At 55.0% G+C, this 57,671-nt stretch carries 48 protein-coding genes and 1 pseudogene (1 of these 49 running past the window's edge); 29 read left to right on the top strand and 20 right to left on the bottom strand.

What is annotated here, in order from left to right:
• Positions 1 to 282: 282 nt before the first annotated feature.
• Entirely contained in the window at positions 283 to 1,581 is a 1,299-nt protein-coding gene (locus SIK69_RS05265) for an MFS family transporter (RefSeq protein ID WP_319785591.1), read from the top strand.
• A 2-nt stretch (positions 1,582 to 1,583) separates the two neighbouring features.
• Here SIK69_RS05265 and SIK69_RS05270 read toward each other — a convergent pair whose 3' ends face one another.
• The 5 genes from SIK69_RS05270 to trxC all read right to left on the bottom strand — a co-directional run bounded on the left by SIK69_RS05270 (position 1,584) and on the right by trxC (position 7,308).
• Positions 1,584 to 1,907 (bottom strand): YfiM family lipoprotein, encoded by a 324-nt coding sequence (locus SIK69_RS05270; protein ID WP_319627948.1) that lies wholly within the window; start codon positions 1,905 to 1,907, stop codon positions 1,584 to 1,586.
• Between the two features lie 44 nt (positions 1,908 to 1,951).
• Positions 1,952 to 3,307, bottom strand: a complete 1,356-nt coding sequence (pssA, locus tag SIK69_RS05275; protein WP_319785592.1) for a CDP-diacylglycerol--serine O-phosphatidyltransferase — start codon at positions 3,305 to 3,307, stop codon at positions 1,952 to 1,954.
• 114 nt (positions 3,308 to 3,421) lie between these two features.
• Positions 3,422 to 6,079 (bottom strand): bifunctional acetate--CoA ligase family protein/GNAT family N-acetyltransferase, encoded by a 2,658-nt coding sequence (locus SIK69_RS05280; protein WP_319785593.1) that lies wholly within the window; start codon positions 6,077 to 6,079, stop codon positions 3,422 to 3,424.
• Between the two features lie 35 nt (positions 6,080 to 6,114).
• The gene (gene tapT / locus SIK69_RS05285; protein ID WP_319627951.1) at positions 6,115 to 6,813 is read right to left on the bottom strand and encodes a tRNA-uridine aminocarboxypropyltransferase; all 699 of its coding nucleotides are present in this window, start codon (positions 6,811 to 6,813) and stop codon (positions 6,115 to 6,117) included.
• 69 nt (positions 6,814 to 6,882) lie between these two features.
• Positions 6,883 to 7,308 (bottom strand): thioredoxin TrxC, encoded by a 426-nt coding sequence (gene trxC, locus SIK69_RS05290; protein ID WP_319627952.1) that lies wholly within the window; start codon positions 7,306 to 7,308, stop codon positions 6,883 to 6,885.
• Positions 7,309 to 7,515: 207 nt separating this feature from the next.
• Here trxC and SIK69_RS05295 point away from each other — a divergent pair, with 207 nt between their 5' ends.
• Complete coding sequence (locus SIK69_RS05295) at positions 7,516 to 8,613, top strand: tRNA/rRNA methyltransferase (protein WP_319627953.1); 1,098 nt, start codon at positions 7,516 to 7,518, stop codon at positions 8,611 to 8,613.
• Positions 8,614 to 8,663: 50 nt separating this feature from the next.
• On the opposite strand, the gene ung is transcribed toward SIK69_RS05295, so the two are convergent.
• Positions 8,664 to 9,353 carry a uracil-DNA glycosylase gene (gene ung / locus SIK69_RS05300; RefSeq protein WP_319785594.1) on the bottom strand — a complete coding sequence of 230 codons (690 nt, stop codon included), beginning with the start codon at positions 9,351 to 9,353 and terminating at the stop codon, positions 8,664 to 8,666.
• A gap of 320 nt (positions 9,354 to 9,673) precedes the next feature.
• Here ung and grcA point away from each other — a divergent pair, with 320 nt between their 5' ends.
• Complete coding sequence (gene grcA, locus SIK69_RS05305) at positions 9,674 to 10,057, top strand: autonomous glycyl radical cofactor GrcA (RefSeq protein ID WP_319627955.1); 384 nt, start codon at positions 9,674 to 9,676, stop codon at positions 10,055 to 10,057.
• Between the two features lie 48 nt (positions 10,058 to 10,105).
• Here grcA and SIK69_RS05310 read toward each other — a convergent pair.
• Positions 10,106 to 11,141: pseudogene (locus SIK69_RS05310) on the bottom strand (IS4 family transposase).
• Positions 11,142 to 11,247: 106 nt separating this feature from the next.
• Positions 11,248 to 12,588: an ATP-dependent RNA helicase SrmB gene (gene srmB / locus SIK69_RS05315; RefSeq protein WP_319627956.1), complete on the bottom strand. Its 1,341-nt coding sequence runs from the start codon at positions 12,586 to 12,588 to the stop codon at positions 11,248 to 11,250.
• Positions 12,589 to 12,721: 133 nt separating this feature from the next.
• Here srmB and trmN point away from each other — a divergent pair, with 133 nt between their 5' ends.
• A complete protein-coding gene (trmN, locus tag SIK69_RS05320; RefSeq protein ID WP_319785595.1) occupies positions 12,722 to 13,459 on the top strand; it encodes a tRNA(1)(Val) (adenine(37)-N(6))-methyltransferase TrmN in 738 nt (245 codons plus the stop codon).
• Here trmN and nadB read toward each other — a convergent pair.
• Positions 13,444 to 15,063, bottom strand: coding sequence for an L-aspartate oxidase (nadB, locus tag SIK69_RS05325; RefSeq protein ID WP_319785596.1), 1,620 nt, complete (start codon positions 15,061 to 15,063; stop codon positions 13,444 to 13,446). The two genes, trmN and nadB, sit on opposite strands and share 16 nt — an antisense overlap.
• Positions 15,064 to 15,489: 426 nt before the next feature.
• Between nadB and rpoE the strand changes: the two genes are divergently transcribed.
• From rpoE to acpS, 11 genes are all read left to right on the top strand, one after another.
• Positions 15,490 to 16,065 (top strand): RNA polymerase sigma factor RpoE, encoded by a 576-nt coding sequence (gene rpoE / locus SIK69_RS05330; protein WP_319627959.1) that lies wholly within the window; start codon positions 15,490 to 15,492, stop codon positions 16,063 to 16,065.
• 31 nt (positions 16,066 to 16,096) lie between these two features.
• Complete coding sequence (gene rseA, locus SIK69_RS05335) at positions 16,097 to 16,753, top strand: anti-sigma-E factor RseA (protein ID WP_319627960.1); 657 nt, start codon at positions 16,097 to 16,099, stop codon at positions 16,751 to 16,753.
• Positions 16,753 to 17,706 (top strand): sigma-E factor regulatory protein RseB, encoded by a 954-nt coding sequence (gene rseB, locus SIK69_RS05340; protein WP_319785597.1) that lies wholly within the window; start codon positions 16,753 to 16,755, stop codon positions 17,704 to 17,706. The genes rseA and rseB overlap by 1 nt, the downstream gene beginning before the upstream one ends.
• Complete coding sequence (gene rseC, locus SIK69_RS05345; RefSeq protein WP_319785598.1) at positions 17,703 to 18,182, top strand: SoxR-reducing system protein RseC; 480 nt, start codon at positions 17,703 to 17,705, stop codon at positions 18,180 to 18,182. Before rseB ends, rseC begins: the two co-directional genes overlap by 4 nt.
• 184 nt (positions 18,183 to 18,366) lie before the next feature.
• Positions 18,367 to 20,166 carry a translation elongation factor 4 gene (gene lepA, locus SIK69_RS05350; protein ID WP_319627963.1) on the top strand — a complete coding sequence of 600 codons (1,800 nt, stop codon included), beginning with the start codon at positions 18,367 to 18,369 and terminating at the stop codon, positions 20,164 to 20,166.
• A 16-nt stretch (positions 20,167 to 20,182) separates the two neighbouring features.
• The gene (lepB, locus tag SIK69_RS05355) at positions 20,183 to 21,157 is read left to right on the top strand and encodes a signal peptidase I (protein WP_319785599.1); all 975 of its coding nucleotides are present in this window, start codon (positions 20,183 to 20,185) and stop codon (positions 21,155 to 21,157) included.
• Positions 21,158 to 21,378: 221 nt separating this feature from the next.
• The gene (gene rnc, locus SIK69_RS05360) at positions 21,379 to 22,059 is read left to right on the top strand and encodes a ribonuclease III (protein ID WP_159760801.1); all 681 of its coding nucleotides are present in this window, start codon (positions 21,379 to 21,381) and stop codon (positions 22,057 to 22,059) included.
• A complete protein-coding gene (gene era / locus SIK69_RS05365; RefSeq protein WP_319627965.1) occupies positions 22,056 to 22,961 on the top strand; it encodes a GTPase Era in 906 nt (301 codons plus the stop codon). The genes rnc and era overlap by 4 nt, the downstream gene beginning before the upstream one ends.
• 132 nt (positions 22,962 to 23,093) lie before the next feature.
• Complete coding sequence (gene recO, locus SIK69_RS05370) at positions 23,094 to 23,804, top strand: DNA repair protein RecO (RefSeq protein WP_319785600.1); 711 nt, start codon at positions 23,094 to 23,096, stop codon at positions 23,802 to 23,804.
• Between the two features lie 39 nt (positions 23,805 to 23,843).
• Positions 23,844 to 24,575, top strand: a complete 732-nt coding sequence (gene pdxJ / locus SIK69_RS05375; protein WP_319785601.1) for a pyridoxine 5'-phosphate synthase — start codon at positions 23,844 to 23,846, stop codon at positions 24,573 to 24,575.
• Positions 24,575 to 24,955, top strand: coding sequence for a holo-ACP synthase (gene acpS / locus SIK69_RS05380; RefSeq protein WP_319627968.1), 381 nt, complete (start codon positions 24,575 to 24,577; stop codon positions 24,953 to 24,955). The genes pdxJ and acpS overlap by 1 nt, the downstream gene beginning before the upstream one ends.
• An 11-nt stretch (positions 24,956 to 24,966) precedes the next feature.
• On the opposite strand, the gene SIK69_RS05385 is transcribed toward acpS, so the two are convergent.
• Positions 24,967 to 25,227, bottom strand: coding sequence for a YfhL family 4Fe-4S dicluster ferredoxin (locus tag SIK69_RS05385; RefSeq protein ID WP_319627969.1), 261 nt, complete (start codon positions 25,225 to 25,227; stop codon positions 24,967 to 24,969).
• Between the two features lie 359 nt (positions 25,228 to 25,586).
• Here SIK69_RS05385 and SIK69_RS05390 point away from each other — a divergent pair, with 359 nt between their 5' ends.
• Positions 25,587 to 27,890: an Orn/Lys/Arg family decarboxylase gene (locus SIK69_RS05390; RefSeq protein ID WP_319785602.1), complete on the top strand. Its 2,304-nt coding sequence runs from the start codon at positions 25,587 to 25,589 to the stop codon at positions 27,888 to 27,890.
• A 33-nt stretch (positions 27,891 to 27,923) separates the two neighbouring features.
• Positions 27,924 to 29,348: a putrescine-ornithine antiporter gene (potE, locus tag SIK69_RS05395; protein WP_319785603.1), complete on the top strand. Its 1,425-nt coding sequence runs from the start codon at positions 27,924 to 27,926 to the stop codon at positions 29,346 to 29,348.
• Positions 29,349 to 29,386: 38 nt separating this feature from the next.
• Here potE and SIK69_RS05400 read toward each other — a convergent pair whose 3' ends face one another.
• Positions 29,387 to 30,235: a MurR/RpiR family transcriptional regulator gene (locus SIK69_RS05400; RefSeq protein WP_319627972.1), complete on the bottom strand. Its 849-nt coding sequence runs from the start codon at positions 30,233 to 30,235 to the stop codon at positions 29,387 to 29,389.
• 222 nt (positions 30,236 to 30,457) lie between these two features.
• Here SIK69_RS05400 and yfhb point away from each other — a divergent pair, with 222 nt between their 5' ends.
• Positions 30,458 to 31,129 (top strand): phosphatidylglycerophosphatase C, encoded by a 672-nt coding sequence (gene yfhb, locus SIK69_RS05405; protein ID WP_374941364.1) that lies wholly within the window; start codon positions 30,458 to 30,460, stop codon positions 31,127 to 31,129.
• Between the two features lie 20 nt (positions 31,130 to 31,149).
• Positions 31,150 to 31,683 (top strand): tRNA adenosine(34) deaminase TadA, encoded by a 534-nt coding sequence (gene tadA, locus SIK69_RS05410; RefSeq protein ID WP_319627974.1) that lies wholly within the window; start codon positions 31,150 to 31,152, stop codon positions 31,681 to 31,683.
• On the opposite strand, the gene mltF is transcribed toward tadA, so the two are convergent.
• Positions 31,677 to 33,224 (bottom strand): membrane-bound lytic murein transglycosylase MltF, encoded by a 1,548-nt coding sequence (gene mltF, locus SIK69_RS05415; protein WP_319627975.1) that lies wholly within the window; start codon positions 33,222 to 33,224, stop codon positions 31,677 to 31,679. The genes tadA and mltF overlap by 7 nt on opposite strands.
• A gap of 256 nt (positions 33,225 to 33,480) precedes the next feature.
• Between mltF and purL the strand changes: the two genes are divergently transcribed.
• The 5 genes from purL to glnB all read left to right on the top strand — a co-directional run bounded on the left by purL (position 33,481) and on the right by glnB (position 41,804).
• Complete coding sequence (gene purL / locus SIK69_RS05420) at positions 33,481 to 37,368, top strand: phosphoribosylformylglycinamidine synthase (RefSeq protein WP_319785606.1); 3,888 nt, start codon at positions 33,481 to 33,483, stop codon at positions 37,366 to 37,368.
• Between the two features lie 549 nt (positions 37,369 to 37,917).
• Positions 37,918 to 39,354 (top strand): two component system sensor histidine kinase QseE/GlrK, encoded by a 1,437-nt coding sequence (gene qseE, locus SIK69_RS05425; RefSeq protein ID WP_319785607.1) that lies wholly within the window; start codon positions 37,918 to 37,920, stop codon positions 39,352 to 39,354.
• Positions 39,351 to 40,067: a two-component system QseEF-associated lipoprotein QseG gene (gene qseG, locus SIK69_RS05430; protein ID WP_374941325.1), complete on the top strand. Its 717-nt coding sequence runs from the start codon at positions 39,351 to 39,353 to the stop codon at positions 40,065 to 40,067. Before qseE ends, qseG begins: the two co-directional genes overlap by 4 nt.
• Positions 40,064 to 41,401 carry a two-component system response regulator GlrR gene (glrR, locus tag SIK69_RS05435; protein WP_319627979.1) on the top strand — a complete coding sequence of 446 codons (1,338 nt, stop codon included), beginning with the start codon at positions 40,064 to 40,066 and terminating at the stop codon, positions 41,399 to 41,401. The genes qseG and glrR overlap by 4 nt, the downstream gene beginning before the upstream one ends.
• Before the next feature lie 64 nt (positions 41,402 to 41,465).
• Positions 41,466 to 41,804: a nitrogen regulatory protein P-II gene (gene glnB, locus SIK69_RS05440; protein ID WP_002914032.1), complete on the top strand. Its 339-nt coding sequence runs from the start codon at positions 41,466 to 41,468 to the stop codon at positions 41,802 to 41,804.
• Between the two features lie 66 nt (positions 41,805 to 41,870).
• Here glnB and dtpD read toward each other — a convergent pair whose 3' ends face one another.
• The 5 genes from dtpD to hmpA all read right to left on the bottom strand — a co-directional run bounded on the left by dtpD (position 41,871) and on the right by hmpA (position 50,223).
• The gene (gene dtpD, locus SIK69_RS05445; protein ID WP_319785608.1) at positions 41,871 to 43,328 is read right to left on the bottom strand and encodes a dipeptide permease DtpD; all 1,458 of its coding nucleotides are present in this window, start codon (positions 43,326 to 43,328) and stop codon (positions 41,871 to 41,873) included.
• A gap of 172 nt (positions 43,329 to 43,500) precedes the next feature.
• Positions 43,501 to 45,642 (bottom strand): lysine decarboxylase CadA, encoded by a 2,142-nt coding sequence (gene cadA, locus SIK69_RS05450; RefSeq protein ID WP_319785609.1) that lies wholly within the window; start codon positions 45,640 to 45,642, stop codon positions 43,501 to 43,503.
• A gap of 81 nt (positions 45,643 to 45,723) precedes the next feature.
• The gene (gene cadB / locus SIK69_RS05455) at positions 45,724 to 47,049 is read right to left on the bottom strand and encodes a cadaverine/lysine antiporter (RefSeq protein ID WP_319627982.1); all 1,326 of its coding nucleotides are present in this window, start codon (positions 47,047 to 47,049) and stop codon (positions 45,724 to 45,726) included.
• Between the two features lie 376 nt (positions 47,050 to 47,425).
• Positions 47,426 to 48,952 carry a lysine decarboxylation/transport transcriptional activator CadC gene (gene cadC, locus SIK69_RS05460; protein WP_319785610.1) on the bottom strand — a complete coding sequence of 509 codons (1,527 nt, stop codon included), beginning with the start codon at positions 48,950 to 48,952 and terminating at the stop codon, positions 47,426 to 47,428.
• Between the two features lie 92 nt (positions 48,953 to 49,044).
• Complete coding sequence (gene hmpA, locus SIK69_RS05465; RefSeq protein ID WP_319785611.1) at positions 49,045 to 50,223, bottom strand: NO-inducible flavohemoprotein; 1,179 nt, start codon at positions 50,221 to 50,223, stop codon at positions 49,045 to 49,047.
• Between the two features lie 305 nt (positions 50,224 to 50,528).
• Between hmpA and glyA the strand changes: the two genes are divergently transcribed.
• Entirely contained in the window at positions 50,529 to 51,782 is a 1,254-nt protein-coding gene (gene glyA, locus SIK69_RS05470) for a serine hydroxymethyltransferase (protein ID WP_319627985.1), read from the top strand.
• Between the two features lie 92 nt (positions 51,783 to 51,874).
• Here the strand turns inward: glyA and SIK69_RS05475 are convergent, their stop codons facing one another.
• Positions 51,875 to 52,045: a hypothetical protein gene (locus SIK69_RS05475; protein WP_319627986.1), complete on the bottom strand. Its 171-nt coding sequence runs from the start codon at positions 52,043 to 52,045 to the stop codon at positions 51,875 to 51,877.
• Positions 52,046 to 52,311: 266 nt separating this feature from the next.
• On the opposite strand from SIK69_RS05475, the gene SIK69_RS05480 reads away from it, so the two are divergent.
• Complete coding sequence (locus SIK69_RS05480) at positions 52,312 to 53,466, top strand: 3-phenylpropionate MFS transporter (protein ID WP_319785612.1); 1,155 nt, start codon at positions 52,312 to 52,314, stop codon at positions 53,464 to 53,466.
• On the opposite strand, the gene csiE is transcribed toward SIK69_RS05480, so the two are convergent.
• The gene (gene csiE, locus SIK69_RS05485; RefSeq protein ID WP_319785613.1) at positions 53,442 to 54,725 is read right to left on the bottom strand and encodes a stationary phase inducible protein CsiE; all 1,284 of its coding nucleotides are present in this window, start codon (positions 54,723 to 54,725) and stop codon (positions 53,442 to 53,444) included. The two genes, SIK69_RS05480 and csiE, sit on opposite strands and share 25 nt — an antisense overlap.
• Positions 54,726 to 54,848: 123 nt before the next feature.
• Here csiE and SIK69_RS05490 point away from each other — a divergent pair, with 123 nt between their 5' ends.
• A complete protein-coding gene (locus SIK69_RS05490; protein ID WP_319785614.1) occupies positions 54,849 to 55,487 on the top strand; it encodes a DUF1007 family protein in 639 nt (212 codons plus the stop codon).
• A complete protein-coding gene (locus SIK69_RS05495) occupies positions 55,478 to 56,458 on the top strand; it encodes a nickel/cobalt transporter (protein ID WP_319785615.1) in 981 nt (326 codons plus the stop codon). The genes SIK69_RS05490 and SIK69_RS05495 overlap by 10 nt, the downstream gene beginning before the upstream one ends.
• 84 nt (positions 56,459 to 56,542) lie before the next feature.
• Here SIK69_RS05495 and suhB read toward each other — a convergent pair whose 3' ends face one another.
• Positions 56,543 to 57,349 carry an inositol-1-monophosphatase gene (suhB, locus tag SIK69_RS05500; protein ID WP_319627991.1) on the bottom strand — a complete coding sequence of 269 codons (807 nt, stop codon included), beginning with the start codon at positions 57,347 to 57,349 and terminating at the stop codon, positions 56,543 to 56,545.
• Between the two features lie 120 nt (positions 57,350 to 57,469).
• Here suhB and trmJ point away from each other — a divergent pair, with 120 nt between their 5' ends.
• On the top strand, positions 57,470 to 57,671 hold the beginning of the coding sequence (gene trmJ, locus SIK69_RS05505; RefSeq protein ID WP_319627992.1) for a tRNA (cytosine(32)/uridine(32)-2'-O)-methyltransferase TrmJ. It continues 527 nt past the right edge of the window; 202 of the gene's 729 nt are visible here — the first part of the coding sequence; it begins with the start codon at positions 57,470 to 57,472; its stop codon lies beyond the right edge, outside the window.

A 57,671-nucleotide genomic window follows, 5' to 3' on the forward strand; every position in this document is an offset into this window, starting at 1 on the left:
CGATGGTAGTGTGGGGTCTCCCCATGCGAGAGTAGGGAACTGCCAGGCATCAAATAAGTAAGAAGCCCAGTCGAAAGACTGGGCTTTTTGCGTCTGGACTATTGCTGTTTCATCTCTTCTGCGACTAATCCTGATTACTGATCCTGCTAATGAAAATTGTGCGATACATCACAAATTAATAAGTAACAATTATATAACATTTCGGTTGCTAATTGTTCTGCAGTAGTGCTGGAGTTCATCCACGCTGGGGCAAGTCTGAGAATTTGCAGGAGTATAATAACAATGACCGAGAATACACTTTCATCGCCTGAGTCGCTGACGGGCAGTGACACCAGGCGACGGGTCTGGGCTATCGTGGGGGCTTCATCCGGTAACCTGGTGGAGTGGTTTGATTTCTACGTCTATTCATTTTGCTCACTTTATTTCGCCCATATCTTCTTCCCCTCAGGTAACACGACAACTCAGTTGCTACAAACTGCAGGCGTTTTTGCCGCAGGTTTCCTGATGCGTCCTATCGGCGGCTGGCTATTTGGCCGTATTGCCGATCGCCATGGGCGTAAAAAATCGATGCTGATCTCGGTCTGTATGATGTGCTTTGGTTCGCTGGTGATTGCCTGTCTGCCCGGATATGCGACGATTGGCACATGGGCTCCGGCATTACTGCTATTGGCGCGTTTATTCCAGGGGCTCTCGGTCGGTGGTGAGTATGGCACCAGCGCAACCTATATGAGTGAAGTCGCCATAGAGGGCCGAAAAGGTTTCTTCGCGTCTTTCCAGTATGTGACGTTAATTGGTGGACAGCTTTTGGCATTGTTGGTCGTCGTCGTCCTGCAACAGATCCTCAGCAGTGAAGACTTACATGCCTGGGGCTGGCGTATTCCGTTTGCGCTGGGGGCGGCTCTGGCTTTAGTGGCGCTATGGTTACGTCGTCAGTTGGATGAGACCTCAAAGCAGGAAACGCGAGCCCTGAAAGAGGCAGGATCGTTGAAGGGGCTTTGGCGGAATCGTAAAGCGTTTGTGATGGTACTTGGCTTTACCGCCGGGGGATCGCTGGTGTTTTATACTTTCACCACCTACATGCAAAAATATCTGGTCAATACCACGGGTATGAGTGCCAACGTGGCCAGCGTAGTGATGACAGCAGCTCTGTTTGTCTATATGGTCGTTCAGCCACTATTTGGCGCGCTGTCTGACCGGATTGGCCGCCGTACATCAATGCTGTGTTTTGGTGGGCTCGCGACGCTGTTTACCGTACCGATCCTGACCGCTCTCCAGCATGTGCATTCCCCCTACGCGGCTTTTGCGCTGGTGATGTGTGCGCTGTTAATCGCCAGTTTTTACACCTCGATAAGCGGTATATTAAAAGCGGAGATGTTCCCGGCGCAGGTGCGCGCTTTGGGCGTTGGGTTGTCGTACGCCGTCGCGAATGCGCTGTTTGGGGGTTCTGCAGAGTATGTAGCACTTTCACTGAAATCTATCGGTTTCGAAAGCGCGTTCTTCTGGTACGTGACGAGTCTCAGCGCGTTGGCGTTTTTGGTTTCACTTATGCTGCACAGCAAAGGGAAGGGATTACGTCTGTAAGTTTACTGATGTGCCATCTGCCACACCGCGTAGCCGGTTGTGGCCCCGGCAATATCCCATGCAAAGTCTTTCCAGCTCCAGCCGCTGCCAGACGGGCGGCTGTCCCACCATTCCTTCCCGGCCCCCAGGCTGATTGAGAACATCAACCCATAAGCCGCACTTCTTTCCTGACTGTAGCCCTGATGTTGAGCGTATTCATTGCCTGCGGCAGAAATAATGGCGGATGCGAGGAAGTGTTGGGCCTTGTCCTGCCCGGTCCAGGCATCATTGGCCATATGACTACAGCCGCTAAGCCACAGAGAAGAGAGCAAAACCCAAATACGCATGGCGGGCTCCTGTAAAAAAGCCCCGACAAATGCGGGGCCTCGGATCACAGAATGCGGCTGATAAGCCTGTCGATACGAATTCGACGCAGGCGGCGGATCAACTTTCTTACTTTTACCGGGTAATCGGCGATACTTTGCAGATCGCGATAATGTTTCACCACGGTGGTATGCGTGCGAATGAGCGCCAGTTCCCTTTCACGGGATTCGGCCAGTTGCTGCTTCGGATCGTGAATGAGAATGGCATTCTCCAGATCCAATCTCCAGGCGCGTGGGTTGAGGTTATTACCGGTGAGAAGCATCCACTCATCATCGATCCACATCCCTTTCAGATGGTAACTATTATCTTCATCTTTCCACAGACGCACTATCAACTGGTCAGTGTTAACATAATACTGCAGGCGACTCAGGAAACGACGTAGATTGATTTCATAAAGATAAGGCAGCGCACCAATAATTTTAAATGGCTGATCCTCAGGGATATAGAAATCATTAGCAGTTTTATCGCCCACGATTATCTCAACTTTTTTCCCCTGACGAAGCAGGTGAATAATATTTCTCACCAGCACTGCGGGAAGGTTAAAATAGGGCGTGCAAATGGTCAACTTCTCTTCAGCACACGGCATCAGGTGGAAAATCGTCTTATTGAGCATGCTCGATTTTCCGAGCCCAACCAGTGGCGTGACCGACAGTTGCTCGTTATCTGCATTACCCTGGAAATGGTAACCAGTATCACGCAGCTCCTGACGGTAAAGGCGAATATCGTTTTTGATTTCCGGGCTTTTCGGGCGCTCATTATCATCAAGTCGATTTACACCGCGGCCTTGCACCAGATTCTGGTTCACCCAGTCAAACATGATGTCAGCCATCTGCGCATTACCAATGGCCTGGTAGCGGTCATAGCGATATTTTTCATGCTGGTGCAGGTAAACATCATTCAGGCTTGCCCCGCTGTAGAGCACGCAGTCGTCGATGATAAAACCTTTGTAATGCAGGACGCCGAGGGCTTCACGGGTATTTACCGGGACACCATAGACCGGAACATCTACACCAGGATTTTCCTGAGCCATGCGACAGTACCAGTCAGCGTTGGTGTTCGACGCGGCGGCACCAATGCGCCCGCGCTGGGCGCGATGCCAGTCGACAAGAATGCGGACATCGAGTTCAGGCCGCTGACGTTTAGCGTCATAAATAGCCTGCAAAACCGCTTTACCGCCGTCATCCTGCTCGAGGTAGAGGGCAATAATGCAGATACGGCGCGTCGCGTTGGCGATTTTAGCCAGCAGCGCTTGCCGAAAATCCGCAGGGGCGTAAAAGAACTCGACATCATCAACTGACTGAGAAAGCTTAGGTAGTTGAGCAAGGTGTTGTTGATGCTTGTTGCGCTTAAATTTTGACAACATCACAGTGCGTTTCTTCTCTGATTAATCAAGGGTCCTCTGTACCATGCAGACGACAGAAGCGAGCAATAATAACATCAGTGCCTGCTAAAGTGGTCAACATTTCCAGCAGCTTAGTTACGAGGGCGTTGAGGATAGTCTCAATGTTAATCCAACAATGCCATCTTCAAGCTGGATATCGACGTCAAAACCCAGCTTACGCGCCAGGGCTATCATTCCCTGGTTGTTTGGCATGGTAATGCCATTCAGTTGCATGAGGCCATGCTCGCGCGTGTAATTGATGAGCTTCTCCAGTAACCGGCGGCCAAGGCCCAGGCCTTTCAGATCAGAGCGTACCAGAACGGCAAATTCCGCATCAATATTGTCCGGATCTGAGATAGCCCGCGTTACGCCCAGAATTTCTGTCCCTGTTTCCGTCGTATGAACCGCCACAAAAGCCATCTCACGATCGTAGTCGATCTGCGTCATGTTGGCTAAATCATCATGGGTAAATTCATTGATTTCACTGAAATAGCGATAGTAGAGATCTTCTTTCGTGACCTGGGCAATAAACTGCTGCAACAGTGGTTCATCTTCCGGCAGGATTGGCCGGAACAGACAGCGTTCACCATTTTTCAGCTCCACCCATTCCTCAAATTGCTGCGGGTAAGGGCGTACGGTAAGACGGCTTGCGCTATCACCGCTAAACGGCGCTATTTCCAGGGTCACATCCAGAGCCGTGAATTCATCCCCGGAGGCGAGCAGGGGATGAATATCCAGACGCTGGATTTCAGGGCAGTCCACAATCAGGTTCGAGACCTGAACCAAAACCTGACTGAGTCCGGCGACATCCAGAGGACGCAGGGCACTTCTGCCGCGGATCTTTTTGCTCTTGATCGCCTGAATCACCAGGTAACGGGCAAGGTTCATGTTCAGCGGCGGAAGAGCAACCGCAGCCTGATCTTCTGCGCGCCATTCCACACCTCCTTCACCCAGCATGATCAGCGGGCCGAAGAGTGGATCGTGTTCGACAACCACCCGGAGTTCCTGCGCCCCGGCACGGTTCGCCATGCTCTGAACTAAAAGCCCGTGAATGCGTGCCTGAGGCCAGGTCATTTTCACCCGATCGAGGATCGCATTAGCGGCTTGCTGGACTTCCGTGGCGGTACGCAGATAAAGCATTACCCCCTGAACTTCCGATTTATGCGGAATATCCGGTGAACGCAACTTCAACGCGACGGGATAACCAATCTGTTCAGCGATATGTACCGCTTCCGCGCTGTCGGCAGCAATCCACGTCGGCAGCGTTTGCATGCCATACGCTTTGAGGATCGGCTGCACTTCATGGGTATCGAGTGACGTTGCGCCCTCTGCAATGGCTTGTTGTAAAAGCGCATGGGCCTCAGCGGTATTGGCGGTCAGGTTATCCGGGAGCACCGGCGTTTCGCGCAACTGTTTCTGATTGCGCCGGTATTCCACCATATGCATAAAGGCGGTAATGGTGCCCTCCGGCGTACGATAGGTGGGGATCCCGGCATCGCTGAACAAACGGCGCGCTTCCTGAGAGGAATATTCTCCGCACCAGTTGGTTAACACGGTGATGTATTTCCCGCGCGGGTGATGGCTCAGGGTATCAATCAACGCCTGCGCACTTTCGGTGCCAGGGGCCGCCGCACTAGGGGAATGAATAATCAACAGCGCGTCGTAATCCTGGCTATCGAGCAAAATAGACAGCGCTTGTTGATAGTGCGCGCTGCTGGCGTCATCGCGGAGATCAAGCGGATTTGCCACGTCGACCGTGGTCGGAAGTACGCCACGAAGACGTATGAGTGTTTCGTCACTCAGGGTGGCCAGTTTGCCATTACGCAGCCAAAGTTCATCCAGCGCCAGTGCCGCGGGTGCAGCACCATTGCTGACTATCATTAGGCGTTCCCCGCGCAGCGGACGCATATGGCTCAGGGTTTCGACCGCAGAAAACAGCTCGTGCGTGTCCTGCACACGCAACAAACCAGCCCGCTGGATAGCGGCATCCCACGCCGGATCCATCCCGGAACTGACGTGCAGCAGGCGTTGTGCCGCCGGGCTGCGGCCACTTTTGATGACCAGAATGGGTTTATTGCGCGAGGCGCTACGGGCGGCCGACACAAAACGTCGGGCATCGCTGAGATGCTCCAGATACAGCAGAATGGCGCTGGTTTTAGTGTCGCGGGCAAGGAAGTCGAGCAGGTCATCGACATCGATGTCCAGACTGTCGCCCAGCGCGATAAAATAGGAAAAGCCCATCTCCCGCTGCTGCGCCCAGTCAAGAATGGTATTCGACACCGCCGCCGATTGCGAAATAAAGGCCAGCTTACCGCGGCGAATCGGCACCGGGGAAAAACTAGCGTTGAGGCCCTGCCAGGGGGCAAGCAGACCGAGACTGTTAGGTCCAAGCAGGCGCATTTGATAGCGGGCGGCACTGGCTTTTAGTTCACTGAATTGTTCCGGTGGCGAGGAAAGAATAATGCAGGTTTTACAACCTTTACGGCCTAAAGCCTCCAACAGAGTCAGGTTGCGTTTAGCATGGGTGCAGATAACCGCCAGGTCTGGCGTGAAAGGTAAGCTTTCGATATCGGGCCAGGCCAGCACCCCCAGCACCGCTTTGTAAGCGGGCGTCACCGGTAAAACCGGGCCATTGAAGCCGCCAGCCAGCAGATTTCGCATCATCAGATAGCCCGCACGCTGCGGTTTCATCGAAGCCCCAATCACCGCAATCGATTTGGGTCTCAGTAATGCTTCCAGTCCCCGTTGGCTCATTGCCTTCTCTCCTGAACGCTGGTTCCGGAATGATTCTAAACGCTTTCTGGCTCTGGCACTGTGATGTTTCCCTTATGATGGGTTTTTCCTGCCAGATAACGGGTGCGGAAACGCTGAAAATGAGTGCCCAGGGCGCTGGCGGCGTCCGTATCATCGGCCAGATCCAGCAGGGCAATCGCCACTTCCGCCGTACAGTACTGCCCTTCAGCGTGGGCTTCACGCAGGTGATAAGCCGACACGCGTGATAAATCGACGGAAATCACCGGCAGCGTATCCAGATAAGGGCTTTTACGAAACATTTTCCGTGCTTCGGTCCAGGTGCCGTCGAGCATAATAAACAGCGGCGGCTTACCGGACGATGGGGCGGTAAGCACTTCTCTGTCTGCTCCGGCATAAGAGGCGGGGAACACCACCATCGGCTGATAATCAGGATGTTGTACCAAATCGAGCAACGCCTGCGGCGGCTCGGTACGCGACCACTGGAATGCCTCGGTGTCCGGCAGAATATCGGCAATCAACCGTCCGGTATTACTTGGCTTCATCGGCTCGGTATCAAACATCACCAGACAAAAACGGCTCCGGGCGGTTGAAGGCGATAACGTCTCGCACAGGCACTGTTTCAGCGGCAAAAGGCAGCGCTGGCAACGGCGGATACGGTTTCCACGGGCAAGAAACGGACGGGTGGCGCGGGCAAGGCGTTCAGCGCGCAGGCGAAGTACGGCGTTATCAGTCATCGGGAGCTATGCAGGAAAAACGTCATTGTCGCAGAGGGGGAAGCGGGGCACAAGATGTGCCCCGTCGGACTAGGCTTCGGTGGCTTCGTTCAACCAGCTGTCGAATGGTGCTTTGGGTACGGCCCCATTGAGCATGTCGACAACTTCACCTTTATGGAAAATCATAATGGTCGGAATGCTGCGGATGCGAAAACGTGCACTAAGGTCGCGCTCGGCTTCGGTATTCACCTTTACGAAACGCATTTTACCGCTGCGCTCTTCCGCCACATCTTCAAAGATGGGGGCGAAATTGCGGCATGGCCCGCACCACGGTGCCCAGAAATCGACCACCACGGGCAAATCGTCTTTTAACAATTTATCCAGCGTCTCACCGGTTGCGTTAATGACATCGCCATCAAATAGCGCATGGCCGCAGCGACCACACTTTGCCGTTTCGTTGATACGATCGTCGGGGATACGGTTAAGCGCCTGACAACTGGCACAAACGGTATTCATAGCTAACCTCTGGGTAATCGGGTTAAAGTCACGGTATGGGTGACCAAAATGTTTCTTTAATGTTACGCATTATCGACGAGACTGTTTTAAAGAACAATGTGGTTTATTCGATGATTATAATAGTCGCTGTCTTTGGTACGAAATCATGGCGAAGCGGGGACACATCGGGTACTCTTCGCGCTTCGCGCAGCGCAGGTGGAGAATAAGATGAACGACGAACTGAAAAATAAAAGCGGCAAGGTCAAAGTGATGTATGTCCGCAGTGATGATGACTCGGATAAACGCACGGAAAACCCGCGTACCGGTAAAGGTGGAGGCCGCAGCGGCCCGTCCCGTACCGAAGGTGGTCGTCGTCCTGCGCGCGATAGTCGTGATGGAAAATCCCGTGATGGTAAGCCGCAACGCAGCGGTGACCGTTTCCGGGACAATGCTTCCCGTGACCGCGACAGCGGGCCACGTGACAATAACCCGTGGCGCACCGTTTCCCGTGCGCCGGGGGAAGAGGCAGTAGACAAGCCGGATCACGGCGGGATCAGTGGTAAGAGCTTTGTCGATCCTGAAGTTATCCGCCGTCAGCGTGCGGAAGAAACCCGCGTTTACGGTGAAAATGCCTGTCAGGCCCTGTTCCAGAGCCGTCCGGACTGCATCGTTCGCGCCTGGTTTATCCAGAGCGTGACCCCGCGTTTCAAAGAAGCTCTGCGCTGGATGGCGGCTAACCGCAAAGCCTATCACGTGGTCGATGAGGCCGAACTGGCGAAAGCCTCTGGCACCGAACACCACGGTGGTGTGTGCTTCTTAATCAAAAAGCGTAACGGTACCAGCGTACAGCAATGGGTTCGTGAAGCGGCGGAAGAAGACTGCGTACTGGCGCTGGAAGATGTAGGTAACCCGCATAACCTCGGCGCAATCATGCGTAGCTGCGCGCACTTCGGTGTCAAGGGTGTGGTGGTTCAGGATGCCGCTGTGCTGGAATCCGGTGCGGCAATTCGTACCGCAGAAGGCGGCGCGGAGCACGTGCAGCCGATCACCGCTGACAGCTTCATCGACGCGCTGGACCAGTTCCGTAAAGCGGGTTATGCGATTGTCACCACTTCCAGCCATGAAGGCACCCCGCTGTTTAAAGCGACCATGCCGAAGAAAATGGTGCTGGTGCTGGGTCAGGAGCGTGACGGCCTGTCCGATGCGGCGCTCGATACCGCCGACCTGAGTGTGGCCATCCCGGGGACCGGCAACGTCGAAAGTCTGAACGTTTCCGTGGCAACCGGTGTTCTGCTGGCCGAATGGTGGCGTCAGAATAAAGCCTGATGCTTAAGCATTGGTGAAAATGAAAATGCCAGCGCGATGCTGGCATTTTTTTATTCGCTTTCTGCCGGCAGAACCGGCATCCAGTCAATTGGCGGCTCGCCGCGCTGTGCCAGCCACTCGTTCGCCTGCACAAAATGATTCGAACCGAAGAAACCGCGATGGGCCGAAAGCGGCGATGGATGCGGCGCTTTCAACACGTGATGACGCTGACGGTCAATAATCGCCCCTTTTTTCTGCGCATGCGCTCCCCACAGTAAAAACACCACGCCTTCTCGATGCTCGTTAATCAGGCTAATGACTTTATCGGTGAATGTTTCCCAACCGAGACTGGCATGCGAATGCGCCTGACCTGCTCGCACCGTCAGTACGGTGTTGAGCAACAGAACGCCCTGACGCGCCCAGCTTTCCAGATAACCATGCGTCGGACGGGTAAAGCCTGGAATGGTGCCTTCCAGCTCTTTGTACATATTGAGCAGTGACGGTGGAGTGGCAATGCCTGGGCGCACCGAAAATGCCAACCCGTGCGCCTGACCCGGGCCGTGATACGGATCCTGCCCGAGGATGACCACTTTCACATCATTGAGCTCGGTATAGCGGAACGCATTAAACACGTCCTTTTGTGGGGGGTAAATGGTCATTCCGGCCTGACGTTCACTGGCCACCGTTGCCAGCGTGTTGACGAAATAGGGCTGTTCTTTTTCCGTGGCCAGCACATCGTGCCAGGTTAAGGGCGTGGTCATCTCGCTCTCCTGCGAATTTGGTTGGCAATAGCTTAACGGCTTCTTTCTGGGGAACAAAATTTTGTGTGCGCGTATTGGAGGGAAGGGATTCAAAAAAATTTGAATGGTTACAACGATTATTGCTTTTTTGCAGGGTAAAAATTGATTTAAAACAACAAAATCACCACATGTACTGAGTACACGCACTAATTCTATTGATTTAGGTCAATGTTCGCTGGGTGTTAGACTGATATATATACACTCAAGCAACAATGGTTTTACCAATTGGCCAGCGTCTGGCCAATGCAAAACGAATACATAAGCCTAAGGGAGGCATCAAAATGATTACAGGTATCCAGATTACTAAAGCTGCTAATGACGACCTGCTGAACTCTTTCTGGCTGCTCGACAGCGAGAAAGGCGAAGCACGCTGCCTGGTAGCAAAAGGCGGTTTCACTGAAGATCAGGTTGTCGAAGTGAATAAACTTGGCGAAATCGAATACCGTGAAATCCCGGTAGACGTACAGCCGGAAGTGCGTGTAGAAGGCGGTCAGCACCTGAACGTGAACGTGCTGCGTCGTGAAACGCTGATGGATGCGGTTGAGCACCCAGAAAAATACCCGCAGCTGACTATTCGTGTTTCTGGTTATGCGGTTCGCTTCAACTCTCTGACACCTGAACAGCAGCGTGACGTTATCGCGCGTACTTTCACTGAAAGTCTGTAATTTCTCAGGGGTGGGAAATAAAAAAGCCGGGATATTCCCTAATGCTGGTCACTTAAGGTGATCAGCATTTCTTCTTGTCGGATATTTCTGGGCTTTTACTTTCAATTCCCGGGGGGAACTTCGCTCTCTTCTTCCCGGTAATACCAGCCACTTTGCTTTCTCATACAACGTTCTTAACTCACCTGGCAACTTGCTGCGTAACGTCCAGCGATTGTCCATCATTCCCTGCCTCGCTTCCCGATAACCCAGTTCAATTTCCCACCTGTGGCGATATAACGTACTGATATCATTGCCAGGCTAGCGATTATGGTCCGTCAGGGATGTCAGAACCTGTCTTTCTTTGCCGTTAATAGTTCGGGTCAGCAGCCTTGCTGTGAACCACTCGGGGAGTGCAGGCCACTGTTCTCGGGCCTGTGGGCTGGTTTTTAGTTTAACAAGTTCATCGCCACGCCCCAGCTTACGCACAACTTCATATTGTGTGTTTTTTTCAGCGGCAGCAGCCAGTGCCGTTTTTCTCCGGACATCTGCCAGTGATGAAGCAGTCCCACAGAGTAAAATCCTTTATCGAACAGGGTGATACTCATATCCGGCGTTCTCTCTGCCAGCTGCGCAGCCAGTCGCATTTCGCTGACGTTCTCGCTGTCAAAGGCGCTGGCGTTGATCAGATGACTGCTCAGCTCCATCAGACAAACCATTCTGACCTGCGGATAGCCACCGATACCATTTCGGATGGGCCGCCTGTTGGTTCCAGTGGCTCTGCGTAATGTCGAATAGCTCCCGCACAGCATTTTCCCCAAGCGGTTTTCGGCGCTGAATGACTGAGCTGCGTGCGGTGAAAGGCTGACCGGTTCTGTCAGTGATATCCATCAGGTTCACTATCTCTGTCATGGGGCGATTGCAAAAGATGGACATGCCAACGACGAGCCAGATCATGGATTCAAGAGGAAGTTTGCGCTTACGGAGTGTGGCCGTATCAGTCAACGTTAACGCTTTCTGAATGAATTCAGGGGGAATGAGGTCGAGAGGCTACGGGCGTGCTCGGGGAGGTGACATTGATGATGCCAAGGGCGTGTGAAAGTTCCATTTAAAAAGGGTTCATAATAAGCATGAACCCTTTTTACACCAGCGACCGGCTCGATCAACCGATCCTTAAACGATCGGCATTAGGGATTTTCCCGGCTCTTCTTTTTTTACTCTTCTGAGGTCTTCTTCTCGGTCGCAGCGGTTTCAGCTGCGCTCGGCTTACGACGTTTGCCAATGTTTTTGGCATCGCGATGGCGATTCTTCACGCGTGGTTTTTCTTTCTCTGCTTTTTTCTTCTCTTCGCGTTTAGCCAGCACCTTCTTCGAGGGTTTACCTTTCAGCTTCTCGCTCGGAACACGGGTCTTTGGACGCAGTTCATCAATGACGCGCGCTTTCAGCGGCTCATCTACATAGCGGCCAATTTTGCTCAACAGTAGATGGTCATGGGCTTCGACTAACGAAATCGCGATGCCTTTGCGTCCGGCACGGCCAGTACGCCCGATGCGGTGCAGATAGGTATCACCGCTGCGTGGCATATCGAAGTTAAAGACATGGCTGACATCCGGGATGTCGATGCCGCGCGCGGCAACATCGGTGGCAACCAGCACATTCACGCGACCGTCTGTCAGGCGGATAATGGCTTCGTTACGCTTAGCCTGAACCATCTCGCCTTCGAGATAGCAGTTGTTGATGCCTTTCTCACGCAGCCAGCCTGCCAGCTCATGTACGCGCTCGCGCTTACGTACAAAAACGATAGAGCGGGTGGCGTCATCCTGTTGCAGAAGATGGATAAGCAGCGCGGTTTTATGCTCGACATCATCAGCACGGTAGTACCACTGATGGATTTTCTTACGCTCGCGAGTGGACGGATCCGCTGAGACTTCAACCGGCTCCTGCAGCAGGCGATCGGAGAAATCTTTGATCGCATCGCCTTCCAGCGTGGCAGAGAACAGCATGGTCTGCTTACGCCAGCGGGTTTCACCGGCAATGGTTTCGATATCCTGAGCGAAGCCCATGTCCAGCATCCGATCCGCTTCATCAAGGATCAGCGTTTCAACCGCACGGCAATCGAAGTTCTCTTCTTTGATGTATTGCAGCAAACGTCCGGTGGTCGCCACCACGATGTCCTGGTTTTCGCTAAAGACTTCGGCGTGGTTCATGTAGGCCACGCCGCCAGTGATGGTGGCGATGTCCAGATGGGTATTTTTCGCCAGTTCACGTGCGTGATCAGCAACCTGCATTGCCAGTTCGCGCGTTGGGGTAAGAATCAAAATACGCGGTGGGCCAGATTTTTTGCGCGGGAAGTCGAGCAAGTGCTGCAACGCTGGCAGCAAATATGCCGCCGTTTTACCGGTGCCTGTCGGCGCAGAACCGAGGACATCACGGCCATCGAGCGCAGGCGGGATCGCAGCGGCCTGAATGGCGGTCGGGCGTGTGAAGCCTTTCTCCTGGAGTGCTTCCAGTAGGCTATCGTCGAGTTCTAGTTCGGAAAAAGTCGTTACAGTCATGTTCTACCTCTGTGTGGGCCGCTGATTATAGACGTTATGGCTGCAATCTTCATCTGTTTGTATGGCTATCTGTTCTCGGGTATTGTGCAATACCCGACGCTCAGGGGATTTTTCAGGAAAAAGGTTGTTGAAGATGAGTCAGCCAGCATCCGTGCTTCGTCGCAACGGATTTACGTTCAAGCAATTTTTCGTCGCCCACGACAGATGTGCCATGAAAGTCGGTACCGATGGGATCCTGCTCGGTGCGTGGGCACCGATAGCCCGGGTGAAACGGATCCTGGATATTGGCACTGGCAGTGGGCTGTTGGCGCTTATGTTAGCGCAGCGCACGGAAAGTACGGTAGTGATTGATGCCGTTGAGCTGGACGCCGATGCTGCAGAACAGGCGGCAGAAAACGTGGCGGAATCTCCGTGGGCCAATCGCATTCAAATTCATATTGCGGATGTGGCGCAGTGGCTGGCAGAAGCCAATAGTCGTTATGATTTGATTATCAGCAATCCACCTTATTATGCGCAGGGCGTGGAATGCGCCACACCCGAGCGGGAACAGGCGCGGTACACCACGACGCTCGATCATGTGACGCTACTGAACTGTGCGGCCAGTGCAATAACCGAAGAGGGTTTTTTCTGCGTTGTTTTGCCGGAAGATATCGGCAATGCGTTCAGCGAACAGGCGCTGGCGATGGGCTGGCATTTGCGGTTGCGCACCGACGTGGCGGAAACCGATCTACGTCCGCCGCATCGAGTGCTGTTGGCTTTTTCTCCGCGTGCTGGCGAGTGTTTTAGCGACAGGCTAACTATTCGTGGGCCAGAGCAGCAGTATTCGGAAGGTTACACGGCGCTGACCCAGGCGTTCTATTTATTCATGTGAGCCAATGGCGAGAGCACCGAAGGCCCTGAGTTTTCCTGCAAATCCGGATAATCCAGGGTGTAGTGCAGGCCGCGACTCTCTTTACGCATCATGGCGCAGCGGACGATCAGCTCCGCTACCTGCACCAGATTACGCAGCTCCAGCAGATTATTGGATACCCGGAAACGGGAGTAGTACTCGTCCAGTTCCTGTTGTAGGAGCGTAATTCGTCGCAGCGCCCGCTCCAGGCGTTTGGTGGTGCGCACGATCCCGACATAGTCCCACATAAAGAGTCTCAGCTCGTGCCAGTTGTGCTGAATGACGACCAGTTCATCAGGATTCTCGACCCGGCTTTCATCCCAGGCGGGCAGGGTGCTGATTTCGCGGGCATACGGCATCCGCTTTTTAATATCCTCCGCCGCCGACCAGCCATAAACCAGACACTCCAACAGTGAGTTGGATGCCATGCGGTTGGCACCGTGAAGGCCGGTATAACTCACCTCACCGATCGCATACAGCCCATCGACATCGGTTCTGCCGAAGTCATCGACCATCACGCCTCCGCAGGTATAATGGGCTGCGGGCACGATAGGCACCGGCTCTTTTGTTAGATCGATGCCCAGACCAAGCAGCTTTTCGTGAATCATCGGGAAGTGCTGACGAATAAAGGCTTCAGGCTTATGACTGATATCAAGATACATGCAGTCCACGCCAAGACGTTTCATTTCATGATCGATAGCACGGGCGACGATATCACGCGGAGCCAGCTCACCTCGTTCGTCGAAATCGGGCATAAAGCGCGAACCGTCCGGGCGTTTAAGATACGCACCTTCACCGCGCAGGGCTTCGGTCAGCAAGAAATTACGCGCCTGCGGATGATAGAGCGCAGTAGGGTGGAACTGATTAAATTCCAGATTGGCTACCCTACAGCCCGCACGCCAGGCCATCGCAATGCCGTCGCCGGAGGAGATATCCGGGTTGGTTGTGTATTGATACACCTTCGACGCGCCGCCAGTAGCCAGCACCACGGATTTTGCCGCGCAGGTTTCGACAGACTCTTTATTACGGTTCCAGATCCAGGCTCCGACTACACGGCGGGTGCCGGGCAGGCCAATTTTATCTGAGACGATGAGATCCACGGCATTGCTGCGTTCGAGCACCCGAATGTTGGGGTGAGCTAACGCTTTGCCGACCAGCGTGGTTTCGACTTCTTTCCCGGTAGCATCGGCGGCGTGGAGAATGCGCCGATGGCTGTGCCCACCCTCACGCGTCAGATGATAGCTGGCTTCGCCGTTGGCCTGAACTTCGGTATCAAACAGCACGCCCTGATCGATAAGCCACTGCACACACGGTCGCGCGTTGCTGGCGACAAACGACACCGCGTGGCGGTCGCACAGGCCAGCACCCGCGATGAGAGTATCTTCCACATGGGATTCGATACTGTCCGTTTCGTCAAACACCGCGGCAATGCCACCCTGTGCGTAAAACGTTGAGCCTTCGCTGATAGGGCCTTTACTCAGCACGATGACGGAACTGTGTTCGGCCAGGCGCAGCGCAAGAGATAAACCAGCAGCGCCGCTACCGACGATGAGTACATCACAGGAAAGGTCAGGTGTCGTTGTCATATTCTGTGTTTAATTTACTAAACAAGGTTCAGGCAATGTAGCATCGGAATGTGCGTATTAGCACGAAATTTTTTCAGTTGGGTTGTAATGGCTAAACATAGGGCGGGGAGAGTGGCGGTTTGTCAATCCATGAAAATTATTGCGAAGCAGATCGTTAGCTTCAGATTTTATGATGAAAAAAACCTTGTGTTACGGTACTCTGCAAAAAGATTTCAGCCGTTTATTGCGTGCCTGACACTTCATTTAGCAGTGGTAGACTTATAATGAGTGATAATGAACTGTCTATCCGTGTTCAACAAAAAGCAAAGGCGTAACTGAACTTTACATAAATCGTCCACTCTAAGCTGATGCTTGCTCATAGTGCAGTGTGTGGAAGTGGCGTTTTGATTACGCATGGGAATAAGGTTTGAGGAGACATTACCTCGGATGAGCGAGCAGTTACCGGATCAGGTCCTTGTCGAACGGGTCCAGAAGGGAGATCAGAAGGCCTTTAACCTGCTGGTGATACGCTATCAGCATAAAGTGGCGAGCCTGGTTTCCCGTTACGTGCCGTCTGGCGATGTGCCTGACGTAGTACAAGAGTCTTTTATCAAGGCCTATCGCGCGCTGGATTCATTCCGGGGAGATAGTGCTTTCTATACCTGGCTCTACCGTATCGCTGTGAACACGGCGAAAAATTACCTGGTTGCTCAGGGGCGACGCCCGCCAGCGAGTGATGTTGATGCGATTGAAGCAGAAAATTACGAAAGTGGCGGTGCGCTGAAAGAAATTTCGAACCCTGAGAACTTAATGTTGTCAGAAGAACTGAGACAGATAGTGTTCCGTACCATTGAGTCTCTCCCGGAAGATTTACGCATGGCAATCACGTTACGGGAGTTGGATGGCCTGAGCTATGAAGAGATAGCCGCTATCATGGATTGTCCGGTGGGTACGGTTCGCTCGCGCATATTCCGTGCACGAGAAGCTATTGATAATAAAGTTCAACCGCTTATCAGGCGTTGACGATAGCGGAATACTGGAAAAGGTATTAGGCATGCAGAAAGAAAAACTTTCCGCCTTAATGGATGGTGAAACGCTGGATAACGAGTTGCTCAACGAGCTGACTCACTCCACTGAGATGCAAAAAGCTTGGGAGAGCTACCACCTTATCCGCGATACAATGCGTGGTGAGACGGCGACGACTCTCAATTTTGATATCTCAGCCCGCGTGATGGCCGCCATTGAGAATGAACCTGTTCGCCTGGCGACGCCGCTCATCCCTGAAGCTCAACCCGCACCGCACCAGTGGCAGAATATGCCATTCTGGAAGAAAGTTCGCCCGTGGGCGAGCTCTCTGACGCAAATGGGTGTCGCAGCATGCGTATCGCTAGCCGTGATCGTGGGCGTCCAGCATTATAATGGACAAACTGATGCGACCCAGCAGCCTGAAACGCCGGTGTTCAATACACTGCCGATGATGGGCAAAGCCAGCCCGGTTAGCTTGGGTGTTCCTGCCGATGCTAACGCGACGGGTGCAACAGGTCAGCAACAGCAGGTCCAGGAGCAGCGTCGTCGTATTAATGCGATGTTGCAGGACTACGAGTTGCAGCGCCGTCTCCATTCCGAACAGCTTCAGTTTGAACAAGCCCAGACTCAGCAAGCCGCTGTTCAGGTGCCGGGATATCAAACGTTAGGAACGCAATCGCAGTAATGAAGCAACTTTGGTGTGCCATGTCACTTGTGGCTGGTAGCCTGTTCTTCTCCGCCAACGCCTCGGCTGATGTATCGTCCGGGGCGTTGTTGCAGCAGATGAATCTGGCCAGCCAGTCTCTGAACTATGAGCTGTCGTTCGTCAGCATTAATAAGCAGGGCGTAGAGTCACTACGTTATCGCCACGCGCGTCTGAATAATCAGGCCCTGGCGCAACTGCTGCAGATGGACGGTCCGCGCCGTGAAGTCGTCCAGCGTGGAAACGAAATCAGCTATTTCGAACCCGGTCTCGATCCCTTTACTCTGAACGGCGATTACATCGTCGATTCACTGCCTTCCCTGGTCTATACCGACTTCAAACGCCTCGCGCCGAACTACGACTTCATTTCTGTAGGCCGCACCCGCATTGCCGACCGGCTGTGTGAGGTGATTCGTGTTGTCGCGCGAGACGGTACCCGTTACAGCTATATTGCCTGGCTAGATTCGGAAACCAAATTGCCAATGCGTGTCGATCTGCTGGACAGGGATGGCGAAACGCTTGAGCAGTTCCGCGTCGTTGCGTTTAACGTCAGCGAGCAGGTGAGCAGCAACATGCAGACGCTCTCGACTGCCAGCCTACCGCCGCTGTTGTCGGTGCCGGGCGGCGATAAAGTCAATTTCAACTGGCTGCCAAGCTGGCTTCCACAAGGTTTTGTTGAAGTGGCCGGAAGCCGTCGTTCTCTGCCAACGATTGATACGCCAGTGGAGTCACGCCTTTATTCCGATGGACTGTTCAGTTTCTCAGTCAACGTTAACCATGCGACTGCCAACAGCAGTGAGCAGGTGTTGCGTACCGGGCGCAGAACGGTCAGCACGTCAGTGCGCGATAACGCAGAAATCACCGTGGTAGGCGAACTGCCGCCGCCGACGGCAAAACGCGTCGCAGACAGCATCAAGTTTAAGGCGGCACAATGATTAAAGAGTGGGCCACGGTTATTTCCTGGCAGAACGGTCTTGCGCGGGTGAGTTGTGACGTGAAGGCCTCCTGCAGTAGCTGCGCCTCGCGGGCAGGCTGCGGCAGTCGGGTGCTCAATAAATTAGGGCCGCAGACCGAACACACCATCACTGTGCCCAGCGCAGAACCGCTGGTAGCAGGGCAAAAAGTCGAACTCGGGATCAGCGAAGGTAGTCTGTTGACTTCTGCCATGCTGGTGTACATGACGCCGCTGTTCGGTTTGTTCGTGATGGCCGCCGTCTTCCAGCAGCTTTTTGGCAGCGACCTGGCGGCCTTTGCCGGTGGTGTTCTCGGTGGCATTGGTGGCTTCCTGGTTGCCCGCGGTTTATCACCAAAACTTGCTTCCCGCGAGGCGTGGCAACCGGTCATTATTAGCGTCGGCCTTCCGCCCGATCTCCTGCGTGTAGAGACATCATCTTCTGAACTGAGCCAGTAAATACGCTGGCTTTTATCTTTATTTACATCTCCAGCAGGATCTCCCCTCAACTAACCGCTAAGCTTGCCGGAAGAGCATTTCCTGGCGACGGAGATGTAGTGTAGAATGCGGCGTTTTCGAACGATAAAACGTCAGGCGCAGACCCGCGGCCTCCAGGAATTCGTAAGGCATAATTAACTCTAATATGAAGAATATACGTAACTTTTCGATCATCGCTCACATTGACCACGGCAAATCGACGCTGTCTGACCGCATCATCCAGATTTGTGGTGGCCTGTCCGATCGTGAAATGGCTGCTCAGGTTCTCGACTCCATGGATCTGGAACGTGAACGTGGGATTACCATTAAAGCGCAGAGCGTGACCCTGGATTACAAAGCGACCGACGGTCAAACCTATCAGCTGAATTTCATCGATACCCCGGGCCACGTTGACTTCTCTTATGAGGTTTCCCGTTCTCTGGCTGCCTGTGAAGGCGCACTGCTGGTGGTTGATGCCGGGCAGGGCGTAGAAGCACAGACCCTGGCGAACTGCTACACCGCGATGGAAATGGACCTGGAAGTGGTTCCGGTTCTGAACAAAATTGACCTGCCCGCGGCAGATCCTGAGCGCGTGGCGGAAGAAATTGAAGATATCGTCGGTATTGATGCCGTTGATGCAGTTCGCTGTTCCGCCAAAACCGGCGTAGGCGTGCCGGATGTATTAGAGCGTCTGGTGCGTGATATCCCTGCGCCACAGGGCGACCCGGAAGCCCCGCTTCAGGCGTTGATCATCGACTCCTGGTTCGATAACTACCTGGGTGTAGTGTCACTTATTCGTGTGAAAAACGGCACCCTGCGCAAAGGCGATAAAGTCAAAGTCATGAGTACCGGCCAGACCTATAACGCTGACCGTCTGGGCATCTTTACCCCGAAACAGATTGACCGTACCGAACTGAACTGCGGCGAAGTGGGCTGGTTGGTTTGTGCAATTAAAGACATTTTGGGCGCACCGGTAGGCGATACGCTGACCCTGGCGCGTAATCCGGCGGAGAAAGCGCTGCCAGGCTTTAAGAAAGTGAAGCCACAGGTCTATGCTGGTCTGTTCCCGGTGAGTTCCGACGACTACGAGAACTTCCGTGACGCGCTGGGTAAACTGAGTCTGAACGATGCTTCCTTGTTCTACGAGCCAGAAAGCTCAACGGCGCTGGGCTTCGGCTTCCGCTGTGGCTTCCTCGGCCTGCTGCACATGGAAATCATCCAGGAGCGTCTGGAGCGTGAATACGATCTCGACCTCATCACCACCGCACCAACGGTAGTGTATGAAGTGCAGACCACCAACAAAGAAGTTATCTACGTAGACAGCCCATCCAAGCTGCCACCGCTGAATAACATCGACGAACTGCGTGAGCCGATCGCCGAGTGTCACATGCTGCTGCCGCAGGAATACCTCGGCAACGTCATCACACTGTGTATCGAAAAACGCGGGGTGCAGACCAACATGGTTTACCACGGTAACCAGGTGGCGCTGACCTATGAAATCCCAATGGCCGAAGTGGTTCTCGATTTCTTCGATCGCCTGAAGTCTACTTCCCGTGGCTATGCGTCACTGGATTACAACTTCAAGCGCTTCCAGGCATCCAACATGGTACGTGTTGATGTGCTGATCAACGGCGAGCGTGTTGATGCGCTAGCCCTGATCACCCACAACGACAACGCGCCATACCGTGGTCGTGAGCTGGTTGAGAAAATGAAAGAACTGATCCCGCGTCAGCAGTTTGATATTGCGATTCAGGCCGCTATTGGCAACCACATCATTGCCCGTTCCACCGTGAAACAGCTGCGTAAAAACGTTCTGGCCAAGTGCTACGGCGGCGACGTTAGTCGTAAGAAAAAGCTGCTGCAGAAACAGAAAGACGGTAAAAAACGCATGAAACAGGTGGGTAACGTTGAGCTGCCTCAGGAAGCTTTCCTTGCCATTCTGCATGTCGGTAAAGACGGTAAATAACCAATAAGGAGTTGGCATGGCGAACATGTTTGCCCTGATCCTGGTCATTGCGACCCTGGTGACAGGGATTTTATGGTGCGTGGACAAATTTATTTTCGCACCAAAACGCCGTGAACGTCAGGCCGCTGCACAGGTTGCAGCGGGCGAAACACTGGATAAAAAGACGTTGAAGAAGGTCGGCCCGAAACCGGGCTGGCTCGAAACCGGGGCATCCGTATTCCCCGTGCTGGCTATCGTGCTGATAGTACGCTCGTTTATCTACGAACCGTTTCAGATCCCATCCGGCTCAATGATGCCTACGCTGCTGATCGGTGACTTTATTCTGGTAGAGAAATTTGCCTACGGAATTAAAGACCCGATTTACCAGAACACGTTAATTGAAACCGGTCATCCGAAACGCGGTGATGTAGTGGTCTTTAAATATCCGCAAGATCCACGTCTGGATTACATCAAGCGTGCAGTGGGTTTGCCGGGCGATAAAGTCTCTTATGACCCTATCGCCAAAGAAGTGACCATTCAGCCGAACTGCAGTTCTGGTCAGGCCTGTGGCAACGCGCTGCCGGTAACTTACTCCAACGTTGAGCCGAGCGATTTCGTGCAGACTTTTGCCCGTCGTAACGGCGGCGAAGCGACCAGCGGTTTCTGGCAATTGCCAAAAGGCGAAAGCAAAGACAACGGCGTGCGTCTGAATGAGCGAAAAGAAACGCTTGGCGATGTTACTCACCGTATTTTGATCGTGCCGATTGCGCAGGACCAACTGGGGATGTACTACCATCAGCAGGGCCAGCAGCTGGCGACGTGGATTGTTCCACCGGGGCACTACTTCATGATGGGTGATAACCGTGATAACAGCGCCGACAGCCGCTATTGGGGCTTTGTCCCGGAAGCGAATCTGGTCGGAAAAGCGGTTGGCATCTGGATGAGCTTCGAAAAACAGGAAGGCGAATGGCCGACCGGCGTACGCTTAAGTCGTATCGGTGGGATCCATTAATTCCTGAATTATATTTATGCCGCCCCGATATAAGGGCGGCATAAATTATTTCCGACATAAATGCCTCGCAGCTAACGACATCACTCGTCGTTGCGTATAGAATGTCCCCCCGAAGTTTTAGGTTGGTACCCATCAGGGATCCACGGCACACGAAACCGCGTTGGCTTTTTCAGGTCGGTTTCGTGTGCTGCATTATTGACGCATTCATCTATTGGTAACACATGAACCCCATCGTAATTAATCGGCTTCAACGGAAGCTGGGCTACACTTTTCAACATCAGGATCTTTTACAGCAGGCGTTAACCCATCGAAGCGCGAGCAGTAAACATAATGAGCGTCTCGAGTTCCTGGGTGATTCCATTTTAAGCTACGTCATCGCCAACGCGCTGTATCACCGGTTCCCGCGTGTGGACGAAGGTGATATGAGCCGGATGCGCGCTACGCTTGTGCGTGGTAACACGCTGGCCGAAATCGCCCGTGAATTTGAACTGGGTGAATGTCTTCGCCTCGGCCCTGGTGAACTGAAAAGCGGTGGCTTCCGCCGTGAATCTATTCTGGCGGATACCGTTGAAGCGCTGATTGGTGGCGTATTTCTCGATAGCGATATTCAGAATGTCGAAAGGCTGATCCTGAGCTGGTATCAGACCCGACTGGATGAAATCAGCCCAGGCGATAAGCAAAAAGATCCGAAGACACGTTTGCAGGAATATTTACAGGGTCGTCATTTGCCGCTGCCGTCTTATCTGGTTGTGCAGGTGCGTGGCGAAGCCCACGATCAGGAATTTACTATCCACTGCCAGGTCAGTGGCCTGAGTGAACCCGTAGTTGGCACAGGTTCCAGCCGCCGCAAGGCGGAGCAGGCTGCCGCCGAACAGGCGCTGAAAAAACTGGAGCTGGAATGAGCGACGAAAAGACTTACTGCGGATTTATCGCCATCGTTGGACGCCCCAACGTTGGCAAATCTACCCTGCTAAATAATCTGCTTGGGCAGAAGATTTCCATTACCTCTCGCAAAGCGCAGACTACGCGTCACCGCATTGTGGGGATCCATACCGAAGGGGCACATCAGGCGATTTACGTCGATACCCCGGGCCTGCATATGGAAGAAAAGCGCGCGATTAACCGTCTGATGAACAAAGCGGCGAGCAGCTCCATCGGAGACGTAGAGCTGATCATCTTTGTGGTGGAAGGCACGCGCTGGACTGCTGACGACGAAATGGTGCTCAACAAGCTCCGTGGTGGTCGTGCGCCGGTTATCCTGGCGGTCAATAAGGTGGATAACGTTCAGGAAAAAGCGGATCTGCTGCCACATCTGCAGTTCCTGGGCAGCCAGATGAACTTCCTCGATATCGTGCCAATTTCTGCGGAAACGGGCTTCAATGTCGATACGGTGGCGGGCATCGTGCGTAAGCATCTGCCGGAAGCGATTCATCACTTCCCGGAAGATTACATCACCGACCGTTCACAGCGTTTCATGGCATCCGAAATCATTCGTGAAAAGCTGATGCGTTTCCTGGGGGCCGAACTGCCATATTCCGTGACGGTAGAAATCGAACGCTTCCAGACCAACGAACGCGGCGGATATGACATCCACGGTCTGATCCTCGTCGAGCGCGAAGGTCAGAAAAAGATGGTTATCGGCAACAAAGGCTCCAAAATCAAAACCATCGGTATCGAAGCCCGTAAAGATATGCAGGAGATGTTCGAAGCTGCTGTCCATCTTGAGCTGTGGGTGAAAGTGAAATCCGGTTGGGCCGATGACGAGCGTGCTTTACGCAGTCTCGGTTATGTCGACGATCTCTAATACTCGTCGTCCTTCACGCCGCAGGGGCGTTGGCTGCGCATGCTCACCCTGGTCACATAGTTATCTATGTTTCCAGGGACTGTCAGGCTTACCGCCTTCCTGCAACATGAAATCCATAGAGTATAAATAAAAATGGAAGGCTGGCAGCGCGCTTTCGTCCTGCATAGTCGTCCCTGGAGCGAAACCAGTCTGATGCTGGACGTCTTCACGGAAGAGTCGGGCCGCGTACGCCTTGTGGCTAAAGGCGCACGTTCCAAACGTTCAAATCTCAAAGGTGCGCTTCAGCCCTTTACTCCCTTGCTGGTCCGGTTTGGTGGCCGTGGCGACGTTAAAACGCTGCGCAGCGCCGAAGCCGTTTCCCTGGCACTCCCGCTCAGCGGTATCGCGCTCTACAGCGGTCTCTACGTCAACGAACTCCTTTCGCGCGTACTGGAAAACGAAACCCGTTTCTCCGAACTCTTCTTCGATTATCTGCACTGTCTCCAGACGCTGGCCGGAGTAACCGGTACGCCAGAACCGGCGTTGCGCCGTTTTGAACTGGCGCTGCTGGCTCATCTGGGATACGGCGTGGATTTTCTGCACTGCGCGGGTAGCGGTGAGCCGGTGGATGACACTATGACCTACCGCTATCGTGAAGAAAAAGGGTTTATCGCGAGCGTGGTCATTGATAACAACACGTTTACCGGGCACCATTTAAAAGCGCTCGCTAGCCGGGAGTTTCCCGATGCGGATGCCCTGCGGGCGGCCAAGCGCTTCACCCGCATGGCGCTTAAACCTTATCTTGGCGGAAAGCCGCTAAAAAGCCGCGAGCTGTTCCGGCAGTTTGTGCCGAAACGCGGTTGAAGAATACACACAGAACCAGAATCAATAACGAGGATTGTCATGGCTGAATTACTGTTAGGCGTCAACATTGACCATATCGCGACTCTGCGCAACGCGCGCGGCACGGCGTATCCCGATCCGGTTCAGGCAGCGTTCATTGCCGAGCAGGCTGGCGCTGACGGTATCACCGTGCATCTACGCGAAGATCGTCGTCACATCACCGATCGCGACGTGCGTATTCTTCGCCAGACCCTTGATACTCGCATGAATCTGGAAATGGCCGTCACCGAAGAGATGCTGGCGATTGCGTGTGACACAAAACCGCATTTCTGCTGCCTGGTGCCGGAAAAGCGTCAAGAAGTCACCACCGAAGGCGGGCTGGATGTGGCGGGTCAGCTCGTCAAAATGCGTGATGCCTGCAAACGTCTGGCGGACGCCGGGATCCTCGTTTCTCTGTTTATTGATGCCGATCGCGAGCAGATCAAAGCGGCAGCAGACGTCGGTGCGCCGTACATTGAAATTCACACCGGTTGCTACGCTGACGCAGAAAGCGAAGCCCAGCAGGCTAAAGAGTTGGAGCGTATCGCCCAGGCGGCGACCTATGCCGCAAGCCTCGGCCTGAAGGTGAACGCCGGGCACGGGCTGACCTACCACAACGTCAAAGCCATTGCCGCGCTGCCTGAAATGCACGAGCTGAATATCGGTCACGCGATTATCGGTCGTGCGGTGATGAGCGGCCTGAAAGAGGCCGTGGCGGAAATGAAACGTCTGATGCAGGAAGCACGTCGCTAATGGCTATTGTCGGTATCGGCACCGATATCGTTGAGATTACCCGTATCGAAGCGGTGATCGCCCGCAGCGGCGATCGCCTGGCCCGGCGGGTGCTGAGCGATTACGAGTGGAAAATCTGGGAAACGCATCAGCAGCCGGTGCGTTTTCTGGCCAAACGCTTTGCGGTGAAAGAGGCGGCGTCCAAAGCGCTCGGCACCGGCATTCGTAATGGCCTGGCATTTGAACAGTTTGAAGTTTACAACGATGAACTGGGCAAACCGAAGTTACGGCTATGGGGCGCGGCGAGCGACCTGGCGGCGCAGATGGGCGTCACGCACATCCACGTTACGCTGGCGGACGAACGTCATTACGCTTGCGCAACGGTTATTATGGAAAGCTAGATTTTGTCCGACTAGATTTTGTCCGAATGGTGCAGCTGGACGAACTTATCCCACAGCTGCTCCTGGTTTTCGAGATGCTCGGGATCGTGGATGATGGTGTTCGGGATGGGGCACACGCTCTGGCAGGTCGGCGTCTCGTAATGGCCGACGCACTCGGTGCAGCGGTCACTGTTAATCTCATAAATGCTGTCGCCCATCGAAATCGCCTCGTTAGGGCATTCCGGTTCGCACATATCACAATTGATGCATTTTTTAGTAATTAACAGCGCCATAAGGAAATTCTCAGAAACAACACAAACAGGGCGGGCATTATACGCTCATTCTCTGCACTCGCCACTTTTTTTGTTGTCCTCCATGTCTTAATCCTCCATACGGAAAATATCAATTAGATGATATATAACGATATTATCACGCCGTTACACTTTTCGCTTACGCCCTGCTAACATTAAAATATAATTATTCAGTGATAGTTATCATATATCCTCATTACTCTACAGGTATGCTGTAGCCAGAGTGTCAATGTAGTTTACTTTAATAATACGTAGCGCTTTATGTTTATGGCAGGCGTTTTATCGACGCCCCGGTTAACGCATTTATTTTTTCGGGGAGTGATTCGACAGCGGAGGTAATCATGGAAGTTCGCGGTGAAAGAATTATAAATTTAAAAGCCTTAATTGTTCATAACAGTGCCAGCCATGTCGGCGTGGTCAACGACTCGATAGCCACTCTGCTCAAAGAACTCAATATCAAAGGTATTACCACTATCCTGGCGGACTCTGCCGATGATGCGGCTGCCGTGCTGCACAATGATGCGACGATAGAACTGGTGTTACTCGACTGGGTAATGAGTGACGATGAGCAGCATAATGAATCGGCAAAAAAAGTCATTCACTCTCTGCGCAGTAAAAGCCAGGCGGTTCCCTTATTTTTATTGTTGGATAATCGGCAGGGCGAGAATTTAACGCATGAAATAATGCGTGAAACCGATGAGCTGATTTGGATTCAGGAAGATACGCCTTATTTCCTTGCCGGACGAGTGCATTCCGCAATTTTATCCTACCGGGAAAAAATAGTCCCACCGTTAACGCGGGCTATTTTTGAGTTCGCACAAAAATATGAATATTCATGGCACACGCCGGGCCACGCGGGCGGCACTGCATTTATGAAGTCTGCCGTTGGGCGCGCATTTCACGATTATTTTGGTGAAAACCTTCTGCGTTCAGACCTCTCTATTTCGGTTGGGGAACTCGGTTCTCTTTTGGATCACAGCGGCCCAATTGGCGAAAGTGAAAAATTCTGTGCCCGGGTGTTCGGTGCTGACCGTGCCTATACCGTCACCAACGGATCGTCGATGTCGAACCGTGTGATCATGATGTCCTCGGTGGCGCGCGGGGACTACGCGCTCTGTGACCGCAACGCGCACAAGTCAACCGAGCAGGCGCTGACCATGACCGGCGTAGTGCCGACCTATCTGATGCCGTCGCGAAATTATCTCGGGATTATCGGGCCGGTGTACGCCAACACGCTCAGCGAGCACGAAATTAAACAGGCCATCGCCCGCAACCCGCTGGCGAAGGATAAAAATCAAAAGGCGCTACATGCGATCATCACCAACTCGACCTATGACGGCCTGACCTATCACGTGCCGACGGTGGTTAAACAGTTAGATGCCAGCGTGGACCGTATTCACTTTGATGAGGCCTGGTATGGTTACGCGCGCTTTAACCCGCTGTACGCCGACCGTTTCGGTATGTACGGTGAACCCGAAGATTATCCGCGTGACCTGCCGACGATTTTCACCACCACCTCCACGCACAAACTGCTGGCCGCGCTTTCACAGGCGTCGCTTATCGGCGTACGTGATGGGCGCAACCCGGTGCCGCATTCGCGATTTAACGAATCCTACATGATGCATGCATCCACCTCGCCGCTCTACCCGATCATCATGGCTAACGAAGTATCCGCAGAAATGATGCGCGGGCAGAGCGGCAAATTCCTGACCACCGAATCCATTACCGAAGCGGTGCGTTTCCGTAAGGCTGTTCGCCGTATTCGCCGTGATTTACAGGAAAACACAGACTGGTTCTTCTCGACCTGGAACGCTGATTTCGTCACTGACCCGGAAACGGGCAAAAAAGTGTCGTTTGAAGATGCGCCGATTTCACTGCTGGTCAGCGACCCACGCTGTTGGGAATTGCGCGCCGGGGATGAATGGCACGGCTTCCGCGGTATCGAAGACGGGTACTGCATGCTTGACCCAATCAAAGTGTCGGTGGTGATGCCCGGTGTAGCGACCGACGGCTCACTGGAAGAAACCGGGATCCCCGCTACGCTGGTCACCGCCTTCCTCAGCCAGCGCGGGATTCAGGTCGAAAAAACCACCGATTTCACCATCCTGTTCCTGTTCTCGTTGGGCATCACCAAAGGCAAGTACGGCACGTTGATTAACGCCCTGCTTAAATTTAAAGATGCCTACGATGGCAATATCCCGGTCGAGCAGGTGTTGTATCCCCATGAAAATGCGTGTCCGGTGGAATATAAGGGCAAGGGCTTAAAAACCCTCGCCGATGAAATGTTCGCCTTCTTCAAGGAAACCGGATTTACCCATGTGCAAGCGGAAGCCTTTACTACCTTACCGGAACCGGTCATGACCCCGGCGGAGGCCTACGTCAAACTGGTGCATAACGATATCGAAATCGTCAGCGTGGATAATCTCTACGACCGCATTCTGGCGACCGGCGTGGTGCCTTATCCACCGGGGATCCCGATGATCATGCCGGGGGAAAGCGCCGGTGGTAAATCCAGTCCCTACATTCGCTATCTTCAAATTCTGCAGCTGTGGGACCAGCGCTTTCCAGGCTTTGGCCATGATATCCATGGCGTGGAAAACGAAGACGGAACTTATTACGTGCAGTGCCTGAAATCCAGCAAATAACGCGGCAACATCAGTGTAGTACGGAGAAAAACTATGGCGATTAAAAAGATGAGCGTCACGCAGTTAACGATGTTAACCGCGATAAACATGCTGGGGTCGGGGATTATTTTGTTACCGACCAAGCTGGCGCAGGTGGGAAATATCTCCATCGTCTCATGGCTGGTGACCGCCACTGGCTCGATGGCACTGGCGTGGGCTTTTGCCTGCTGCGGCACCATGAGTAATAAACCGGGGGGGATGGGCGGATATGCTGAATATGCCTTCGGCAAAGCCGGGAACTATATTGCCAACTACACCTACGGCGTGGCGATAGTCATCGGTAACGTGGCGATTTCGATAACGGCAGTGGGTTACATTATCGGCTTGTTCCATATTAATCCTAACCCGTTGCAGATTGGTCTAATGACCATCGGGCTGTTATGGATAACCACCTTCGCTAACTTTGGTGGGGCGAGCATCACCGGTAAAATTGGCGCTGTCACGGTGTGGGGAGTGATAGCCCCGGTGGTGGTGGTGTCAACGGTGGGCTGGTTCTGGTTCAAGCCGGAAATCTACGCCGCAGGCTGGAACCCGCATAACAGCAGCCTGTTTGGTGCGGCGGGCTCATCGGTGGCGGTGACCCTGTGGGCGTTTTTAGGGCTTGAATCGGCCTGTGCCAACAGCGATGCGGTTGAAAATCCTCAGAAGAACGTGCCAATTGCGGTGCTGTTCGGGACTCTCGGCTCGGCGATCATCTACATCGTTTCGACTAACGTCATTGGCGGCATCATCCCGAATGCCGCGCTGGTGAACTCCAGCGCACCTTTCGGCCTGGTATTTGCCACCATGTTCACGCCGATGGTGGGTAATATCGTCACAGCGCTGATGATCATCGCCTGTATCGGCTCGCTGTTGGGCTGGCAGTTCACCACCGCCCAGGTGTTTAAAAGCTCAGCTGACGTCGGCTACTTCGTGAAAATATTTGCCAGAACCAATAAGCACGGCACGCCGATCGCCGGAATGCTCATCCTGTTGGCTATCCAGACCGTGCTGAGTTGGTTCTCTATTCCGGCCAGTTCAGACGGCACGCGATACGGCTGGGCACATCATCTGGCATCAAGCAATGTTGGGGTGTCGGAGCAGTTCTCGGCGGTGGTTGATCTATCGGTAGTCACCAACCTGGTGCCGTACATTCTGTCGATGGCAGCGCTGGTGACTATCCAGGCTATCCACAAGGCACCGCGACGGCAGGCGCTGATCAACAATGCGATTGCCGGGGTCGGGGCCGCCTACAGTTACTTTGCACTGATGAACTCGGGTGACAAGGCGTTGATGTACGGCGGCGTGGCGACCATTCTCGGCTTCACCCTCTTTGGGGCGGTCAGCGCGCGGTTTGTGAAAGGCGAACAGCTCGAGCATCCGGATCGCGTCATCACCGGCGAGGAAGACGTACCGGCAAGACCGTACCGCGATCTTTAAACCTCAGCGGGCTCAGTCCAGAGTTGACTGCGGCCCGTTTATATCAGTTTTTTAACCAGCGCTTCACTGTGGCGGATCCGGTCCGGGGCATGTTCCAGATCCTGCTGCACCAGTCCCATAAACAGTAAATCGGTGAGCATCATTTGCGCGCTGGTGGAGGAAATGGCCGCGCTGCGCGTCGCCAGTTCTTCCGCAATGGTATACAGGCAATGGCTGGCCCGTTGCTGTAACGCGTTAGGTGAGAAGCCGGTGATCGCCAGAATCTTGCCGCCGACCCGCAGCGTCTCGTCTGCCGCCAGATTGATTTCGCGCCGTTCCCCGGAATACGAGATAGCCAGCAGCAAATCGTCTGAGGTCATCGCCTGCACGGTGGCGAGCAGGGCGTGCATATCCTGTTCGGCGACAGCGTTAAAGCCAATCTTCATCAACTTCCAACTGAAGTTTTGCGCCACCAGACCCGACGCACCAATCCCGGTCACCACAATGCGGCGCGCGCTGCGCAGCAGGCCGATGCTTTCCCTCAGCTTATCTTCGGTATTCACATCGAGCGAGGCGTGCATCGCCGACACGTTGTCCTTAATGAGCTTCTCGCCCACCAGGCGCAGCGGATCGTCGCCACGGATCTGATTATGTACCGGCACCGACTGCGGATGAGGATTGCTGGCCAGCGCCTCGCTCAGTGCCAGTTTAAGCGCCGGAAATCCCTTGAATCCTAGCTTCTGGGCGAACTTCACCACGCTGGACTGGCTAACGCCCGCCAGGCTCGCTAACTGTTGAGAGCTGAGGTGACGTGCCTCGTCTGGCTGGTTCAGGATAAAATCCGCCAGTTTTTTGTCACTTTGCGCGAGACCAGAGTAGCGCTGACGGATGCGAATCAAACAGTTCATGGGTTCTCCAGAGGGCTATTTCGTGGCCGTCTGTCAGAAATTTGTCTTTGATTATAGGGGATTGTGAAGCAAGCACTTACGCAAGTGTAGGAAAATGTGCTGCATTCTTAGCCGATTCATCATTCTAATCAAAAGGATACGCTGTCTGCATCCTAAGGGAAAGGCGCAATCAGTATCGTTTTTGGAAATGTGAGGTTATGGCTGTTAGGCTTGTTAACAGGAATGACTCATACGCGCTCACCTTTGAAGGAGAACAGTTTGGTAAGTAATTCGCGTCGGGTAGTGTTTTTTGACCTGGATGGCACGCTGCATCAGCAGGATATGTTTGGCAGCTTTTTACGCTATCTGTTGCGCCACAATCCGCTCAACGCGCTGTTGGTGCTTCCGCTCTTGCCGGTGATTGGCATAGCACTGCTGGTGAAAGGCCGGGCGGCGCGTTGGCCGATGAGCCTGCTGCTGTGGGCCGCAACCTTTGGGCACAGTGAAGTACGGCTCAAGGCCATCGAAGCGCAGTTCGTGCAGTGGTTCCGTGGACACGTGACCGCTTTCCCGGTGGTGCACCAGCGCCTCACGGAATATCTGACCAGCTCCGATGCTGACGTCTGGCTGATCACCGGTTCGCCAAAATCGCTGGTGGAGCAGGTGTACGTCGACACGCTATGGTTGCCGCGCGTGAATCTCATTGCCAGCATGACCGAGCGCCGATATGGCGGCTGGGTGTTGACGCTGCGTTGTCTGGGTCATGAAAAAGTGGCGCAGCTGGAGAAAAAAATTGGCACCCCGCTGCGGCTGTTCAGCGGCTACAGCGACAGCAATCAGGACAACCCGCTGCTCTATTTCTGCCAGCACCGGTGGCGGGTGACGCCGAGCGGTGAACTGCAACAGCTAGAATAAAGCCCGCCCCGCTGTGTATAATGCGCCCCGCTTTTTCTACCGGAGTAGCCGCTGTGTCTGACAATGAATTGAACCACGAACACTGGATGCGTCACGCGCTTACTCTCGCCCAGCGAGCCTGGGATGAAGGGGAAGTGCCGGTCGGCGCGGTGCTGGTTCATCAGAATCAGGTCATTGGCGAAGGCTGGAACCGACCGATTGGGCGTCATGATCCGACCGCCCATGCTGAAATTATGGCCCTGCGTCAGGGCGGGCTGGTATTGCAGAACTACCGTTTAATCGACACCACGCTGTATGTCACCCTTGAGCCGTGCGTTATGTGCGCCGGGGCGATGGTGCATAGCCGGATTGGCCAGCTGGTGTTTGGTGCGCGGGATGCGAAAACGGGGGCGGCCGGCTCACTGATTGACGTCCTGCATCATCCGGGCATGAATCACAGGGTAGAGATTACCGAAGGCGTGCTCGCGGAAAGCTGCTCGTCGATGCTAAGCGATTTCTTCCGGCATCGCCGTGAGCAGAAAAAGGCCCTCAAGCGTGCCGCCCAGCCTCAGTGACGCAGAATATCCACCAGCGTATTCGGGTGTTTCACTTCAATTTGACCGCTGCGCTCGGTGTGCAGCGAGATAAACGGCAGCACGCCGAGGCTGGTATGATTTAACTCGCCCGGCCTGACCGCAGGGTAATCCTGTGCATACTCCCGCTCCAGCGCCTCTTTCTTTTCTTTCTCCAGCAGATACCCCACCAGGCTTATCTGATACTTACGGATGTTTTCCACATAGGCGTAGGCTTCATGCCCGCGCGCGTAACCGTAGGTCAGGCGCGTGTAGTAGGGTTTCTGACTGAGCAGCGGCAGACGCTGCTTTACGTCTGCCCAGCTGTCCGGGTTGCCTTTCTGCTTGGCGGTTAACGCCCGGGCGTCGAGCATATGCGCATAGCCCATGTTGTATGCCGCCAGCGCAAACCAGATTTTTTCTTCTTTCGGCACCGTATCCGGCACCTTATCCATCATATCCTGCAGATAGCGCATCCCGCCGCTGACGCTCTGTTCGGCGTCGGTCCGGTCGGTAAGGCCAAGGCTTTGGGCGGTATTTTTGGTCAGCATCATCATGCCACGCACTCCCGTGGGCGAGGTTGCCAGCGGATCCCAGTGCGATTCCTGCCACGCTATCGCCGCCAGCAGACGCCAGTCAATCTCACTGGCGTATTTCTGGAACAGCGGCTGCAGGTCGGGCAGCAGGTTATCCACCGCGCGCAGGAAGGTTCGGGTATCGAAATAATCGAAATCGTCACCGTGGCCGAGATACTTCTCTTCCAGTCGCGCCAGGGTGCCGTCTTCATTAATGTCATTGAAGAAATCGAGCATCGCTGCGGGGAGGGTGTTATCGCTGTCCTTCAGGCTGAACCAGGTCACCGGCTGTTCATCGGTAATATCCAGCGCCACCGCCAGCTCCGGATGTACGCGCTGGAACAGGCTGATCGCCACCGAGTCGGCAATGGTGTAATCGAGCTTGCCGTCGATAACGTCTTCCATCAGCTCCACGCTGCCGCGCTTATCGTCGACGGTCCAGTTCAGGTCCGGGTACTTTGTTGCTTTCAGCGCCTGCAGGTCGTTAATCGCCACGTGCCCCGGCGCAATGGTCAGCTGTTGGGCGGTGAGGTTATCCAGCGAGCGCGGGCGGAGGCTCCCTTTGCGGTACACCAACTGCTGAGAAACCGAATAGTAGGCCGGTCCGGCCTGATAGCTTTTGACGCGTTCGCTGTTGTAGACCAGCCCGGCGGCCAGCATATCGGCGCGACCATTATCGAGGTCATCAAACAACTGGCTGATGTTCTGACGAACGGTGACTTTCAGCTTAACACCGAGATAATTGGCGAACTGCTGAGCCAGTTCGTAGTCGAGTCCGTAATCTTTTTCATGGATGTTGGCGAACGTCAGGGGAGAGACCACGGTACTGACGCGCAGCTCACCGCGCGCCTGAATGGCGGCGATGCGGTTCTCTGGTTTACTGAACCAGGGAACAGAAGGCCATAGCGCCGCTGCCAGTAGCAGGGTGACAATGCCGATAAACAGATAATTAATCTTTAATTTTTTCAATTAGTTAATTCTCTGTGATGAGAGCGATCTCAGGCAATAGTTACCATGTTAAAGTTTAGGGGCACTACAGAATGAGCGGCATTTTGCTTAAACAAGCGACAGTTGGCAACCTATTCATGCGATTGGCCGCATCGGTTGGTAAAACGCAGCGACGATTTTATTTTGACGCAAACGGTTACGTCGCTGCTCTGGATCCTCTATAATGACGCCCGTTTTCCGCCATTGCGCACACTGAAACCCAGAAGACGAGAGACTTATGATGGAAATTCTGCGTGGTTCGCCTGCACTGTCTGCATTTCGTATTACCAAACTGCTGGCACGCTTTCAGGCAGCCAACCTTCCGGTCAGCAACATCTATGCCGAGTACGTGCACTTCGCGAGTCTGAACGCGTCGCTTTCAGACGAGGAACATGCCCGACTGGCTCGCTTGCTGGAGTATGGCCCCAGCCTCAGCAGCCATACCCCCGCCGGAAAATTACTGCTCGTCACCCCCCGTCCTGGCACCATCTCCCCCTGGTCTTCAAAAGCAACTGATATCGCCCACAACTGCGGCCTGGCCCAGATTGAACGCCTCGAGCGCGGCGTAGCGTATTACGTTGAAGCCTCCACCCTGACCGATGCTCAATGGAGCCTGGTCTCGGCAGAGCTGCACGACCGTATGATGGAAACCGTCTTTGGTGCGCTACCGGATGCGGAAAACCTGTTTGCCCATCATCAACCGACCCCGGTTGCCAGCGTCGATCTGCTGGGACAAGGGCGTCAGGCGCTGGTGGAGGCCAATCAGCGTCTCGGCCTGGCGCTGGCGGAAGATGAAATCGATTATCTGCACGAGGCGTTCACTAAGCTCAACCGCAACCCGAACGACATCGAGCTGTATATGTTCGCGCAGGCGAACTCTGAACACTGCCGTCATAAGATCTTCAACGCCGACTGGGTGATTGATGGCCAACAGCAGCCGAAGTCGCTGTTCAAGATGATCAAGAACACCTTCGAGAAAAACCCTGAACACGTGCTGTCTGCCTATAAAGACAACGCCGCGGTGATGGAAGGCTCGGAAGTGGGGCGCTTCTATGCCTCCCATGACGGCAAGCGCTACGACTTCCACCAGGAAGCGGCGCATATTCTGATGAAGGTCGAAACGCATAACCACCCGACCGCCATCTCTCCGTGGCCGGGTGCAGCCACCGGTTCCGGCGGCGAAATCCGTGATGAAGGCGCTACCGGGCGCGGCGCGAAGCCGAAAGCCGGGCTGGTGGGCTTCTCCGTTTCCAACCTGCGCATACCTGGCTTTGAACAGCCGTGGGAAGAAGATTTCGGTAAACCGGATCGCATCGTCACCGCACTGGATATCATGACCGACGGCCCACTGGGCGGGGCGGCGTTCAACAACGAATTTGGTCGCCCGGCGCTGAATGGCTACTTCCGTACCTACGAAGAGAAAGTGAACAGCCATAACGGCGAAGAGCTGCGTGGCTACCACAAGCCGATCATGCTGGCGGGTGGGATCGGCAACATTCGCGCCGATCATGTGCAGAAAGGCGAGATCAATGTCGGTGCGAAGCTGATTGTCCTCGGCGGCCCGGCGATGAATATCGGTCTCGGCGGTGGGGCGGCCTCCTCGATGGCGTCCGGCCAGTCTGATGCCGATCTGGATTTTGCCTCGGTTCAGCGCGACAACCCGGAAATGGAACGTCGCTGTCAGGAAGTGATCGACCGTTGCTGGCAGCTTGGCGACGCCAACCCGATCCTGTTCATCCATGACGTGGGCGCAGGTGGGTTATCCAACGCCATGCCGGAGCTGGTGAGTGACGGCGGACGCGGGGGGCGCTTCAACCTGCGCGATATCCTCAGCGATGAACCGGGCATGAGCCCGCTGGAAATCTGGTGTAACGAATCTCAGGAGCGCTATGTGCTCGCCGTGGCCGCTGAACAACTGCCGCTGTTTGACGAGCTGTGCCGTCGTGAACGCGCCCCGTACGCGGTGATTGGTGACGCGACCGAAGAGATGCATCTGAGCCTGAGCGACACCCATTTCGACAACCAGCCTATTGACCTGCCGCTGGATGTTCTGCTCGGCAAAACGCCGAAGATGACCCGGGATGTCGCCACGCTGAACGCCACTGGTGATGCGCTGGACCGGCAGAATATCACCATCGCCGAGGCGGTGAATCGCGTACTGCATCTGCCCACGGTGGCAGAGAAAACCTTCCTGGTGACCATCGGTGACCGGACGGTAACCGGCATGGTCGCCCGCGATCAGATGGTCGGCCCGTGGCAGATCCCGGTGGCTAACTGCGCGGTCACCACCGCCAGCCTCGACAGCTACTATGGCGAAGCGATGGCGATTGGCGAACGTGCGCCGGTTGCGCTGCTGGACTTCGCGGCGTCAGCCCGTCTGGCGGTCGGTGAAGCGCTGACCAATATCGTTGGCACCCAGGTCGGCGACCTTAAACGTATCAAGCTGTCGGCAAACTGGATGGCCGCGGCAGGGCACCCGGGTGAAGACGCGGGCCTGTACGCGGCGGTGAAAGCCATCGGGGAAGAGCTTTGTCCGGCGCTGGGTCTGACCATTCCGGTTGGGAAAGACTCAATGTCGATGAAAACCCGCTGGCAGGAAGGCAGTGAGCAGCGCGAAATGACCTCCCCGCTGTCTCTGGTGATCTCGGCCTTTGCCCGAGTGGAAGACGTGCGTCGCACCGTCACCCCACAGCTTTCGACCGAAGACAACGCCTTGCTGTTAATTGACCTTGGTAAAGGCCACAACGCGCTGGGTGCCACGGCGCTGGCGCAGGTTTACCGCCAGCTCGGGGATAAAACCGCAGACGTGCGCAGCGTTGAACAGTTGAAAGGCTTCTGGGATGCGATGCAGGTGCTGGTGGCTGAGCGCAAACTGTTGGCCTGGCATGACCGCTCCGACGGTGGCCTGCTGGTGACTTTGGCTGAGATGGCTTTCACCGGCCACTGCGGCGTGGAAGTGGACATCGCTGCGCTGGGAGAAGACAAACTCGCCGCGCTGTTTAACGAAGAGCTGGGCGGCGTGATTCAGATTCGCGCCCAGGACCGCGAGATAGTTGAGAGCATTTTCGCCACCCATGGTCTGAACGACTGCGTGCATTTCCTCGGCAAAGCCACCGAGGGCGATCGCTTTGTCATCACCGCTGGCAGTCATTCGGTATACAGCGAAAGCCGTACCACGCTGCGTATGTGGTGGGCAGAAACAACCTGGCAGATGCAGCGACTGCGCGATAACCCGGAGTGTGCCGATCAGGAACACGACGCCAAGCGCAACGACAACGATCCGGGCCTCAACGTAAAACTCACCTTCGACATTAACGACGATGTTGCCGCGCCGTATATTGCCAAAGGTGCCCGCCCGAAAGTGGCGGTGCTGCGTGAGCAGGGTGTGAACTCCCACGTCGAAATGGCCGCGGCGTTCCACCGTGCGGGCTTCGATGCTATCGACGTCCACATGAGCGACCTGCTTGCCGGTCGTACCGGGCTAAACGATTTCCAGGCGCTGGTAGCCTGCGGTGGCTTCTCATACGGCGACGTGTTGGGCGCGGGCGAGGGCTGGGCGAAATCGATTCTGTTCAACGAACGCGTTCGCGATGAGTTTGAAACCTTCTTCCATCGTCCACAGACCCTGGCGCTGGGGGTATGTAACGGCTGTCAGATGATGTCCAATCTGCGTGACCTGATCCCAGGCAGCAGCCTGTGGCCACGCTTCGTGCGCAACCATTCTGACCGTTTTGAAGCGCGTTTCAGCCTGGTGGAAGTCACACAGAGTCCGTCGCTGCTGTTGCAGGGGATGGTCGGGTCGCAGATGCCAATCGCGGTATCCCACGGCGAAGGCCGGGTGGAAGTCCGTGACGGCGCGCATCTGGCGCAGCTTGAAAGCAAAGGGCTGGTGGCGCTGCGCTTCGTTGACCACTTCGGCAACGTGACGCAGAACTACCCGGCGAATCCGAACGGTTCCCCGAACGGGATCACCGCAGTGACCAGCGAAAGCGGGCGCGTCACCCTGATGATGCCGCACCCGGAACGTGTGTTCCGCACGGTGGCCAACTCCTGGCACCCGGAAGACTGGGGCGAGGACAGTCCGTGGATGCGCATCTTCCGCAACGCGCGTAAACAGCTGGGTTAATTTTTCCCGCACGCTCGCTGTAAAGCCTTCCTGTTAAAGGGAGGCTTTTTTATTTGTGACACCGGGCAACAACAGTGTCGGAAAATGGCGACAGATGTGGTTTTCAGGTGTCGTCAAAAGGTGACATTTATGTTGATGATATTTATCGGGTTATAATTTACCGCTTCGAATGCGTCTCTTTATAGCGACAGTGTGACGAAAAAACACACATTTCAAACCCATCCGTTAATAACTACAAAACACTTTTGTATCAAACGTTTAATAATACATTTTGCTTTATGGCACGCTTACTGCATAATACTGCTCAGTGGCTCATTCACCTTCTTATGTCAGCCCCTTCGGGACGCGCTACATAAACCTCGAATGACGCACAAACAGGTGCCTGCCGTCCAACATCTGATATCAGCTTAGCTATATCAACCATCGGGCGAAACGTGGAGTTAGGCACCGCCTTATTCAATAACAACGCCGGGTTATGCCCGGCGTTGTTGTATCCGAAGCCTTTCCTCAGTTACCCTGCTTTTACTCTCATGTGTAAGGGCGAACTCATTGAAACGCTGGTCTCTTTTTCCCCGCTCGCTGCGCCAGTTGGTCATGCTGTCATTTCTACTCATTCTGTTGCCGCTGTTGGTACTGGCGTGGCAGGCATGGCAGAGCCTGAATGCGCTCAGCGCCCAGGCGGCGCAGACCAACCGCACGACGCTGATTGACGCGCGACGCAGCGAAGCGATGACCAACATCGCGCTGGAAATGGAGCGCAGCTATCGGCAATACTGCGTTCTGGACGACGCCATGCTGGCCAAGGTTTATCAGGGGCAGCGCAAACGCTACACCGACATGCTCGATGCCCATGCGGGCGTGTTGCCGGATGACAAACTTTATCTGGCCCTGCGCCAGGATCTGAACGCGTTGGCGGAGTTGCGCTGTAAAAACAGCGGCCCGGATGACAAATCCGCTGCGGCGCTGGAGGCGTTTGCCTCCGCCAATACCGACCTGGTGCAGGCCACGCGCACGGTGGTGTTTTCCCGTGGGCAGCAGCTGCAACAGGAAATTGCCGAACGTGGCCAATTCTTTGGCTGGCAGGCGCTGGTGCTGTTCCTCGTCAGCCTGACCATGATGGTGCTGTTTACGCGGATGATTATCGGCCCGGTGAAAGGCATTCAGCGGATGATTAATCGCTTAGGGGAAGGTAAATCGCTCGGCAGTGCGGTGATGTTTACCGGCCCTCGCGAGCAGCGTTCCGTCGGGCAGCGCATCATTTGGCTGAGCGAACGTCTTTCCTGGCTGGAGTCCCAGCGCCATCAATTTTTACGCCATCTCTCTCATGAGTTAAAAACGCCGCTCGCCAGTATGCGTGAAGGCACCGAGTTGCTGGCCGATCGGGTCGTCGGCCCGCTCACGCCGGAGCAAGAAGAAGTGGTATCGATTCTGGATGACAGCAGTCGCAATCTGCAAAAACTGATTGAACAACTGCTGGATTACAACCGTAAACTGGCTGACAGTCCGGTCGAGATGGAAAAGGTTGAGCTGTCACCCTTGGTAGAAATGGTGGTATCCGCCCACAGTCTGCCGGCAAGAGCTAAAATGATGCATACCCGTGTTCAACTCGCCGCTGACGTGTGCTGGGCCGAGCCGATGCTGCTGATGAGCGCCCTGGATAATCTCTACTCCAACGCGGTGCACTACGGCAGTGGATCCGGTAGCATTTATCTGCGTAGCCATCAGCAGGGCAATTCGATTTTTCTTGAGGTTGAGAACAGCGGGACACCGATCCCGGATGCTGAAAAGACCATGATTTTTGAGCCTTTTTATCAGGGCAGTCATCAACGTAAAGGGGCTGTGAAGGGAAGCGGACTGGGATTGAGTATCGCCCGGGATTGCATCCGCCGGATGGGGGGAACCCTGCAACTGGTGGATGCGCCGGAAGGCTACGTTTGTTTCCGCATCACGCTCTCTCTTTCAGACACGGATAAACCCATTAAATGAAGCAATGTCTGGTGAATATGTCCCCCAAATTACTTTCGCTACTGGCCGGAGCGTCCTGTTTATTGCTGGCCGGATGCACCTCTACGCAACATGCCGCCAATGCCAGCGATGAGGAAAAACTGCCGCAGCAGCAGGTGGCCGATTTTCTCTCGACCGACTGTATGGATGTCTGGTCATTACACGGTGAAACCACGGATAAAAATCCGCTCTACTGGCTGCGCAGCATGGACTGTTCTGAGCGTCTGTCGCCAGAGATAGCGCGCACCGAAGCTCGCCTGCACAGCGAAGACAGCTGGCAAGATGCCTTCCGTCGCGGCATTTTGCTCGACAACGCCAAAATTACCCCGGTGGAACGACGTGAAGCGGTCAACCGGCTCGACAGTTTTAGTGCTCAGATCCCGTCTCAGGTGCGACCGCTGTATCAGGTCTGGCGAGATGGCCAGGCGTCGCTGTTACAGCTCTCCGAGGAACGTTCGCGCTACAGCAAGTTGCAGCAGTCCTCTGACGCCGAGCTGGAAATTCTGCGCCAACAGCAGCAGCATTTGAGCAGCCAGCTCGAGCTCACCACCCGCAAGCTGGAGAACCTGACCGATATCGAACGGCAGCTCTCCAGCCGGAAACCGGCGGGCAGCAGCTTTAGCCCGGATTCGGGGCATTCATCTGACCCATCATCTGCGTCCAAAGACGCCCCCGCCGCAGAGGACAAGCCATGACAGGACGCAAGCCCGCACACCTATTACTGGTCGATGACGATCCCGGTCTGCTGAAGCTGCTCGGGATGCGCCTGACCAGCGAAGGGTTTTCGGTGGTTACGGCAGAAAGCGGGCTGGAAGGTCTGCGCGTTCTGGCGCGGGAAAAAATAGATCTGGTGATAAGCGATCTGCGAATGGATGAAATGGACGGCTTGCAACTGTTCGCCGAGATCCAGAAAGTGCAGCCGGGGATGCCGGTGATCATTCTCACCGCCCACGGTTCGATTCCCGATGCGGTCACTGCCACCCAGCAGGGCGTATTCAGCTTCCTGACCAAACCGGTCGATAAAGACGCACTGTACAAGGCCATTGATGAGGCGTTGGTGCATACCGCCGCGGCGGGCGACGATCAGTGGCGGGAATCCATTGTGACCCGCAGCCCGGTGATGCTGCGTCTGCTGGAACAGGCGCGGATGGTGGCGCAGTCGGACGTTAGCGTACTGATCAATGGCCAGAGCGGCACCGGGAAAGAGATTTTCGCCCAGGCGATCCACAACGCCAGTCCGCGAGGGAAATACCCGTTCATTGCCATTAACTGCGGCGCATTGCCGGAACAGCTGCTGGAATCGGAACTGTTTGGTCATGCGCGCGGGGCGTTTACCGGTGCGGTCAGCAATCGCGAAGGGCTGTTCCAGGCGGCAGAGGGCGGCACGCTGTTCCTTGATGAGATTGGCGATATGCCCTCTCCGTTACAGGTCAAACTGCTGCGCGTGTTACAGGAACGCAAAATTCGCCCGCTCGGCAGCAATCGCGATATCGACATCAACGTGCGGATCGTTTCCGCCACCCACCGCGATTTGCCCAAAGCAATGGCGCGCGGCGAGTTCCGTGAAGATTTGTTCTATCGTCTGAACGTGGTGAGCCTGAAAATTCCCACGCTTGCCGAGCGAACCGAAGATATCCCACTGCTGGCGAATCATCTTTTGCGCCAGTCCGCCGATCGCCATAAGCCGTTCGTGCGCGCGTTTTCGACCGATGCGATGAAGCGGCTGATGACCGCCAACTGGCCGGGAAACGTGCGCCAACTGGTGAACGTTATCGAACAGTGCGTGGCCTTAACGTCTTCCCCGGTGATTGGCGATGCGCTGGTCGAGCAGGCACTGGAGGGCGAGAACACCGCCTTGCCGACCTTTGTCGAAGCACGCAATCAGTTTGAGCTGAACTATCTGCGCAAACTGCTGCAAATCACCAAGGGCAACGTCACCCACGCCGCGCGAATGGCGGGACGCAACCGCACGGAATTCTACAAATTGCTCTCGCGCCACGAACTCGACGCCAACGATTTTAAAGAGTAGCCCGGCATGCGCTCCAACGTTATGATAGGGTAAGCAACCGGTTACGCGGATAAGACAGGAAACCATGAAAAAGATTGATGCGATTATTAAACCCTTCAAACTCGATGATGTGCGTGAAGCGCTGGCGGAAGTCGGCATCACCGGGATGACGGTAACGGAAGTGAAAGGCTTTGGTCGTCAGAAAGGTCATACCGAGCTGTATCGTGGCGCGGAATACATGGTCGATTTTCTGCCGAAGGTGAAAATTGAAATCGTGGTGACCGATGATATCGTCGATACCTGCGTGGATACCATTATCCGCACGGCGCAGACCGGCAAAATCGGCGACGGCAAGATTTTCGTCTTTGACGTAGCCCGCGTGATTCGTATCCGTACCGGCGAAGAAGACGACGCGGCAATCTGATGTTCGCGCGCCTCTCCCCGGGGCGTGATGTCGCTGCCCGCCACGTTCCGCGGGCAGCGAACAGCGTTAGTCCTCGCTGGCGGCCATTCGCAGCGCAGAATTTCCAAGCACTCTCCTGACCCCAATAATCAGCAGGATCACCGTCACACAGCCCAGCGTCCATTCGCCCATTTGCGCAAAGAAGTGCCCGTAGGCGGCGACGGCGGTTTCACTGATTTGCGCTTCGGTCGTTTGCTGCGCGACCATGCCCGCCAGCCAGTTGGCAACGGCCCCGGTGGCGAGCATATAGATGCCGGTCAGCACTCCGGTTACGCCCGGCATATTCAGGCGCGTGATCTGCGCCATCGCGACCGGGTCGATAAACAATTCGGCAAATCCCATCAGCGCCAGACCCGCGACCATCATGCTCATCGACGCATGACCGTGCAGCTGGCTCTGATGCGCGTTTAGTGCCAGCAGCATAAATCCCGCCCCCATCAGCGTCAGGCCAAAGGCAAACTTCAGCCACACCCGCAGGGCAGAGCTGCCGCCCGGACGCACCAGCCATGCCAGAATCACGCCCGCTGCCATCACCGCTACCGCGTTCACCGACTGGAACAGCGCGGTAGGCACCTCAACGTTCAGCCAGCGCCGGTCGACGAAATGGTCGATGAACAAGCTAATGGAGCTGCCGCCCTGCTGGGCCAGCACCCAGAAGAGTGTCCCGGCCAGCATCAGCCACACAATTTGCCACAGGGCGCGGCGATGCTGCGGTGAGGCAATCATAATCCGCGCCACCATCTGCGCGGCAATCAGACACACCGCCGCCAGCAGATAACCGGCCCAGTTTCTTTCCAGCAACAGGGTGAAGAACACCGGGGCAAGGCACAGCATCACCAGCAACCAACCCCAGGTTGGCAGCACAAAACGCCTGGCCTGTAGTGCCGGTTTATTAACGCCGCGGGTGTTGCGGAAGTGGCGGTGCCCGCTGAGGAACACCATCAGCCCGATAAACATGCCAATCCCCGCCAGCGCAAAGCCGACGTGCCAGCCGTACCACTGCGCCGCCAGGCCGCAGACAATCGGTGCGGCGATAGACCCGACGTTCCCCGCGGCATACAGCAGCGAGAATCCGCCGTCGCGACGGCTGTCATTGGCGTCGTACAGTTCACCGAGCAGGCAGCTGATATTGGATTTAAACAGGCCGTAGCCGCAGATGATGATCGCCAGCGCCAGGTACAGGCTCATGGTGCTGTCGGATTCGAGGCCTAGCACGATGTGGCCCAACGTCATCAACAGGGCACCGGCAATTACCGCCACGCGGTTACCGAGCAGGCGGTCGGCAATCCAGCCGCCGAGAATAGGGGTGACATAAACCAGAGAGGCGTAAGCGCTGAACAGGCCGATAGCATGGCTGTCGTCAAAGCCGAGCTGGTGGGTGAGGTAAAGAATGAGCAGGGCACGCATGCCGTAGAAGCTGAAGTATTCCCAGATTTGAATCGCCACGATGTAGTAAATCGCGCGCGGTTGTGAGGGTGTTTGCATGTGGTCTCCCTGCGCGTTGTCAGAGTTGCCCGGCGGCGCTGCGCTTGTGCGGGCCTACGGGGTGGATATTTCGTTGGCCGCAATGATCGGGCCACGGGGTAAAAATTCGTAGGCCGGGTAAGCGCAGCGCCTCCCGGCAAAAAGGGAAGTGGCAAGCCACTTCCCTCGTTTCTTATTTGCTGTTTTTCAGCACTTTAACGGTGTAACGCCCGTCAGCCTGGCGATAAGCGCCGTGGATGTCGGTTTCGAAGCCCGGATAATGGGCACCGATTTCGCACAGCATCTGCAGGAACTCCAGTACCGGGCGGCTCTCTTCGGTGATCATTTCACCTGGCATCACCAGCGGAACTCCAGGAGGATACGGCAGGATCATGTTGGCATTCACGCGGCCCACGGTCTCTTCCAGATACACCTCTTCGGTTTCACCGTGCAGCTCTTTCTGGAACGCGTCGTACGGGGTCATCACCATTTTTGGCAGCACTTCAAACGCACGGAACATCAGGTCCGGCAGGTTGTGATGCTCAACCAGTTTGTGAATGTTCTGCGCCAGATCCTGAACACGCATGTTCTCGTAGAATTCAGGGTTTTCGCTGTACAGTGAAGGCAGCAGATTTTTCACCCGCAGGTTCAGGTCGAACGCACGTTTGAAATCGGTCAGCGCGCGCAGCAGGCTCAGCGCTTTGGTTTTGTCGATACCGATGCTGAACAGGAACAGCAGGTTGTACGGACCGGTTTTCTCAACCACGATCCCGCGCTCGTCGAGGTATTTCGCCACGATGCTGGCCGGAATACCGAAGTCGTCCATCGAACCGTCTTTTTTCATGCCCGGCGTCAGGATGGTGACTTTGATAGGATCCAGGTACATGTGTTCGTTATCGATGTTTTTGAAACCGTGCCATGCGCTGTCAGAGCGCAGCGGCCAGCATTCCGCCCCGTCGATATGCTCCGGCTGCCAGACGTCGAAGAACCAGCCTTCGGATTCGCCTTTCAGACGCTTAATCTCTTTGCGGAACTTAATAGCACGTTCGATAGAGCCGTTGATCAGGCGCTTACCGGCGTTACCTTTCATCATCGCCGCTGCGGTTTCGGTGGAGGCCACGATCCCGTAATGCGGAGAGGTGGTGGTATGCATCATGTAGGCTTCGTTAAAGGTCTCTTCATTGACATCCCCTTTCACGTGGATCATCGATGCCTGGGAGAACGCCGCCAGCAGTTTGTGCGTAGATTGGGTTTCGTAAATCACTTTCCCTTCCACACGGCCACCGCTCATGCCGCTTTTGCCGGCATAAATCGGTGAGAAGTTGGTGTAAGGCACCCAGGCGGAGTCGAAGTGAATCGATTTCACATCCAGGGTTTTCTTGATGTAGTCGGTGTTATACAGCAGGCCATCGTAAGTGGAGTTAGTGATAACCGCGTGTACCGGCCAGGTGGCGTTCGGCGTTTCTTTCACCCGTTTGGCGATGGTCGCGTGCTGGAATTCACTCTGCGGAATACCGCCCAGGATCCCGTAGGCGTTACGGGTTGGACGGAAATAGAGCGGGGTGATGTTGCTCATCATCATCAGATGGGTCAGCGACTTATGGCAGTTACGGTCGATGAGCACGGTGCTGCCCGCCGGGGCGGAGTACATACCGACAATCTTGTTGGCGGTGGATGTGCCGTTAGTCACCATATAGCTGCGCTCGGCGTTGAACACGCGGGCGATATACTCTTCCGCTTCTTTGTGTGGGCCGCTGTGGTCGAGCAGGGAGCCAAGTTCAGACACAGAAATCGACACGTCAGACTTCATGGTGTTGGAGCCGAAGAAATCATAGAACAGGCTACCGACCGGGCTTTTCTGGAATGCGGTGCCGCCCATATGGCCCGGGGTACAGAAGGTGTATTTACCTTCACGCACATATTTGAACAGTGATTTGGTCAGCGGAGGCAGAATAGTGTCGACGTACTCATCGGTGTTCTGCTGAATTTTCGCCGCGATATCTTCTGCCGCACCCAGCGCATATTCAAAGAAGCGCACCTGCATCCGCAGGTCATTCAGGCTGACGTCGAGGGTTGAGTAGGTGTTGGCGAACGCATACAGCGGCATGTACTCATTCAGCTTGCTTATCTCTTCGCACAGCTCAAGGTTGTATTTGTCCCAGTCGAAAATCACGCCGCACAGACGGGCATTGTTCTCGATAAGTTTGAGTAAATCTTCGCGGTCGTTAGGGTAAACGATGCGGAAATCCAGGCGCTCAAGGGCGCGGTGCAGTTCACGGATAGGCTCTTCTTTAAAGTAGACACCCATGTGATTCATGATGGCAATAACGTTCATAGTCGACTCTCCAGGCGTAGAAGGCCCCTCCCGCCACGGTGTGACAGGTGAAGAGAGGAGCCAGAGAAAGGGGGTTAGGGCTTAGTGGGCGCTGGCGGCGTTGTCGTCGCGGTGTTCGCGCTGGTTCATTTTGCGGCCATAGAACATCAGGATTATCAGGCTCACAATGAAGGTGCCGGACAATTCGAAGGAGCTGGCACCCATCAGGGCGATGAAGCAGAACGCGCAGCCGAGGACGGAACACACCAGGCTTGCCAGGTTGCGAACGTTGACGCCTTCGAAACGAATCAGGTCAACGCAGGAGTAGAAGTAAGGCAGCATGGTCAGCAGCACGGCGATCCCGGTTAATTCACCGAACAGGTCAGAGGCTTTACCGCCGCTGGAGTTCATTACGGTGATGAGGATCATCAGTGCGGTCATTTTCACGGCGGCCAGCAGCAGGCCTTTTTTCGGGATCCCGTTGGCATCAACTTCGCCATACACCTGCGGGAAGTTGCCGTCATTGGCGGCACGTACACCGGCCTGGCCGACCAGCATCATCCACGAGCCCAGTGAGGTCAGGCAGGCGAAAGCGGTAAAGGCGGATACCATCGGCGCAGCCCAGCTGCCCATAATGGTGGAGGCGCTGATCGCGAACGGCGCACCGGAGGCGGCCATTTCAGATGCCGGATACATACCGGAAATCACCTGAGTGGCAAGAATATAAATCACACCCGCCATCGCGGTCCCGAGCATGGTTGCCAGCGGTACGGTACGTTTCGGGTTTTTCACCATCCCGGTGCTCACCGCCGCAGATTCCACGCCGACGAAGGCCCACAGGCACAGCAGAATACTTTTGATAACCGCGTGATAATCAGTGGTCTGCGAGGTGTTCCAGTTCGCCTGATAGGTGGCCATATCAAACCAGTGCCAGCCGATCACCGCCGTGACCACAACCGGGATTAGCACCAGCACCAGACCAATGGTGGTCAGTCGGCTGACCCAGGTTCCGCCGAGCATATTCACGAAGGTGAAAACCCACACGATAGCAATACAGGCGATCCCCGCTGGAACCGGATCATTTAATACCGGGAAGAAAGTAGAAAGATAGGAAACGGCGGTAATGCCGATGGCCAGATTACCAATCCAGTTGGCATGATAATAAAGGACACCGGTCTGGAAACCGAATGCCGGGGATATTTCACCCGCATACGCAATAGGACCACCCTGCTGAGGATTCTTGGTGGCCAGTCGGGCATATACATACGCCAGAGACATTGCACCAATAATAGAGATGACCCAGCCCCAGATGGCAATGCCACCGATGCCGGCGAGGTTCGCAGGCAATAATGCAATCCCACTCCCCATCATATTACCGGCTACCACACCGGTACAGGCAAATAGCCCGATCTTTTTGGCAGAACTCATGGTTTGTATTCTCCTGATATTAAATTGGGAGGACCGAATCATGACTCATAAATTGCTAATGACTCGACCGACTGAGTTCAAGGTTAATGATCTCCAGCAGAGAAGTCCTAAAGATAAAGTGAAGTAATCGCAAACATCAGACAAATGACATCCTGACCTTTTGTCGTTAACACATCAGGATGACATGTTGATATCAGGAAGAGATAAATATGTTTGTTTTACAAATATTTACCCATGCTTTACTGAGTTGCGGTTCTGTTGCGGACAGGCGGGTTTTGGCTAAAAAAGATAACAATATGAGGTCTCATGATAAACATATTATTAACCTCATCATGCCGGCCCTTTTTTGCATGATGAGGTTTTTAATGTACGAGCGTTATTTTGCAGCGAGGAAGTTATCGAGATATGGCACAACGCGGGTTACTGAGGTCTGGAATACACTGTTTTCAATCCAGTACAAGGTGTTTTCACCCGGGCGTAGATTGAATGCCGTAATATAGGCATCGGCAGCCAGGCGATTCTCCCCTTTCATTTCGTAGACTTTACCTAATAGCACATAATTCATCCACGACATTTCCAGCTCGATCCCGGCATTAACGGCTTCAAAGGCGTCATCAACTTTGCCGAGGCTTAGCATATTAATGGTTTTAATCTGGAAGAAGACCGCGGTTTGCTTTATATCGGGAATGGCAGTGACATGATTTATTTCTGCATCCAGCGCCGCCAGCTGTTTTTCATCGAGCGGCTGCTGCGAACGGCGTAAAACATCAACCAGCGCTTTTTCCGCCTGCGCATAAATAAAGTCCGGTGAATCACTAATCACATCTTCGAGAAGCACGCTGGCTTTGCTCAGGGAATCAATATCGCCGTTCATCAGCAACTGGTGGGCCTGATAAAAGTCCGCCAGCGATTGGCTTTTCGACGGCTGATACTGGCGCAGCATTGCCTGCATTTTCTCCGGCCACGGCTGGGTTAATGCCTCTGACAGGCTGCTCATCAGGTCTTTCTGAATCGAGAGCTGATTATCGCTGGTGACGAAATAGCGCTTATCGAGCATCGTCGAACCATCGGCGTTATCCACCAGTTGAACCGACATAAAGCATTGCTGGGCGCGGTAATGGCGCTGATTGACGAACTCAATGGTCAGTGTCTTGCCCGAGCTGCTCGGCTCGTTGAAGTTGTAGTTGGTTTTGTCATGCACCATATAGGTGGAGTAGGTGTTCAGGGAAGTCGTGATTAGGCTGCCGAGACCCACCGCATAGGCGCGTTGTGAGGCCGCGTTGTTACAGGAATTACCGTTGGCGAGGCGAATGTCGATATCGCGCGGGTTCAGCAGCAGACGGGTTTTGGTTACCGGCGGATGTGAATCAATGGTCGACATCGCCACCAGCCCCACGCAGCTGAACAGCGCCAGCAGGAACAGGCCCCAGACCCACCAGGTGGTTACGCTGCGGCGTTTTTCCGGCACGGGCGTGGGCGTGGTAGGAGACGGCATCGGCTGTGAGGTAGCGGCAGATTCAGTGGGGGCGGGCGTTGGGATAACTGTCAGCGGGAGCGGGGTTAATTCTTTTCCTTCTTCTGTACACCACATTACGGTGGCGGTCAGCTTATAGCCACGCTTGGGCACCGTAACAATATATTCGGGGCTGCTGTCATCGCCATCTTTGAGCGACTTGCGCAGCTCAGAAATACTCTGGGTCACGACGTGGCTGGTCACCACGTTGCGCGTCCAGACGTTGTCGATAAGCTCATCCCGGCTCAGGACTTCATCGGGATGATGGGCAAAGTAGACCAGAAGATCGATTAAGCGCGGTTCAAGAGTAAGCTGGCGACCCTGACGGCTTATCTGGTTAATGGCAGGCGAAACCAGCCATTCTCCAATGAGGACAACAGGTTGTTGCATAAAAAAGGGGCCCAAATATGACTACAGGAAAGTCTTAATCATATCATACCCGGGCCCTCCCTTTTTTGACCTGCGAAGGGTGAATCCGGGGCTTACAGGACTTTATGCGGGCCGAAGCACTCGTAGTGGATGTTATCTGCGCTAATACCCAACGTCACCAGCTGTTGTGCTGCGAACTGCATAAAGCCCACCGGGCCGCAGAGGTAAAACTGCATCGCCGGATCGCTGAACGTGCCTTCATGAGCCGCTAAATCCATCAGGCCGTGACTGTCGAACACGTCAGCATCTGCTGGTGTGTTGTACCAGACGTGTGACCGGAAGCGCGGTAGCATTGCTCCCAGCGCGGCCACTTCTTGCGCGAAGGCGTGAACCGCGCCATTTTCAGCGGCGTGGAACCAGTTCACCTGCGCCGGATGTGCGCGGTGGGCCAGGGTGTCGAGCATGGCTAACATAGGTGTCTGACCGACCCCGGCGGAAATCAGCGTCACTGGCGTAGTGGCCTCTACTGACATAAAGAAATCACCCGCCGGAGCTGCCAGATGCACGGTATCGCCCACGCGCGCCTGATCATGCAGCCATTCTGAAACCTGACCGCCGTTTTCGCGCTTCACCGCAACACGATAATTTTTACCGTTCGGCTGGCGGGTGAGGGAGTACTGACGAATCTCCTGATGGGCAAACCCCTCCGGCTTCAGCCACACGCCGAGGTATTGACCCGGCTGATAGTCCGCCACGGCACCGCCGTCAACGGGGGCAAATTCAAAGGCGGTGATCAGTGCGCTTTGCGGCGTCTTACTGACAATCCGGAACGGACGGGTGCCTTCCCAGCCGCCGTTTTTCGCGGCGTTATCTTTGTAGATCTCACCTTCGCGTTGAATAAACACCCCGGCCAGTACGCCGTAGGCTTTCCCCCACGCGTCCAGCACTTCCTGACCCGGGCTGAACAGTTCGTCCAGCGTCGCCAGCAGATGGCCGCCGACAATATCGTACTGCTCAGGTTTAATCTGGAAACTGGTGTGCTTCTGGGCAATTTTTTCCACCGCAGGCAGCAGGGCTGGCAGGTTTTCAATATTGCTGGCGTAGGCGGCAATGGCGTTGAACAGCGCTTCACGCTGATCGCCGTTGCGCTGGTTGCTCATATTGAAGATCTCTTTCAATTCCGGGTTATGAGCGAACATTCTTTCGTAGAAGTGGGCGGTGAGTTTTGGGCCGGTTTCGACCAGCAGGGGAAGGGTAGCTTTTACCGTGGCGATGGTTTGGGCGTCGAGCATAGCAATGTCCTTTTGAGGTTATTCTTAATGGTGTATCTGAAATGCATCTTATAAAAATACCCCTACCCTGTAAAGGGTTCGCTGTCAGGTGAAAAATTTGCATCACAAACCTGAAAAGAAATCCGCTTAAGCAGGGCGAGTCTTTATGGCTCAAACCCTTGCGGGGTGGGTAGGTAATCGTTTGCGTAAAATCGTTTGTCAAGACCTGTTATCACAGAACTTATCAGTTATACTGTTCGCCGTTGCCCAAACGGGCCCCCTTTTTTAGCGGTAAAACTACTGTTAGCTGAGTCAGGAGAAGCGAGATGTTAAAGCGTGAAATGAACATTGCCGATTATGATGCCGAACTGTGGCAGGCTATGGAGCAGGAAAAAGTACGTCAGGAAGAGCACATCGAACTGATCGCCTCCGAAAACTACACCAGCCCGCGTGTGATGCAGGCTCAGGGTTCTCAGTTAACCAACAAATATGCAGAAGGCTACCCGGGCAAACGCTATTACGGCGGGTGTGAATACGTGGATATCGTTGAACAACTGGCTATCGATCGTGCCAAAGAGCTGTTCGGTGCCGACTACGCTAACGTTCAGCCGCACTCCGGTTCTCAGGCCAACTTCGCCGTTTATACCGCTCTGCTGCAACCGGGTGATACCGTGCTGGGTATGAACCTGGCGCAGGGTGGTCACCTGACGCACGGTTCCCCGGTGAACTTCTCCGGCAAGCTGTACAACATCATCCCTTACGGTATCGATGAGTCCGGTAAAATTGACTATGAAGACATGGCCAAGCAGGCGCAGACCCACAAACCGAAGATGATCATCGGCGGTTTCTCTGCCTATTCCGGCGTGGTTGACTGGGCTAAAATGCGTGAAATCGCAGACAGCATCGGCGCGTACCTGTTCGTCGACATGGCGCACGTGGCGGGTCTGATTGCCGCAGGCGTTTATCCTAACCCGGTTCCTCATGCTCACGTTGTCACCACCACCACTCACAAAACCCTGGCAGGCCCACGTGGCGGTCTGATTCTGGCCAAAGGTGGCGATGAAGATCTGTATAAAAAGCTTAACTCTGCCGTGTTCCCAAGCGCCCAGGGTGGCCCACTGATGCACGTTATCGCGGCGAAAGCGGTCGCGCTGAAAGAAGCGATGGAGCCAGAGTTCAAAGTTTACCAGCAGCAGGTTGCTAAAAACGCCAAAGCGATGGTGGCAGTGTTCCTGGATCGCGGCTTTAAAGTGGTCTCCGGCGGCACTGAGAACCATCTGTTCCTGCTCGATCTGGTCGACAAAAACCTGACCGGTAAAGAAGCTGACGCAGCCCTTGGCCGTGCCAACATCACCGTCAACAAAAACAGCGTACCAAACGATCCGAAGAGCCCGTTCGTGACCTCCGGGATCCGCATCGGTTCCCCGGCAATTACCCGTCGCGGTTTCAAAGAAGCCGAAGCGAAAGAGCTGGCTGGCTGGATGTGTGACGTGCTGGACAATATCAATGACGAAGCAGTTATTGAGCGCGTCAAAGGTAAAGTGCTGGATATCTGCGCCCGTTTCCCGGTTTACGCGTAAGTTATTGCCGTGACGAAAAAGGCCGCTTTCGCGGCCTTTTTTATGGCAAAAATTCAGCGCTAGAGCCAACACTCGCCAACCTAAACAACAGGCTACTGATCCCGGGTGATGGCCGCACACTTCTGCGCAATCGTCACCGTATTCCCCTCTTGAGTGGCCTGCTTACATTCGTCCATCGGCGACAGGGGAGGCGGCGTATTGACCGTTTGGGCGGCGCATCCCGCGAGTAGCATCCCGCAAATAATCATTGCTGCTTTAAACATGATTTCATTCCTTATTTGAATGGTGCGCTGTTAAACCGCCTTCATGATAGATCCGCCTTGTTTTAAAAAATGGTAAACGGCGCAATAACGTTGAATTTGATGTCGACTTCGTCCTGGAACATGTTGTTATAGCCCCCCGCTGTAGTTCGGGTTGCTGACGTGGGTGAAGGATCACGTCGTCAGACAAAAATGTTAGGGGCTTGTTAAAGCCACTTGCCAGCCGGTGCGTTTGTCGCCAGACTAACGCCAACATTTTGGAGGGAATCATGGTCTTGCATTCCACGCGCTGGCTGGCGCTCAGTTATTTCACCTACTTCTTTAGTTACGGCATCTTTCTGCCTTTCTGGAGCGTGTGGCTCGCAGGCACCGGCCTGACGCCGGAAACCATCGGCGTGCTGCTCGGCGCTGGGCTGGTGGCGCGTTTCCTCGGCAGCCTGCTGATTGCGCCCCGGGTCAGCGACCCGTCCCGCTTAATCAGCGCCTTACGCATTCTCGCCTTACTGACATTGCTGTTTATTCTCGCCTTCTGGTCCGGGACGCACGTGGCGTGGCTGATGGCGATGATGGTCGGCTTCAACCTGTTCTTCTCGCCGCTGGTGCCGCTGACCGATGCGTTGGCTAATACCTGGCAAAAACAGATAACCATGGACTATGGCCGGGTGCGCCTGTGGGGATCGATTGCGTTTGTGATTGGTTCGGCGCTGACCGGCAAACTGGTCAGCCTGTTTGACTATCACGCCATTCTGATGCTGCTGAGCATCGGGATTGCTTCCATGTTGATGGGGATGATGATTACGCCATCGATAATGCCGCAGGGGGAAACCCGCCATCATGAAGCGGCGGGCTGGCCCGCGTGGCGTTCGCTGGTGGTGCAGAGCTGGCGCTTCCTGGCCTGCGTATGTCTGTTGCAGGGCGCGCATGCGGCCTATTACGGCTTTAGCGCCATCTACTGGCAGCAGGCGGGGTATTCCGCTTCGGCGGTCGGCTATTTGTGGTCGCTCGGGGTGGTGGCTGAAGTCGTGATTTTTGCGGTCAGCAAGAAAGTGTTCCGCCGTTTCGGTGCGCGCGATTTGCTGCTGCTCTCCGCATTTTGTGGCCTGCTGCGCTGGGGGATCATGGGCTGGACCACCGAATTGCCGTGGCTTATCGTGGCGCAAATTCTGCACTGCGGCACCTTCACCGTCTGCCACCTGGCGGCGATGCGCTACATTGCGGCACGGCAGGGTGCGGAAGTTATCCGCCTCCAGGCCGTGTATTCCGCAGTGGCGATGGGCGGCAGCATTGCTATCATGACCGTGGTTGCCGGGTTCCTCTATCAGCACCTGCACCAGGGCGTGTTCTGGGTGATGGCGATGCTGGCTATTCCGGCGATGTTTGTCCGACCCAAAGTCAGCGTTCAGCCGGGTGCCTCCAGCATCTGACAAATGTGCTGCCGCTGCCGCTCGCTAAGGGGTTCCCCGGCGTGGATGAGCGGCGGGGAAAACAGCGGCAGCGCCAGCGAGTAAGGCGTCACAACCAACGCCACCCCCTTCGGGGCACCTTCCTTCTGGAAGGCGGTCAGCGTCTGGTATTTGATATTCAGCGGCAGCAGCGTCAGTTCCCGCAGCTGCTGCTCAATTTCCTGCTCAAGCAGCGGATTGTCTCCGGTCAGCAGCAGCACCTGTTTTTCCTGCAAATCGCTTTCCTGCATCAGCCATGCGCCAAAAATCACCGCAATCAACCCCATTTCTTCATCAGAGATCTGGAGCCCATAGTGGGTCTCAAAGTCTGTCAGCGCCTGCTGGGTGGTGCGCATCAGGCGCGGATAAAGCCGCTGCACTTCTTCCGGCAGGCTGTTATCGATCCCGACCCCGTACAGACAGCGATTAATCGCCTGCGCCAGATGAACATACAGCTGATCGCGCAGCCCGCGCCTGTCGCTAAACTGGCGGCCTGAAAGTTGCTGGAAGCGGTCAATTAGCTGGTTAATACTGCGGTAGAGCCGCACTTCCTGAGTGTGATGATCGCGTTTTGGGTCCGGCACTTTGAGCATCATAAACAGCAGGGTCAAAAACAGATGCTCATCCGGATGTGCATCCTTCAGCGTGCGGCGCTGCCAGTGACGGGCAATTTCCGCCGCCACCTGATATTCGGCGCTGGCCTGTGCCCATTTGCGCTGTCCGTCGGTAAACTCAGGGGCTTGTGGCGGATGCTGGAGCAGCAGGCAATATTGCAGATACAGCCCGAGAAACGCCGCGTCGCGGCTGTCGAACTGGCGCTGCAGGTTCTGTCCGCAGCGATTGACCAGCGCCCGCAGATTGGTATCGTCGTACAGAATGCGCGAGATGCCGGATTGTTTAAGCTGCATTTTGAGCGATGGGGTAAACTGCTCGCTGATAAAGGCCGGGCACAGCCGCAGGGCACGGCGCAGCCAGTGGATCAGGCATAAGCGTTGGTCAAGTGTGGTGCCTTCAATCCGGTAGCTGCCGTCTGCTAGCGTCACGATATTCAGTCGGTGATAGCGCTGAATAACGTGGCCGATATCGGCGATATCCTGGCGGGCGACAACGTCATCAACATTGTTCGCACGGCCTATTACCGCTGGGGTTACGGACTGCCCTGGCAGATACAGCATCAGCAGGATCTGGCAGCGGCGCTGTGGACTGGAAAGCACAGATGGCGGTTCAATCACGGTCATCATCTGTCAGGTTCCAGAAACGGTTTTTGATAAGAATAGCTAAAGGATGACGGCCTGAAAGCCAGCCGGGACGCCTTTGCGCAAGGATTGCTGGGGTCGGTCACAGAATTTTTCACTGAGGATGCGATGACGAGAGTGAAACAGAGCGTAGTTCTGGCGGTTAGCGCGCTTTTATCGTGGCAGGCGACGGCGCACCCGCACAGTTTTATCAGTATGCACAGCCAACTGGTCAACAAAGATGGCCAGCTCACCGCCATCGACATGCGCTGGACGATGGATGAAATCACCTCCGCCGACCTGCTGTATGACGCGGGGAACGCCAAACCGGGCGATGAGGTCTGGAAGCAACTGGCGGCAGAAGTGATGGCCAACGTCTTAGGGCAGCACTATTTCACCGAGTTCTGGCACGGCAAGCAGAAGGTGAAATTTGAAAATCGCCCGACGGCGTACGGACTTTCCCGCGATGGGCATAAGGCGGTGCTGACCTTCACGCTGCCGCTGGCCTCGCCGCAGCCGCTCGCCGGGCAGAGCTATCGGTTTTCCACCTTCGATCCGACCTATTATGTCGATATGCATTACGACAAAGAGGCGAACGTTACGCTGCCTGCCGATGCGCCTGAAGGCTGTAAGCTCAGCGTACACACCCCGAAACCAAATGAAGATTTAACGGCCTACGCGCTGTCGCTCGACAAGGCCGATGCCCCGCCCGAGGACATGGATTTAGGCCAACAGTTTGCTCAACAGGTGACGCTGACATGTCCGTAGTCTTCTCTCCCCCTTCGCATTCGCGCCGCTGGACACAACTCTGGCCGTTGGCGCTGTTCCTGATGATGGCGCTGGCCGTTGGCGTCTGGCTGTGGCACGCCTGGCCGCAGGTGCTGCTGAAAAGCATCTTCTGGCAGCGGGAGCTGAATCAGCAGATGAGCGCCCTGTTGCAGGCTGTGGCGGATAACCCAACCCAAGCGGGTGGGTCGCTGCTGGCATTCAGCTTTATTTACGGCGTGCTGCATGCCCTCGGACCGGGGCATGGAAAAATCGTGATTACCACCTGGCTGGCGACCCATCCGTCGAAGCTTAAATCGAGCATCGGCTTAACCCTGGCGGCGTCATTGTTGCAGGGACTGGTGGCGATCGGGCTGGTGGTGGTGGTGTTGACCTTGCTGGCGCTGCCCGCTCGCCAGCTGCATCTCAGCAGTTTCTGGCTGGAAAAGGGCAGCTATGCGCTGGTCGGGCTGCTTGGGGTGTTACTGTGCTGGCGGGCGCTAAAAAAGCTGCGGCAGATCCTGCGCAGGCCGACGTTTACCGCCTTTACCCCGCACCATGAGCATCACGCCCACTGCGGTTGCGGGCATCAGCATTTGCCGGACCCGACACAAATGGAGAGTGGCAACGACTGGCGTGCGCGGCTGGTGATTGTGCTGTCGATGGGAATGCGGCCCTGTTCCGGGGCGATTATGGTGCTGCTGTTCAGTAAGGTGATTGGCGTCTTTAGCTGGGGTGTGGCATCCGCGCTGGCGATGGCGTTGGGCACGTCGATAACGATTTCATCCCTGGCGCTGATGGTACACAGTTTTCGTCAGCTGGCAGTGCGGTTAAGCAGGAATAAAGCGCCGGTGATGTGGCGACAGGTTGGCTGGACGACGCTGGCCTTTGCCGGAGGTGCGGTCCTGGTGATGGCGGCAGTGGTGATGTGGTTAAGTGCGGTGCCGGAGGGCAGGGGATTGAGGCCGTTTTGACAGCGCCGGATGGCGCTGTGCTTATCCGGCCTGCGGTGCGCGTAGCCCGGCTAGCATCAGTGCCACCGGGCTGAACCAACCGAATTAACGCTTCAGCGCTTCACTCAGTTCGTCACGCATGCTCGCCAGCATCGCTTTCACGACGCGTGGGTTGCCTGCCACGATGTTACCGGTGGTCATGAAGTTGTGACCGCCGGTGAAATCGCATACCAGGGCACCCGCTTCACGCGCGATCAGTTCACCCGCGGCGAAATCCCACGGCTTCAGACCCAGTTCGAAGTAACCGTCAACGCGACCGGCAGCCACGTAGGCCAGATCCAGTGCGGCGGAACCGCTGCGACGGAAGTCTGCGCATTCGGTGAACAGTTTGGTAAGAATGTTCATGTAAGCCGGGGCGTGCTGCTTGGCTTTGAACGGGAAGCCGGTCGCCAGAATGGTGCCATCCAGATCGCGAGCGTTGGTGCCGCGCAGACGGTAGCCGTTCAGCTGTGCGCCCTGACCACGGGTGGCGGTGAACAGTTCGTTACGCATTGGATCGTAAACCACGGCCACTTCAGTACGGCCTTTAATGCGTACGGCGATGGAAACAGAGAAATGAGGAAGGCGTTTAACGAAGTTGGTGGTGCCATCCAGTGGATCGATAACCCATTGAACATCTTGATCTTCGCCTGCTACTTCGCCAGATTCTTCGGCGATAATGGTGTGCTGCGGGTAAGATTTACGGATAGTCTCGATAATAATCGCTTCTGCGGCTTTATCGACGTTGGTCACGAAATCATTGCTGCCTTTCTGGCTGGTCTCTACGGAATCAGGTGTCTCGTAGTGCTTGGCAATAACATTACCCGCCTTGCGCGCTGCGCGCACGGCGATGGTCAACATAGGATGTTGCATCGGTCACTCTCACTGGATGTTAAAGAACGGGAAAAACGGCGCATATCATAGCAGCGAATTCGGATTCTGTCTTCGCTTTATGATAATATGCGCTGAATAATCTTTAGCCGAAGACAGACAATGCTGCAAAATATCCGAATCGTACTGGTAGAAACTTCCCACACCGGCAACATGGGCTCCGTGGCTCGCGCGATGAAAACCATGGGGTTAACCAACCTCTGGCTGGTCAATCCGCTGGTCAAACCTGACTCTCAGGCTATCGCGTTGGCGGCGGGTGCCAGCGACGTGATTGGCAATGCGCAAATTGTGGATACGCTGGACG

Origin of the sequence: Scandinavium lactucae (assembly GCF_033843265.1) — a bacterium.
In the GTDB taxonomy this organism is placed as follows: domain Bacteria; phylum Pseudomonadota; class Gammaproteobacteria; order Enterobacterales; family Enterobacteriaceae; genus Scandinavium; species Scandinavium lactucae.

Excerpts from the sequence above, each read along its gene's own strand:
- rpoE (WP_319627959.1), top strand. The coding sequence starts at position 15,490 with ATGAGCGAGCAGTTACCGGATCAGGTCCTTGTCGAACGGGTCCAGAAG.
- grcA (WP_319627955.1), top strand. The coding sequence starts at position 9,674 with ATGATTACAGGTATCCAGATTACTAAAGCTGCTAATGACGACCTGCTG.
- SIK69_RS05475 (WP_319627986.1), bottom strand. The coding sequence starts at position 52,045 with ATGTTTAAAGCAGCAATGATTATTTGCGGGATGCTACTCGCGGGATGC.
- potE (WP_319785603.1), top strand. The coding sequence starts at position 27,924 with ATGGCGATTAAAAAGATGAGCGTCACGCAGTTAACGATGTTAACCGCG.
- yfhb (WP_374941364.1), top strand. The coding sequence starts at position 30,458 with ATGACTCATACGCGCTCACCTTTGAAGGAGAACAGTTTGGTAAGTAAT.
- SIK69_RS05265 (WP_319785591.1), top strand. The coding sequence starts at position 283 with ATGACCGAGAATACACTTTCATCGCCTGAGTCGCTGACGGGCAGTGAC.
- rseB (WP_319785597.1), top strand. The coding sequence starts at position 16,753 with ATGAAGCAACTTTGGTGTGCCATGTCACTTGTGGCTGGTAGCCTGTTC.
- trmN (WP_319785595.1), top strand. The coding sequence starts at position 12,722 with ATGAGTCAGCCAGCATCCGTGCTTCGTCGCAACGGATTTACGTTCAAG.
- pssA (WP_319785592.1), bottom strand. The coding sequence starts at position 3,307 with ATGTTGTCAAAATTTAAGCGCAACAAGCATCAACAACACCTTGCTCAA.
- cadA (WP_319785609.1), bottom strand. The coding sequence starts at position 45,642 with ATGAACGTTATTGCCATCATGAATCACATGGGTGTCTACTTTAAAGAA.
- SIK69_RS05480 (WP_319785612.1), top strand. The coding sequence starts at position 52,312 with ATGGTCTTGCATTCCACGCGCTGGCTGGCGCTCAGTTATTTCACCTAC.
- csiE (WP_319785613.1), bottom strand. The coding sequence starts at position 54,725 with ATGATGACCGTGATTGAACCGCCATCTGTGCTTTCCAGTCCACAGCGC.
- SIK69_RS05280 (WP_319785593.1), bottom strand. The coding sequence starts at position 6,079 with ATGAGCCAACGGGGACTGGAAGCATTACTGAGACCCAAATCGATTGCG.
- acpS (WP_319627968.1), top strand. The coding sequence starts at position 24,575 with ATGGCTATTGTCGGTATCGGCACCGATATCGTTGAGATTACCCGTATC.
- trxC (WP_319627952.1), bottom strand. The coding sequence starts at position 7,308 with ATGAATACCGTTTGTGCCAGTTGTCAGGCGCTTAACCGTATCCCCGAC.
- hmpA (WP_319785611.1), bottom strand. The coding sequence starts at position 50,223 with ATGCTCGACGCCCAAACCATCGCCACGGTAAAAGCTACCCTTCCCCTG.
- lepA (WP_319627963.1), top strand. The coding sequence starts at position 18,367 with ATGAAGAATATACGTAACTTTTCGATCATCGCTCACATTGACCACGGC.
- rseC (WP_319785598.1), top strand. The coding sequence starts at position 17,703 with ATGATTAAAGAGTGGGCCACGGTTATTTCCTGGCAGAACGGTCTTGCG.
- srmB (WP_319627956.1), bottom strand. The coding sequence starts at position 12,588 with ATGACTGTAACGACTTTTTCCGAACTAGAACTCGACGATAGCCTACTG.
- dtpD (WP_319785608.1), bottom strand. The coding sequence starts at position 43,328 with ATGCAAACACCCTCACAACCGCGCGCGATTTACTACATCGTGGCGATT.
- SIK69_RS05400 (WP_319627972.1), bottom strand. The coding sequence starts at position 30,235 with ATGAACTGTTTGATTCGCATCCGTCAGCGCTACTCTGGTCTCGCGCAA.
- glnB (WP_002914032.1), top strand. The coding sequence starts at position 41,466 with ATGAAAAAGATTGATGCGATTATTAAACCCTTCAAACTCGATGATGTG.
- ung (WP_319785594.1), bottom strand. The coding sequence starts at position 9,353 with ATGACCACGCCCTTAACCTGGCACGATGTGCTGGCCACGGAAAAAGAA.
- era (WP_319627965.1), top strand. The coding sequence starts at position 22,056 with ATGAGCGACGAAAAGACTTACTGCGGATTTATCGCCATCGTTGGACGC.
- nadB (WP_319785596.1), bottom strand. The coding sequence starts at position 15,063 with ATGACAACGACACCTGACCTTTCCTGTGATGTACTCATCGTCGGTAGC.
- tapT (WP_319627951.1), bottom strand. The coding sequence starts at position 6,813 with ATGACTGATAACGCCGTACTTCGCCTGCGCGCTGAACGCCTTGCCCGC.
- SIK69_RS05270 (WP_319627948.1), bottom strand. The coding sequence starts at position 1,907 with ATGCGTATTTGGGTTTTGCTCTCTTCTCTGTGGCTTAGCGGCTGTAGT.
- glyA (WP_319627985.1), top strand. The coding sequence starts at position 50,529 with ATGTTAAAGCGTGAAATGAACATTGCCGATTATGATGCCGAACTGTGG.
- SIK69_RS05495 (WP_319785615.1), top strand. The coding sequence starts at position 55,478 with ATGTCCGTAGTCTTCTCTCCCCCTTCGCATTCGCGCCGCTGGACACAA.
- lepB (WP_319785599.1), top strand. The coding sequence starts at position 20,183 with ATGGCGAACATGTTTGCCCTGATCCTGGTCATTGCGACCCTGGTGACA.
- SIK69_RS05295 (WP_319627953.1), top strand. The coding sequence starts at position 7,516 with ATGAACGACGAACTGAAAAATAAAAGCGGCAAGGTCAAAGTGATGTAT.
- purL (WP_319785606.1), top strand. The coding sequence starts at position 33,481 with ATGATGGAAATTCTGCGTGGTTCGCCTGCACTGTCTGCATTTCGTATT.
- cadC (WP_319785610.1), bottom strand. The coding sequence starts at position 48,952 with ATGCAACAACCTGTTGTCCTCATTGGAGAATGGCTGGTTTCGCCTGCC.
- recO (WP_319785600.1), top strand. The coding sequence starts at position 23,094 with ATGGAAGGCTGGCAGCGCGCTTTCGTCCTGCATAGTCGTCCCTGGAGC.
- SIK69_RS05385 (WP_319627969.1), bottom strand. The coding sequence starts at position 25,227 with ATGGCGCTGTTAATTACTAAAAAATGCATCAATTGTGATATGTGCGAA.
- pdxJ (WP_319785601.1), top strand. The coding sequence starts at position 23,844 with ATGGCTGAATTACTGTTAGGCGTCAACATTGACCATATCGCGACTCTG.
- tadA (WP_319627974.1), top strand. The coding sequence starts at position 31,150 with ATGCGCCCCGCTTTTTCTACCGGAGTAGCCGCTGTGTCTGACAATGAA.
- qseG (WP_374941325.1), top strand. The coding sequence starts at position 39,351 with ATGAAGCAATGTCTGGTGAATATGTCCCCCAAATTACTTTCGCTACTG.
- SIK69_RS05390 (WP_319785602.1), top strand. The coding sequence starts at position 25,587 with ATGGAAGTTCGCGGTGAAAGAATTATAAATTTAAAAGCCTTAATTGTT.
- glrR (WP_319627979.1), top strand. The coding sequence starts at position 40,064 with ATGACAGGACGCAAGCCCGCACACCTATTACTGGTCGATGACGATCCC.
- SIK69_RS05490 (WP_319785614.1), top strand. The coding sequence starts at position 54,849 with ATGACGAGAGTGAAACAGAGCGTAGTTCTGGCGGTTAGCGCGCTTTTA.
- rseA (WP_319627960.1), top strand. The coding sequence starts at position 16,097 with ATGCAGAAAGAAAAACTTTCCGCCTTAATGGATGGTGAAACGCTGGAT.
- rnc (WP_159760801.1), top strand. The coding sequence starts at position 21,379 with ATGAACCCCATCGTAATTAATCGGCTTCAACGGAAGCTGGGCTACACT.
- cadB (WP_319627982.1), bottom strand. The coding sequence starts at position 47,049 with ATGAGTTCTGCCAAAAAGATCGGGCTATTTGCCTGTACCGGTGTGGTA.
- suhB (WP_319627991.1), bottom strand. The coding sequence starts at position 57,349 with ATGCAACATCCTATGTTGACCATCGCCGTGCGCGCAGCGCGCAAGGCG.